The organism is Ruegeria sp. BHSB058 (assembly GCF_059613285.1).
The window spans coordinates 1-57232 of the sequence record NZ_JBXWSF010000014.1 but is presented as its reverse complement, the minus strand read 5'-3'; the positions used below and the strand labels follow the sequence as shown (position 1 = coordinate 57232).

The 57232-nt window shown below is 58.9% G+C and carries 50 protein-coding genes and 1 riboswitch (1 of these 51 cut by a window edge); of the genes, 30 read left to right on the top strand and 20 right to left on the bottom strand.

What is annotated here, in order from left to right; all coding sequences use genetic code 11:
- The 7 genes from ahbB to AC2FNB_RS05845 form a co-directional block, all read right to left on the bottom strand.
- On the bottom strand, positions 1-229 hold the 5' end (the start) of the coding sequence (gene ahbB, locus AC2FNB_RS05875) for a siroheme decarboxylase subunit beta (protein ID WP_496745051.1). The gene continues 761 nt to the left of window position 1, outside the view; the window shows 229 of its 990 coding nt (coding positions 1-229); it begins with the start codon at positions 227-229; its stop codon lies beyond the left edge, outside the window.
- 4 nt (positions 230-233) lie between these two features.
- Positions 234-1379, bottom strand: a complete 1146-nt coding sequence (locus AC2FNB_RS05870; protein ID WP_496745049.1) for a cytochrome D1 domain-containing protein — start codon at positions 1377-1379, stop codon at positions 234-236.
- A complete protein-coding gene (locus AC2FNB_RS05865) occupies positions 1376-1735 on the bottom strand; it encodes a c-type cytochrome (RefSeq protein WP_496745048.1) in 360 nt (119 codons plus the stop codon). The genes AC2FNB_RS05870 and AC2FNB_RS05865 overlap by 4 nt, the downstream gene beginning before the upstream one ends.
- Positions 1728-2495, bottom strand: coding sequence for a uroporphyrinogen-III C-methyltransferase (cobA, locus tag AC2FNB_RS05860; protein ID WP_480748066.1), 768 nt, complete (start codon positions 2493-2495; stop codon positions 1728-1730). Before cobA ends, AC2FNB_RS05865 begins: the two co-directional genes overlap by 8 nt.
- A gap of 218 nt (positions 2496-2713) precedes the next feature.
- Positions 2714-3130 carry a cupredoxin domain-containing protein gene (locus AC2FNB_RS05855; protein WP_480748065.1) on the bottom strand — a complete coding sequence of 139 codons (417 nt, stop codon included), beginning with the start codon at positions 3128-3130 and terminating at the stop codon, positions 2714-2716.
- A gap of 59 nt (positions 3131-3189) precedes the next feature.
- Positions 3190-4983 (bottom strand): NapC/NirT family cytochrome c, encoded by a 1794-nt coding sequence (locus tag AC2FNB_RS05850; protein ID WP_496745045.1) that lies wholly within the window; start codon positions 4981-4983, stop codon positions 3190-3192.
- A gap of 159 nt (positions 4984-5142) precedes the next feature.
- Positions 5143-6819 carry a cytochrome D1 domain-containing protein gene (locus AC2FNB_RS05845; protein ID WP_496745043.1) on the bottom strand — a complete coding sequence of 559 codons (1677 nt, stop codon included), beginning with the start codon at positions 6817-6819 and terminating at the stop codon, positions 5143-5145.
- A 290-nt stretch (positions 6820-7109) separates the two neighbouring features.
- Here AC2FNB_RS05845 and AC2FNB_RS05840 point away from each other — a divergent pair, with 290 nt between their 5' ends.
- Entirely contained in the window at positions 7110-8288 is a 1179-nt protein-coding gene (locus AC2FNB_RS05840; protein WP_496745041.1) for an NnrS family protein, read from the top strand.
- On the opposite strand, the gene AC2FNB_RS05835 is transcribed toward AC2FNB_RS05840, so the two are convergent.
- Together AC2FNB_RS05835 and AC2FNB_RS05830 are read right to left on the bottom strand one after the other, a co-directional pair.
- Positions 8275-9243 carry a zinc transporter ZntB gene (locus AC2FNB_RS05835; protein WP_496745039.1) on the bottom strand — a complete coding sequence of 323 codons (969 nt, stop codon included), beginning with the start codon at positions 9241-9243 and terminating at the stop codon, positions 8275-8277. The two genes, AC2FNB_RS05840 and AC2FNB_RS05835, sit on opposite strands and share 14 nt — an antisense overlap.
- Positions 9244-9313: 70 nt before the next feature.
- On the bottom strand, positions 9314-9874 hold the full coding sequence (locus AC2FNB_RS05830; protein WP_480748060.1) for a manganese efflux pump MntP: 561 nt from the start codon (positions 9872-9874) through the stop codon (positions 9314-9316).
- A gap of 73 nt (positions 9875-9947) precedes the next feature.
- A riboswitch (yybP-ykoY riboswitch) is annotated at positions 9948-10050 on the bottom strand.
- 217 nt (positions 10051-10267) lie between these two features.
- Here AC2FNB_RS05830 and AC2FNB_RS05825 point away from each other — a divergent pair.
- From AC2FNB_RS05825 to AC2FNB_RS05800, 6 genes are read left to right on the top strand one after another with little or no spacing between them, the layout of a single operon-like run.
- Positions 10268-10717 carry a c-type cytochrome gene (locus AC2FNB_RS05825; RefSeq protein WP_480748059.1) on the top strand — a complete coding sequence of 150 codons (450 nt, stop codon included), beginning with the start codon at positions 10268-10270 and terminating at the stop codon, positions 10715-10717.
- Positions 10718-10732: 15 nt separating this feature from the next.
- Positions 10733-12130, top strand: coding sequence for a cbb3-type cytochrome c oxidase subunit I (locus AC2FNB_RS05820; RefSeq protein WP_480748058.1), 1398 nt, complete (start codon positions 10733-10735; stop codon positions 12128-12130).
- A 5-nt stretch (positions 12131-12135) separates the two neighbouring features.
- The gene (locus AC2FNB_RS05815) at positions 12136-12945 is read left to right on the top strand and encodes a CbbQ/NirQ/NorQ/GpvN family protein (RefSeq protein ID WP_496745037.1); all 810 of its coding nucleotides are present in this window, start codon (positions 12136-12138) and stop codon (positions 12943-12945) included.
- A gap of 9 nt (positions 12946-12954) precedes the next feature.
- Positions 12955-14877 (top strand): nitric oxide reductase activation protein NorD, encoded by a 1923-nt coding sequence (locus tag AC2FNB_RS05810; protein ID WP_480748056.1) that lies wholly within the window; start codon positions 12955-12957, stop codon positions 14875-14877.
- The gene (locus AC2FNB_RS05805) at positions 14874-15422 is read left to right on the top strand and encodes a cytochrome c oxidase subunit 3 (RefSeq protein ID WP_480748055.1); all 549 of its coding nucleotides are present in this window, start codon (positions 14874-14876) and stop codon (positions 15420-15422) included. Before AC2FNB_RS05810 ends, AC2FNB_RS05805 begins: the two co-directional genes overlap by 4 nt.
- A 5-nt stretch (positions 15423-15427) precedes the next feature.
- Positions 15428-15700: a cytochrome C oxidase subunit IV family protein gene (locus AC2FNB_RS05800; RefSeq protein ID WP_496745034.1), complete on the top strand. Its 273-nt coding sequence runs from the start codon at positions 15428-15430 to the stop codon at positions 15698-15700.
- A gap of 10 nt (positions 15701-15710) precedes the next feature.
- On the opposite strand, the gene AC2FNB_RS05795 is transcribed toward AC2FNB_RS05800, so the two are convergent.
- Together AC2FNB_RS05795 and AC2FNB_RS05790 are read right to left on the bottom strand one after the other, a co-directional pair.
- Positions 15711-16274 carry a DUF4202 domain-containing protein gene (locus AC2FNB_RS05795; RefSeq protein WP_480748053.1) on the bottom strand — a complete coding sequence of 188 codons (564 nt, stop codon included), beginning with the start codon at positions 16272-16274 and terminating at the stop codon, positions 15711-15713.
- A complete protein-coding gene (locus tag AC2FNB_RS05790) occupies positions 16274-16975 on the bottom strand; it encodes a Crp/Fnr family transcriptional regulator (RefSeq protein WP_480748052.1) in 702 nt (233 codons plus the stop codon). Before AC2FNB_RS05790 ends, AC2FNB_RS05795 begins: the two co-directional genes overlap by 1 nt.
- Positions 16976-17180: 205 nt before the next feature.
- On the opposite strand from AC2FNB_RS05790, the gene hemA reads away from it, so the two are divergent.
- Positions 17181-18404, top strand: coding sequence for a 5-aminolevulinate synthase (gene hemA, locus AC2FNB_RS05785; protein WP_496745032.1), 1224 nt, complete (start codon positions 17181-17183; stop codon positions 18402-18404).
- A gap of 122 nt (positions 18405-18526) precedes the next feature.
- Here the strand turns inward: hemA and AC2FNB_RS05780 are convergent, their stop codons facing one another.
- Positions 18527-19138, bottom strand: a complete 612-nt coding sequence (locus AC2FNB_RS05780; RefSeq protein WP_480748050.1) for a TetR/AcrR family transcriptional regulator — start codon at positions 19136-19138, stop codon at positions 18527-18529.
- A 107-nt stretch (positions 19139-19245) separates the two neighbouring features.
- On the opposite strand from AC2FNB_RS05780, the gene AC2FNB_RS05775 reads away from it, so the two are divergent.
- The 4 genes from AC2FNB_RS05775 to AC2FNB_RS05760 all read left to right on the top strand — a co-directional run bounded on the left by AC2FNB_RS05775 (position 19246) and on the right by AC2FNB_RS05760 (position 25940).
- Entirely contained in the window at positions 19246-20814 is a 1569-nt protein-coding gene (locus tag AC2FNB_RS05775; protein WP_480748049.1) for a trimethylamine methyltransferase family protein, read from the top strand.
- Positions 20815-20824: 10 nt separating this feature from the next.
- Entirely contained in the window at positions 20825-22870 is a 2046-nt protein-coding gene (locus AC2FNB_RS05770) for an FAD-dependent oxidoreductase (protein WP_496745029.1), read from the top strand.
- A gap of 22 nt (positions 22871-22892) precedes the next feature.
- The gene (locus tag AC2FNB_RS05765; protein WP_496745027.1) at positions 22893-24872 is read left to right on the top strand and encodes an oxidoreductase; all 1980 of its coding nucleotides are present in this window, start codon (positions 22893-22895) and stop codon (positions 24870-24872) included.
- 75 nt (positions 24873-24947) lie between these two features.
- Complete coding sequence (locus tag AC2FNB_RS05760; protein ID WP_496745024.1) at positions 24948-25940, top strand: D-cysteine desulfhydrase family protein; 993 nt, start codon at positions 24948-24950, stop codon at positions 25938-25940.
- Here the strand turns inward: AC2FNB_RS05760 and AC2FNB_RS05755 are convergent.
- Entirely contained in the window at positions 25913-26902 is a 990-nt protein-coding gene (locus AC2FNB_RS05755) for a LysR family transcriptional regulator (RefSeq protein WP_496745023.1), read from the bottom strand. The two genes, AC2FNB_RS05760 and AC2FNB_RS05755, sit on opposite strands and share 28 nt — an antisense overlap.
- Before the next feature lie 126 nt (positions 26903-27028).
- Here AC2FNB_RS05755 and AC2FNB_RS05750 point away from each other — a divergent pair, with 126 nt between their 5' ends.
- From AC2FNB_RS05750 to AC2FNB_RS05730, 5 genes are all read left to right on the top strand, one after another.
- On the top strand, positions 27029-28039 hold the full coding sequence (locus tag AC2FNB_RS05750; protein ID WP_496745021.1) for a TAXI family TRAP transporter solute-binding subunit: 1011 nt from the start codon (positions 27029-27031) through the stop codon (positions 28037-28039).
- 95 nt (positions 28040-28134) lie between these two features.
- Entirely contained in the window at positions 28135-30348 is a 2214-nt protein-coding gene (locus AC2FNB_RS05745) for a TRAP transporter permease (protein ID WP_480748043.1), read from the top strand.
- Positions 30349-30352: 4 nt separating this feature from the next.
- Positions 30353-31618, top strand: a complete 1266-nt coding sequence (locus tag AC2FNB_RS05740) for an NAD(P)/FAD-dependent oxidoreductase (protein WP_496745019.1) — start codon at positions 30353-30355, stop codon at positions 31616-31618.
- Between the two features lie 2 nt (positions 31619-31620).
- Positions 31621-32340: an aspartate/glutamate racemase family protein gene (locus AC2FNB_RS05735; protein WP_480748041.1), complete on the top strand. Its 720-nt coding sequence runs from the start codon at positions 31621-31623 to the stop codon at positions 32338-32340.
- A gap of 89 nt (positions 32341-32429) precedes the next feature.
- Positions 32430-34070, top strand: coding sequence for a N,N-dimethylformamidase beta subunit family domain-containing protein (locus AC2FNB_RS05730; protein ID WP_496745017.1), 1641 nt, complete (start codon positions 32430-32432; stop codon positions 34068-34070).
- Here the strand turns inward: AC2FNB_RS05730 and AC2FNB_RS05725 are convergent.
- Positions 34067-35011, bottom strand: a complete 945-nt coding sequence (locus AC2FNB_RS05725; RefSeq protein ID WP_496745015.1) for a fatty acid desaturase family protein — start codon at positions 35009-35011, stop codon at positions 34067-34069. The genes AC2FNB_RS05730 and AC2FNB_RS05725 overlap by 4 nt on opposite strands.
- 429 nt (positions 35012-35440) lie before the next feature.
- Positions 35441-36397: a hydroxymethylbilane synthase gene (hemC, locus tag AC2FNB_RS05720; protein ID WP_496745013.1), complete on the bottom strand. Its 957-nt coding sequence runs from the start codon at positions 36395-36397 to the stop codon at positions 35441-35443.
- A 106-nt stretch (positions 36398-36503) separates the two neighbouring features.
- On the opposite strand from hemC, the gene hemE reads away from it, so the two are divergent.
- Positions 36504-37538, top strand: a complete 1035-nt coding sequence (gene hemE / locus AC2FNB_RS05715) for a uroporphyrinogen decarboxylase (protein ID WP_480748037.1) — start codon at positions 36504-36506, stop codon at positions 37536-37538.
- Between the two features lie 60 nt (positions 37539-37598).
- Here the strand turns inward: hemE and AC2FNB_RS05710 are convergent, their stop codons facing one another.
- The gene (locus AC2FNB_RS05710; RefSeq protein WP_496745012.1) at positions 37599-38693 is read right to left on the bottom strand and encodes a CaiB/BaiF CoA transferase family protein; all 1095 of its coding nucleotides are present in this window, start codon (positions 38691-38693) and stop codon (positions 37599-37601) included.
- A gap of 141 nt (positions 38694-38834) precedes the next feature.
- Between AC2FNB_RS05710 and AC2FNB_RS05705 the strand changes: the two genes are divergently transcribed.
- Complete coding sequence (locus tag AC2FNB_RS05705; protein ID WP_496745010.1) at positions 38835-39695, top strand: crotonase/enoyl-CoA hydratase family protein; 861 nt, start codon at positions 38835-38837, stop codon at positions 39693-39695.
- A 77-nt stretch (positions 39696-39772) separates the two neighbouring features.
- Positions 39773-41056, top strand: a complete 1284-nt coding sequence (locus AC2FNB_RS05700) for a TAXI family TRAP transporter solute-binding subunit (RefSeq protein WP_496745008.1) — start codon at positions 39773-39775, stop codon at positions 41054-41056.
- Positions 41057-41108: 52 nt separating this feature from the next.
- Here the strand turns inward: AC2FNB_RS05700 and truA are convergent, their stop codons facing one another.
- Complete coding sequence (gene truA, locus AC2FNB_RS05695; protein ID WP_496745007.1) at positions 41109-41879, bottom strand: tRNA pseudouridine(38-40) synthase TruA; 771 nt, start codon at positions 41877-41879, stop codon at positions 41109-41111.
- A 121-nt stretch (positions 41880-42000) separates the two neighbouring features.
- Between truA and AC2FNB_RS05690 the strand changes: the two genes are divergently transcribed.
- Genes AC2FNB_RS05690 through AC2FNB_RS05680 form a run of 3 tightly spaced genes read left to right on the top strand, consistent with a single transcriptional unit; the run spans position 42001 to position 44854 of the window.
- A complete protein-coding gene (locus AC2FNB_RS05690; RefSeq protein WP_480748090.1) occupies positions 42001-43416 on the top strand; it encodes a YcjX family GTP-binding protein in 1416 nt (471 codons plus the stop codon).
- Positions 43413-43865, top strand: a complete 453-nt coding sequence (locus tag AC2FNB_RS05685) for a GNAT family N-acetyltransferase (RefSeq protein WP_496745005.1) — start codon at positions 43413-43415, stop codon at positions 43863-43865. The genes AC2FNB_RS05690 and AC2FNB_RS05685 overlap by 4 nt, the downstream gene beginning before the upstream one ends.
- Positions 43862-44854 carry a YcjF family protein gene (locus AC2FNB_RS05680; protein WP_496745003.1) on the top strand — a complete coding sequence of 331 codons (993 nt, stop codon included), beginning with the start codon at positions 43862-43864 and terminating at the stop codon, positions 44852-44854. Before AC2FNB_RS05685 ends, AC2FNB_RS05680 begins: the two co-directional genes overlap by 4 nt.
- A gap of 27 nt (positions 44855-44881) precedes the next feature.
- On the opposite strand, the gene AC2FNB_RS05675 is transcribed toward AC2FNB_RS05680, so the two are convergent.
- Positions 44882-45445 carry a LysE family translocator gene (locus tag AC2FNB_RS05675; RefSeq protein ID WP_496745067.1) on the bottom strand — a complete coding sequence of 188 codons (564 nt, stop codon included), beginning with the start codon at positions 45443-45445 and terminating at the stop codon, positions 44882-44884.
- Between the two features lie 211 nt (positions 45446-45656).
- Here AC2FNB_RS05675 and AC2FNB_RS05670 point away from each other — a divergent pair, with 211 nt between their 5' ends.
- The 5 genes from AC2FNB_RS05670 (at position 45657) to ileS (ending at position 54218) form a co-directional block, all read left to right on the top strand.
- On the top strand, positions 45657-46367 hold the full coding sequence (locus tag AC2FNB_RS05670; protein WP_480748029.1) for a VIT1/CCC1 transporter family protein: 711 nt from the start codon (positions 45657-45659) through the stop codon (positions 46365-46367).
- Positions 46368-46458: 91 nt separating this feature from the next.
- Complete coding sequence (locus AC2FNB_RS05665; protein ID WP_496745002.1) at positions 46459-47775, top strand: SDR family oxidoreductase; 1317 nt, start codon at positions 46459-46461, stop codon at positions 47773-47775.
- Entirely contained in the window at positions 47772-48260 is a 489-nt protein-coding gene (locus AC2FNB_RS05660) for a DUF2269 family protein (protein ID WP_496745000.1), read from the top strand. Before AC2FNB_RS05665 ends, AC2FNB_RS05660 begins: the two co-directional genes overlap by 4 nt.
- Before the next feature lie 110 nt (positions 48261-48370).
- Positions 48371-51115, top strand: coding sequence for a DUF2339 domain-containing protein (locus AC2FNB_RS05655; protein WP_496744998.1), 2745 nt, complete (start codon positions 48371-48373; stop codon positions 51113-51115).
- A 163-nt stretch (positions 51116-51278) separates the two neighbouring features.
- Positions 51279-54218, top strand: coding sequence for an isoleucine--tRNA ligase (ileS, locus tag AC2FNB_RS05650; protein WP_496744996.1), 2940 nt, complete (start codon positions 51279-51281; stop codon positions 54216-54218).
- Between the two features lie 47 nt (positions 54219-54265).
- On the opposite strand, the gene AC2FNB_RS05645 is transcribed toward ileS, so the two are convergent.
- Positions 54266-55432, bottom strand: a complete 1167-nt coding sequence (locus AC2FNB_RS05645; protein WP_496744995.1) for an adenylate/guanylate cyclase domain-containing protein — start codon at positions 55430-55432, stop codon at positions 54266-54268.
- 150 nt (positions 55433-55582) lie between these two features.
- On the opposite strand from AC2FNB_RS05645, the gene AC2FNB_RS05640 reads away from it, so the two are divergent.
- Positions 55583-56038, top strand: coding sequence for a methylated-DNA--[protein]-cysteine S-methyltransferase (locus AC2FNB_RS05640; protein ID WP_496744993.1), 456 nt, complete (start codon positions 55583-55585; stop codon positions 56036-56038).
- 76 nt (positions 56039-56114) lie between these two features.
- Positions 56115-56582: a hypothetical protein gene (locus tag AC2FNB_RS05635; RefSeq protein ID WP_496744991.1), complete on the top strand. Its 468-nt coding sequence runs from the start codon at positions 56115-56117 to the stop codon at positions 56580-56582.
- Positions 56583-56621: 39 nt separating this feature from the next.
- Here AC2FNB_RS05635 and AC2FNB_RS05630 read toward each other — a convergent pair.
- On the bottom strand, positions 56622-57232 hold a 611-nt coding region (locus AC2FNB_RS05630), incomplete at its 5' end, for a CDP-alcohol phosphatidyltransferase family protein (RefSeq protein WP_496744989.1).

Sequence of the window (57232 nt, the reverse complement as noted above, 5' to 3'; positions counted from 1 at the left end):
GGGCGGCGACAGCGGCGAGAGTGCTGGCCGAAACGGTACCTGGCGCAATGGTTGCGCCGACACGGGTGATGCGCCCTGCGGCGCGCATCCTGGCCAGACGGTCGATCACTTCGTTCTCGGGCAGACCCAGCGTGTCGGCAAGTACCTGAAACGGTCGCTCGGTCACCGGAAAATCGCGCTGGAAATCATCCAGCAGGCTTCGGTCGATCGGATCGGTAATGTGGCACATGGCGTCAAAGCCCCGTTCTGTGTGCGCGGGCAGTAAAGAAAATGCCCGAGGGGCTGTCCGCCTCGATTTCGCGCAATTTTTCAAATGTTTGCGTGTCGTAAATCATGACCTTTCCGGCATCTCTGACACTGATCCACACCTCGTGCCCACGTGGTGTGAACTCCATGTGCAGCACCGCCGGGCCGGGTTTGAATTCGTGAATGATTTCCTTGGTGACGGTGTCGATCACCTGAATCGTATCGTTCAGGGGGTGGGCAAAGTTGACCCAGACCTGACGGCCATCGGGCCGGGCCATGGCAAAGACGGGCTGGCCGTGGGTCTTGGTGCGCCCGGTCTCGGTCAGAGTGTCGGCATCGACCCAAAGAACTTCGTGATGGCCGACAGCAGGCAGGACGAACTCGCGCCCCGTCAGCGCCCAGCCTTCGAGGTGGGGCATCTTGTAGACCGGCATTTCTTCTTGACCACGACCATAGTCCGGTAGGACGCGGATCGGTTCGGGATTGTCCGACCACAGGTCAAGCGCGGTCAGACCGTCCTCGCCAAAAAGACCGGTGATATAAGTGCGGCCATTGGCGGTGATCAGCGCGTCGTAAGGATTTTTGCCCATGTCGGCGATCCTGGTGATGTCCGGCGCGCCTTTTGCGAAATCGGCAATCCATGTTTCGCCCGTGTCCCACATGGTGAACACGAAGCGGCGGCCCGGCGCGTCGACCAGACCGATGGTTTTGCTGTCGGTGGGAATATCCGCGACCATGTCCAGCGTGTCGGCGTCGAACACGCGCACACCACCGGGTTCGTAGTTGGACACGGCCACCAGTTTGCCGTCATCCGAAATGGCTCCGCCGATGGCGTTGCCCGCCTGTACGACGCGGTTCACGATCTGGCGGGTGACTATGTCGACCTTGGTCAGCCCACCATCGCGGCCGAAAACATAGGCGAACCTTTCATCGGGTGAATAGACCAGCGAGGCATGGCTGAGATCGCCCAGGCCTTCGATCCGGGCCAATGCGGCGCGATCGGACTGGTCGACCAGGAGGACCGAGCCGGTCGCACGTTCGATCACGAGGCCGAGATCGCCGGTGGCCATTGGTTCGGCCTGTGCAGTGCTCATCATCAGCGTGGCCAGCAGGCCGAATGCAATCCGTTTCATTGTCCCTCCGGTTCCAGCAGGTAACGGGCGATCCACTCGGCCTCTTCCTGACTCATCAACGGACGCCAGGGGGGCATGGCCGTATCCGGAATACCGTCGAGGATGACGCCGGTCAGAATGTCCAGATCATAGTGTTGCAGTGTCTCGGAGCGCAGATCAGGGCCAAGCCCACCCTTGAGCGACAGGCCGTGGCACGAGCCGCAATCCTGATGCACCAGACGTTTCAGGGCGTTCGGGTCGAGTGCGTCGGCGGCAATGGCCGAGGTCGCGACCAGCGCCAGTGTGGTCAGCGTGGCGCGAAAGGAAAAACCGATCCGCCCGGGTGTGGCGGACGGCATTTGCATGAAGCTAGGCATTGGCAGTTGCCTGTTCGATAAGGTCGGCAACGGGACGCTCGTCGTAGAGTGACACCACCTTGCCGATGATGAAAAGAGTAGGGGCGGTCAGTTGGGCTTCGCGAACATCCGTTGCGATGCGGTCGAGGCGCGACACCAGGCGCCGCTCGTCCGGCGTGGTGGCGCGGCCCACGGCCAGAACCGGGGTCGAACCGGGCAGGTTCTCGGTCATCAGGCCCATTGCGATCTGGCCGATATTGGCAACACCCATGTAGATCACGAGCGTGGTCGACGGATCGGCCAGCCGTTTCCAGTCGAGGTCGAGAACCTTGTCGGCCTGACGGTGGCCGGTGACATATTGCACCGAGGTCGCCAACCCGCGATGGGTGAGCGGCACGCCGGTCGAGCAGGAGGCGCCCTGAGCGGCGGTGATGCCGGGCGCGTATTCGACCGCGATGTCATGAGCCGTCAGATAGGCGGCCTCTTCGGAACCGCGGCCGAAAATCACCGGGTCGCCGCCCTTCAGGCGGGCTACCGTATGTCCGGCGCGGGCCTGTTCAAGCAGTATCTCGTTGATCTGCTCCTGCGGCACGGTATGGCATTTGGGGGCCTTGCCGACCGGGATCATGCTCGCGCCCTCGGGGCTCATGGCGAGGATTTCGGGCGAAACCAGGCGGTCATAGACAACGACATCGGCTTCGCGCAGCATCCGCAGCGCACGCAGGGTCATCAATTCAGGGTCGCCCGGGCCGGCTCCGATCAGAAATACCTTACCGCTCATTTGCAAACTCACTTGTCCTGAACTTCCGCAGACGCCGACCCTCGGAACACAGTCCGTCCGCGCGCAAAAAAGCGAGTGAAAACGGGAGTGTGGCTGGGGATTCCTGGCGTTCCATGGTCGCAGACTGGCCGATGGCAAAAGGAGTCGCCTTGACATAAGTTAAGGAGCGCGAGAATTGCTCTCGCGCCCCTTGATCATGCCCGAATTGTCGCCTTGGTTCAGGGTTCGACCGTGACCATTCCGATCATGTTCTGCGTTTCCCAATGAGGGCCGCACAGGTAGTCCTGCGGGCCGGGGGTGAGAAAGGTCAGCTCGACGGTTTCTTCGGGGAATATCCGGTCGGTCTCCGGCACGCTTCCGTCTTTCAGCAGCACGCTGTGACTGGTGCGCTTGTCGACATTTACCCAGCGCACCGTTGTTCCCGTTTTGACGGTCAGTTGCGCGGGGCAGAAATTGTATTTGTACATCAATACGATCTCGGCATCCTCGACCGTATCCGAGGGCTGTCCGAACAGTTCGACATAGCGCTCCTCGGCTTCGGCGCAGATTGCAGCCGTGTCTTCGTCGGCGGCAAAAACGGGAAAAGCTGCCGCAAGCGACAGCAGGGTGGCGGGAAGAAGGTGTTTGGCATGCATCTGTCAGATCTCCTTTCCGGAAAGAACAGGGGCCGGAGTTGTCCGGCCCCTGCAAGCACTTACTGTTTCACCACATTAATGGTCGCGCTGTCATCATCCAATGCGAGGCTGGTGTTCAGCGTGACGTGGTGGAAGCGGGCAGCGGCAAAGTCGTCGTGGATCGCAAAGCCGACCGTGTAGGTCTGACCCGGAACCAGTGGTACGTCGCCGGGGGCACCGCTGTCGAGCGGCCGGGTAAAGACCACGGTCCAGATACCACCCGACAGGCTGGCCGAGGCGGCCATTTCGCCGTCATTCACGACCCGTTGCTCCAGCAGATAGCCATTTGAGGAACTGCCGTCGGCATAGACACGCATCAGGTCGAGGAAGGTGCCGTCCTTGAGATACTGTTCGATCTCTGCCTCGGCCTTCAGCTTGTCCCAACCGCCCAGCGGTTTATCCCCACGACCCCGGATTTCGATGTCGGTGCGGCTTTCGCTGAGGTATTTAGTGACCGTGTTCTGGGCGGTTAGCCGCGCGGTGACGTCACCGTTTGCCGCCACGCCATCCGCGCCCGGATCGAAGGGCATATAGGTGTTGTCGGCGTGGCAAGAGGCCCAGCACCCCACCTGATCGCCCATTTCAATTCCGGTTCCGGTGATCATCATGGCGACCTTGATCTGGTTGTCGGGGTCCATCTTGCCGCCGTCGACAAACGGGGCAGGGTTATGGCCCGCATCCGACCATTGCAGGCGAATGTACAGATTTTCGTCGTCATGCGCCGCCTGAACGGTTGCATCGATCACGCCGCGCTTGCCCGGAATCGGGGTCGGTTCCAGATCTCCGCCTGCGACAATCTTGTTGCCGATCGTGTCCAGTTCCTTGGCGTGGCAGGTCGAGCATTGATCGCCGCCCTTGGTTAGCGGACGCGCGCCGCCGTGGGTCTTGCCGTTCTGAACCCATTCGAACGAGGCTTGGCCAGGGTAGAACAGTTTCATGTCCGTCGCGGCGACCGAGTTCCAGTCGATGTTGGAAGCGACATCGTCGCCACCACCAGCGGTCGAGGCCTCGGTTGTGCTGCCGTTGGCCTTGGCACGCTCTTCGGCGACCGCCGATTCGACCGCAGCGGCAATCTGGGCTTGTACGGCTTCCTGCTGCGCCTTCTTGGCGGCGTTTGCTGCTTCGGCCTCGGCGGCTTCCTTGGCTTCGATTCGTGCGAGGCTTGCCAGGTATTCTTCCGGAATCTCACGGATGAAATCCGGATTCGGCGTTTCGAGTTTTTCCAGATACTCTTCATCCGCGCGCTCGCGGGCGTCCGAGTGAGCGATACCCTTGTGACAGTCGATGCAGGTCTGACCCACTTTCATCGCGTTCAGGTGTTGTTGACGTGCGCGGGGACGCTGGAATTCGGGCATCATCGATTCGAAATCGTGACAGTTCCGGCATTCGCGCGAATCGCTGGACTTCATCCGCTCCCACTCGTTCATGGCCAGATGCACGCGCTTGGCCTCGAACTTCTCTCGGGTGTTGATGGTGCCGACCATCTTTCCGTAAAGCTCTTTTGAGGCCTTGATCTTGCGGATGATCTTGTGGGTCCAATCCTTGGGAACGTGGCAATCGGAGCAGACCGCGCCCACGCCCGAGCGGTTCACGTCATGGATCGTGCCCTGATATTCCTGATAGACGAAATTCTCCATCTCGTGGCACGAGATGCAAAAATCCTTGGTATTTGTGGCTTCCATTGCGGTGTTGAAACCGCCCCAGAAGACGATACCGGCGACAAATGCACCGGCGATACCGGCCAAGGGCATTCCCCAAAGGAAATACCGGCGCCAGATCGGTTTTTTCTTTTCCGTGTCCGTGGGCTGGTTCATGTCCAGACTCCGTATTGGCTTTGTTGTCTGGCCTTGGGTGAGAGGCCGGTTGCTTTGGCTGTTTGGTCGCGGGCCTGTGTGACAGTTGGGTCACGCGTGCCCGGGAACGAGGAAGGGGCGGGCGATCTGCCCGCCCCTTCCATGGCAGTTCCTGTCACATCAGGTGACGTGGTTCGAACGGTTGTAGACGTTGAACTTGCCGGTCGGGGCAAACAGTCCATCGATCCGCCCGATCTCTTCCAGCGTTTCCGCGTCGAAGATCACGATCTGACCGTTCGGTTCTTTCGAGTCGGCCAGGTTCCATTTGGAGACCCAAACTTCGGTGCCGTCTTTGTTGAACTCGAAGTGAACCGCGGCGTTGCCTTCGTCCTCGGTGATCTGGATCGTTTTCACGATCTCACCGGTCGCCTTGTCAATGACCTGCACCGACTGCTGGATTTCAGGCTCGGGGTGTTTGGTCTGGTCAGCCCACACGTACTTGGAGTTCGGGTGGGTCCGGACAAACAGGCCGGGGCCGTCTGTTTCCACTTCGTAGCAGATCTTCCAAGCGTTGTCGGCATGGCCTTCTGGGTCGTTGCCCCAGACGGTCACGGTGCCGACGCCCAGGTGGGTCGTACCGGCCACCGGGCCGCAGTTCGGGTCTTCCCAGTTGGCGCCCGGGCCGGGGTGCGGCAGGGCTGCGGTGTCGATCATTGCTTCGAGCTTGTGCGTCTGGGTGTCCACGACAACCATTTTGTTCGACGCGTTCGCGGCGATCTGGAAGTACCGGCCTGTCGGGTCAAAGAACCCGTCGTGCAGGAATTTGGCCGAGTTGATCTTGTCGATCCGCAGGTTGTCGAGGTCGGAATAGTCCACTTGCCACAGTTGGCCCAGCTCTTTCACCGCGACGATCCAGGTCGGTTCGTTCGGGGTGGTGTAGATGGCAGCCACACGGCTTTCTTCGACGTATTCGCCATCGACGTTGGTGCCGCGGGTCGAGACGACTTTCAGCGGTTCCATGGTTTGAGCATCGACAATCGCGAAGTGCGGCGGCCAGTAGCCCCCACCGATGACGTACTTGCCGTCGCCGGACACGGCCACGTCACGTGCGTCGTAGGCAATCTTGACTTCCGAAACCAGCATCTTGTCCGGCGTCTGCCAGAGGTCGATCTTGGTCATCTTGCCGTCGCGGCCCATGGTGTACCAGAAGCGGCCAGGGTTTTCCGGCTCTTCCAGCTTGTGGTGCTCGGAGGCCTTGAGCACGTGCACGGCATAGCCGGTCGGGATGTGCGCCAGTACTTCCTTGGTGTCGCCGTCAATCACGGCCACCTTGCCTACGTCACGTTCGATGACGACAAAGAAGTTCTCCCAATTGCGGCCATGCAAAGGCTCGGTCGGGTAGTCGGCTTCTTCGACATAGACCTTGCGGGTCTGTTTCATTTGCTCGAGGGACATCTCGGGCGGTTTCGGCGCGTCCATCATGATGTACGTCGCCATGTCCTTGATTTCCTGCTCGGTCATGATGTCCGAGAAGTTGTTCATCCCGCCTTCGGTACCCCAGGCGATGATTTTCTCAAGGCGTTCCTGCCCCAGCTTCAGGGTGCCACCTTCGGTGACGGTGCCGTCTGCGGCGGTCTTTTTCCAATGGGGTTCAAGGTTTTTACCGGTGGCACCTTTGCGCAGAACGCCGTGGCAGCCCGCGCATTGTTCGAAGTAAAGCTGCTTCGAGCTTTCGAAGGCTTCTTCGCTCAGGGTTGGCTCTTGTGCGAATGCTGGCGCGGCGACAGTGCCAAGCAGCATTGCCAGACCAGCCCCCAGGGCGCGTCCGGTTTTGTTGTAGCTGATTCCAAGTGACATGATCACTCTCCATATGCGTGGTGAGGCAGGTCGGAATGTGCGGCAAACGGGGGCGGTGCCGCCTTGACAAAAGTCAACGGAGTTCGCGGAAACGTGAATCCGTACGGGCGTCATCCCGCCGCAGGGCGACCTGAAATCCCGAATTCAATTGATTTTGGTTAAGTGTGACGCCTCATCTGCCCGCTAGTTGTTTTGCTGCGGGCATTTTGGACCCAAGTGTCGCAGATGGCCGTTTAAGAAAACAAATGAATTTGCGCCCAGCCCATTGCCAGGGCCGAAGGAGAACAGGAATGTCGTCGATCGTTGGTCGCGTCTTGGGTGAAGGGTTTCGCATCTTTTTTCTGGCAGCCGGTATCTATGGTGTTTTTACCGGGATAATCTGGACAATGTATCTGGCCGGCATAGCTGAAGGGCCGCTGCGGGATGGTGTGCCGGTCCTGTGGCATGCCCACGAGATGATCTTTGGCTATGCTACTGCAGCGATTGGCGGATTTTTCCTCACGGCGGTGCCGAACTGGACCAACACACCGGGCGCCCGGCGCGGGTTCATCACTCTGGCCGCTGGCCTGTGGCTGGGTGGGCGGCTGGCAGTCTGGTATTCGGGGATGATGCCCCCGGTTTGGGTGGCGGTTCTCGACCTGGCTTTTATCCCGGTTCTGGCGATAAAGATCCTGTCCCAGTTGGTGAAACGCCCAAAACCGCAGAACATCATGTTTCTGCTTTTTCTAACCTATCTCTGGATCGCTGATCTTTTGGTGCATCTTGAGTGGCTGGGAATTACACAGGACAGCGCACAGGCCGGGCTACGGGGTGGCTTGACCTCGATTTGCGCCCTGATCTCGGTTCTTGGGGGTCGCGTCACCCCCGCGTTCACCCGCAATGCGATGAAGCGTTCGGGTGTTGCTGAAAGCCACTGGCCCCGGAGCTTTCCGCTGGTCGAGCGCACGGCTCTGATCCTGGCGCTGGCCTTGCCGCCGCTGGTTATGTTGGGGACCCCGGCCTGGGGGCTGGGTCCGATCGCCATCCTGTTCGGGCTGGTTCAGGCCCTGCGGCTGTCTCGCTGGGGTGGCATCTGGTGCCTGGGGCAACCGATTCTGTGGTCCCTGCACCTGGGGCTGGCGATGCTGGCACTGGGCATGGTGCTTTGGGGGCTGTCGGCGCTGGGCATCGGACGCGAAATCGCCGGGTTGCATGTTCTGGGAATTGGTTGCGTGGGCGGCATGACACTGGCAGTCATGAGCCGTGCGTCGCTGGGGCATTCCGGGCGTGAACTGGTCGCGCCCTTCCCAATGATTCTGGCCTATGCGCTTATGGCCGTTGCGGCCTTGCTCAGGTGGGTCGGAGCGGAACTGGACGGTGCGTACCTTGTTGCCATGCTGGTGACCGGAGGGCTGTGGGTCACGGCTTTTGCGCTTTACATTGCGTCCATGTGGGCCGCATTGACCGGGCCGCGCTTTACAGCCACTTGAGCAGCCGGAACAGCAGGAAAATGGTGATACCAAGGGCGATTGAGCCTCCGGCTAGCAGCCAAAATGCGGTCGGCGAGGCGGTGCCTGGCATCCCGGCAATGTTGACGCCGAAGAGACCCGTCAGAAAGCCGAGCGGCAGGAAAACCGCCGCGATGATCGACAGGGTATAACTGTTCCGTCCCAGCAGGCGTACCTGTTCCGAGGCAATCTGATCCTGGACCGCCGCCAATCTGTCGCGGGTTGCGTCCAGTTCTTCCAGAGTGCGTCGGGTGCGGTTGACTGCCTCGCGCAGGTTGATGATTTCGGAAGGGTCAAGCAGCCGCGCTTCGTTGCGCAAGAGCGCATCCAGCGCCTCGCGTTGCGGGTGCAGGAACCTGCGCATCTTGATGACGGTCAGGCGCAGGGCGCTGAGGCGGTCATGCAGATCCACGGTTCCTTCCAGGGCTTCTTCTTCCAATCCGTCGGTCTGGTCATCCAGTTCCAGGGAAACGATTTCGATTCGGTGGGACAGTCCGTGCAGAAGTTCGACCAGAAACGCACCGACCGAAGCCGGGCCCGTGCCAGCCGTGGCCTTGCGATGTATTTCGTCGGCCGCCCAGATCTTTCGGGTGCGTGCCGAGATCACGGCGTTGGGCGTGATCCACATCCGCAGTGACACCATGTCCTCGCGGCTGGAACCGGGGTTCAGGTTTACGCCGCGCAGGTTGAGGATCAGCCCATCTTGCAAAGCATCGCATCGTGGGCGCGTTTCGGATTGGGTTAATGCGGACGCAACCACCGCCGGAAGGTTTTCTTTGACCCACTGGCCTGTCGCCTCGTCAGCGAGATTGAGATGAAGCCACCGGTACGTTTTTTCACTGGGTGGCATGGGTAAGGGCCAGTTATCGACGATGATCTGTGCGCGTTCACCCGAAAAATCGAAGGCGCAGACTGGTTGCAGACGTTTATTTGGCATTCTCACACCGAATTTTATTAGGCGAAGATTGGAACGAATGTGTCGGTCGGGTCCAGAAAAAACCGAATCCTCAGGCTGTCAGGTGCTCCAGCAGAATCGCAAGACCGAGACCGATCAGGATCAAGCCGCCAAAAACCTCGATGCTGCGCCCAAAGCGCTGACCCAGCAACCGGCCGGTCAGAGCGCCAGTGGTGCTCATCGTCATAGTTGCCAGACCGATGGCCAGAGCGATGATCACGATGTCCACGTCTATAAAGGCAAGCGACACACCGACAGCCATGGCGTCCACAGATGTGCCGATGGCCGTTGCAAGCAAGGCAAGTGGGGAGTGCAGCCTGGGTGCGCCGCCGTCGCCATCGCGCTGGCCCGCATGAATGATTGTTCGCATTCCGACCAGGCCGAGTAGCGCGAATGCAATCCAGTGATCGAACGCCTGCACGTACTGGCTGGCAACGACTCCGAGGGCCCAGCCGAGCAGCGGTGTGACCGTTTCAACAAGGCCAAACACCGCGCCTGTCCTCAGGGCGCTCGCAAGCGGCGCGCCCTGTCGCACCGCGCCGCGGCCGATGGAGGCGACGAAGGCGTCTATTGACATGGTCAAGGCCAGCAGGCCGATTGTGATCGGGGTCATGCGCGCATCCTCGTGGGCCGAACCGGGTGCCATTTGGAATCCGCCCGCAGAGTCCAATCACCACGGTCTTGCTGAGCCTGGGACAGTCCCGAGACCGGGCGTGCCACGCGGATATCCCGCGGGTGTGTTGACACGCCCCCGCACGCTTGCGGTTGCTACTCCCCGATGCCGTCGAGATAGGGATGCTTCGTGTTTTTGTCAATGATAACAGTATGATGTGATTTTGCGACGCAATTGCAGAAGTTGGGGCCCGCCGCCGGGGAGTGTCGACATTTTCGGAAATTCGCCAATACAGGCCGAAACATGCCTGGAAGTCTTGACTTTGGTTAAGGCGTCCCTATGCGCCAGCGGCCATTTTCCTTGCACCAGCAATGCGGCGCAAAGGAGAGCGCAATGCGCGAAGTCATGACAAAGAGCATGGCCCGCAATATCTTTTATGGCGGGTCCCTGTTCTTCATACTAATCTTTCTGGCCTTATCGGCCCACTCACACTTGTACATCATCGGGTCGGAAAACGCGGCCAAACTCGACGACAGTGTGGCCCGGGGCAAGCATGTTTGGGAAAAACATGCCTGCATCAACTGCCACTCGATTCTGGGCGAAGGTGCATATTTCGCCCCGGAAGTCGCCAATGTGATGACCCGTTGGGGCGTACTGGACGACCCCGAGGCGGCTTTTGAAACCCTGAAAGGGTGGATGGAGGCGCAGCCCACGGGCATCGAGGGCCGGCGTCAGATGCCTCAATTCAACCTCAGCGACGAAGATATCCGGGATCTCGCGAACTTCCTGATCTGGACGGACAATATCGACGCTCAGGGCTGGCCCCCGAATGACGCGGGCTAAGGAGGGAACGGAGAAATGAAATACGAATCCCAAAAAATCGCTCTGGTCTACTTTGCCGTAGCCATGGCGCTGTTTGCGATCCAGGTGCTGGGCGGTCTGCTCGCAGGCTGGATCTATGTTGCGCCCAACACGCTTTCCGAGCTGTTGCCGTTCAACATCGTGAGGATGCTGCACACCAACTCATTGATCGTGTGGTTGATCCTTGGCTTCTTCGGCGCCGCCTATTTCCTGATCCCGGAAGAGGCGGAGCGCGAAATACACTCGCCCAAGCTGGCCTATCTGCAGTTGCTGATCCTCGTGGTCGGTACGCTGGGCGTGGTTCTGACCTATGTCTTCAACCTGTTCGAAGGTAACTGGCTGCTGGGTAAAGAAGGCCGCGAGTTCCTTGAACAACCCAAATGGGTCAAGGCTGGTATCGTCGTTGCGGCACTGATCTTCCTCTACAACATCTCGATGACGGTGCTGAAGGGCAAGAAAACCGCAATCACCAACATCCTGCTTCTGGGCCTGTGGGGGCTGGCGCTGCTGTTCCTGTTCAGCTTCTACAACCCCTCGAACCTCAGCCTTGACAAGCAGTACTGGTGGTACGTGGTTCACCTGTGGGTTGAAGGCGTTTGGGAACTGATCATGGCCTCGATCCTGGCCTACCTGATGCTCAAGCTGACGGGCGTTGACCGTGAGATCGTCGAAAAATGGCTTTATGTCATCGTTGCTGCCGCCCTCTTCTCGGGCATCCTGGGCACCGGCCACCACTACTATTGGATCGGTACTCCCGGTTACTGGCAGTGGATCGGTTCGATCTTCTCGAGCCTTGAGGTGATCCCCTTCTTCGGCATGATGGCATTCGCCTTTGTCATGGTCTGGAAAGGCCGTCGTGACCACCCCAACAAGGCCGCGCTGTTGTGGTCGCTGGGCTGTGCCACGCTTGCCTTCTTTGGGGCCGGCATCTGGGGCTTCCTGCACACGCTGCACGGGGTGAACTATTACACCCACGGGACACAGATCACCGCAGCCCATGGTCACCTGGCCTTTTACGGTGCCTATGTGGCCTTGAACTGCGCGATCTTCAGCTATGCGATGCCGATCCTTCTGAACCGCGATCCGTATAACCAGGTACTGAACATGGCGTCGTTCTGGCTGATGACCAGCGGCATGGTGTTCATGACTTTCGTGCTGACCTTTGCGGGAACTGTTCAAACGCACATGCAGCGTGTGGTAGGCGACTACTACATGGATGTGCAGGATCAGGTTGCCATCTTCTACTGGATGCGCTTCGGTGCAGGTCTGGTGGTTGTCATTGGCGCGTTGCTCTTCATCTACTCGATCTGGGTGCCGCGCAAGGAGCTGGTCGAACCTGGTCCGCTTGAGCGTGACCGCCTCGACAAGGACCCTGACCACGTGGCAGCGGAGTAATGAGGATGGACGGCTCCATGAAACTCGGAACGGGGGCGGCTGACGCCCCCTTCTACCTCTCGCAGGGTGATGAATGCGATGTCTTCACCGCTGCATATAACAACAGTCTGCCGGTCCTGCTGAAAGGTCCGACAGGATGCGGCAAAACCAGGTTTGTGGCCCACATGGCCGCCAAACTTGGTCGTCCGCTTTATACCGTGGCCTGCCATGACGACCTGGCCGCCGCCGACCTGATCGGGCGCTACCTGTTGAAAGGTGGGGAAACCGTCTGGGTCGATGGGCCGCTTACCCGCGCGGTGCGCGAGGGTGCTATCTGCTATCTTGACGAGGTGGTCGAGGCGCGCAAGGACGTGACCGTGGTGCTGCACCCGCTGACCGACGACCGGCGCATCCTGCCGATCGACCGTACCGGTGAAGAGCTTGAGGCCGCGCCCGGTTTCATGTTGGTGGCATCCTACAACCCGGGCTACCAGAACATCTTGAAAACCCTGAAACCTTCCACCCGCCAACGATTCATTTCGGTTGAGTTCGACTTTCCGTCTCCGGAACTGGAGGCCAAAGTCGTGGCCGAAGAAAGTGGGTTGTCGCTGGAACGCTGCAAGCCGCTGATCCGGTTGGCGAACAAGCTGCGCGGTCTCAAGGGGCAGGACCTTGAGGAGGGGGTTTCCACCCGCCTTGTGGTTTATGCCGCGACGCTGATCGCGCAGGGCATGTCCACCGATCGCGCCATTCTGGCCGCCATGATCGAACCTCTGACCGATGACGAGGATATCAAACGCGGGCTCCTCGATCTTGTCACGGCCGTCTTTGGGTGAGGCCGACCGATGGTCAAGATCGACTTTGAGCCATGGGAACCCGAAGAAACCATCGGGAAACTGTGGCACACCCTCGCCAGCCGCCTTGATGCACCTGAGGTGCACGTTGGAGCCGCGGTCGACCTGTCGCAGGTCGCGGGGCGGCTGGCCGTTCTTTTCCGGGGGCTTGGCGGAAGTCCGGGTGTCGAGCTGCGCCCGGTTTCGCCTGAGCTTTCCCGCCACCGGCTAGGCTGGCGCCGTCGTCTGGCGACCGAGGCCGAGCTGTTGCCGCGCGCCTCGTTCGACGGCGAGGTTTTGCGCCTGCCGGACCGGCTGGCAATCTTTCCCTATCGTGAGGCCAACGGCGCACTTTACGTCTGGCTTGCTGCCGCTGCAGCCCATGCCGGAACCCGCATCGACGAAGAAGACCTGTTGCGTGCAGATTTGCGTGCCTTGCATGCCGCCAGGGATATGGTGACGGAAACTTTCGACAATGCACCGGGTCTGCGTCCGCTTTATGACGAGCTTTGCAAGGGGATGCTGCATCAGCGCGAGGTTCCGGACCTGCCGCCGGTTGAGGCCGCAGTTGAGGAACTGATCCGGAAAATGTTGGGGAATTCAGAGCCCTTGTCCTCCAAGGCTGAGCAGTTGTGGGCCGTCGATGCCGACCTCACCGCCCCGCGCGGGTATCAGCCCTTCCGCCCGGTCGCCTTGTGGCCCGAGTTGCGTGCGGTTGCCTTTTCCGAACATCACGAGGCGGAAAGCCGCGACACCGATGGTCCTCCGGAAGAGTCGAGCGAGAAAACCCACCGGGCGCGCCGCCGTAAATCCGACCAGGCAGAGCGCAACGACAGCTTCATTCTGCACAAGTTCGAGGCGATTCTAAGCTGGGCCGAGTTCCTGAACCTCAACCGCCGCGTCGATGACGACGACCCGGACAATGCCAAGAAAGCAGCCGACGATCAGGACGAGATCGGTCTGGGGCAGATTTCCAAGGCACCGCCGACACGGTTGAAACTGCACCTCGACCTCGCGCCCGAAGACGTGGATCGCGAGCGATCGTCAGGCCGCATTCTTTATCCGGAGTGGGACGTGCGGTCGGGCCAGTACCTGCCGGATCACGTGAATGTCCTCACCTCGGATGCCGATATCCGCGAAGATGCCGCTGAGTTTGGCAAAGACCCCGCCACCGCCCGCCGCATCCGCGCCGTCAAGCGCCAGTTCGAGGCCCTGCGCCCGGGGCGCGTGATGACCCGTGGTCACCTGGATGGCGATCAACTGGATATCGAGGCCGCCGTACGGGCCCAGGTGGACCGTCTCGCCAATGGCGAAGCAACCGAACGGGTCTGGATGCAGTCGCGACCCGAGGCGCGCGATCTGGCGGTATCGATTGTTCTGGATGTCAGCCGCTCGACCGAAAGTGCAGTCGCGGGCCGTGCCGTCATCGATATCGAACGTGAGGCGCTGGCGGCGCTGGCGTGGGGTTTGAACGCATGCGGTGACGATTTCGCGATCCATGCCTTCAGCTCGCTCAAGCGTCACCGGGTGTATATCCAGCGCTGCAAGGGGTTTGACGAGCCGATGGGACCCGCAGTGGAACAGCGCATCGCCTCGCTGCGGCCCGGCCACTATACCCGTCTGGGTGCGGCGATCCGGCACTGTTCGGCCGATCTGGCCAGTCAGTCCCGCAAACGACGCCTGCTGCTGGTCATCACAGATGGCAAGCCCAACGATCTGGACCACTACGAGGGCCGCCACGGTATCGAAGACACCTGCATGGCGGTTCGAGAGGCACGCCGCGCCGGGCAGTCCGTCTTTGGTGTAACCATCGACAAGACAGGCAAAAGCTGGTTCCCACGCATGTTCGGGCAGGGCGGCTTTGCGGTCATCCCCGACCCGAACCGCCTGACTATGGCGTTGCCGCAGATCTATCGTCAATTGGTCGGCGCATGAGCGACGCCACCCTGATTGATGAGCTTCCTGGCGAGTTGCTCATGTGGGTGCTGATCATCAGCGAGTTGCTGGTCTTTGGCGCTGGACTCATCGCCTTCATGGGGGTGCGCCTGACTGATCCGGCGGGTTTTGCCGAGGCGCAGTCGCATCTTTATCGCACTGGCGCTGCACTTAACACTGCGGTGCTGGTCACGTCAGGTTACCTGGCGGCAAAGGCGCTTGCATGGCGCCGCGAGGGGCAACGCAAAGCCCCGCGCCTTGCGTTGATTTCAGCGGCCCTTCTGGGGGTCCTGTTCCTGATCATCAAGGGAGTGGAATATGCCGGAAAGGCGGCTGATGGCATCGGTTTCGACACCCACCCGTTCTTCATGTTCTACTATCTGCTGACGGGATTTCACGCCGCGCACGTTCTGGCCGGAACCGGCATCCTGCTGCTGGTCGCCTGGCGCGACGACCCTGCCAATATCGAGGCGGGGTCGCAGTTCTGGCACATGGTCGACCTTGTATGGGTGCTGCTGTTTCCGGTGATCTATCTGTTGGGGTGACGAAAATGGTTTCTTCTCATTCCAGAAACAGAGACACAGACCGCCTAACGGGCGCGTGGGTTGCTCTTCTGATGCTCAGCTTTGCCTCGGCGCTGCTGACCATTCTGCCCGTTTCGCCCAAGGTTGTCGGCGCGGGTATCTTGGTTCTGGCGCTCGCCAAATCACGCGTTATCCTCGCCCGTTATCTGGCGCTCGAAGAAAGCCCAAGCTGGCTGCGGGGGTTCACCATGGTCCTGACCGGGTTCACTGCCGTTGTCTTTGGCCTCTATCTGATCTGACCGCCGCCCTTCAGCTTTGGAACGCTGTGGCCAGGTTTTCGGGCAGATCAAATTCGCCGAGGGCTCGAGACCGCGCTGCGACCGACATTTTGCGGGCAGTCTTTTCCACGATGCGTTGGATTTTTTCGGCGGAGTGCTTTTCGGCAAACGGGGAAAAATACCATTTGAGAAATACGAAACAGATCACATCCTCAAGCGCCTGAACTTCTTCGTCGCGCTTGATACCCTCTTTACGCAGCATACGACCCGCCGTTTCGACTTCTTCGGCGTCATACCCGGCCTCGGCCATCAGCCGCATGACCACATCCGCATGATGCACGCCCTGCGCTTTGCGCCAGGCCAGATAACCGGCGCGACCTTCGGGATATTGTGTCCGAGCCAGCTTCCAGCGTTCCACATGCTGGCCGCGTGCGGCAATCTGCAGGATTTCGGAGGCGTCGGGGAACAACCGGTTCAGTTCCGAGCTCATCCTTTCACCATATAGCAGAGCTTCGGGACGACCCTCTTCCCTGTTTGGATCAGCTTCATTTGCAGCGTCGACCGCCGCAAGCACTTTGTTCATTCGCTCGCTCATCACCGGCTCCAGTTCTCGGCAGGATCGCTTTCGGCGTAATCGCGCAGCATTTCGATGTCAGCGATTTCGGCGTGGTTTCTTTTCACCGTCACTCCGGCGCTTTTCAGGCGGGAGAACGCGCGGCTCAGGCTTTCCGGTTTCATGCCCAGACGTCCGGCAATCAGCATCTTGTCGTACGGCAAGGTTACATCGCATGTGCCATTTGCTGTGTCACACAGGTTCAACAGGAACTCGGCAACCCGCTGCGCCCCGGTTTGCGCCTTGAGCTGTTCCAACTGAGCGACCAGTGAGTGCAGATGCGTGAATGTCGATGCCAGGATCGAGACGCAGATCTCGGGGTCTTCCTTCATCAGCGAGATGAAGACATGGCTGGGGATGTGCATCACTTCGGAGGTCGAAACCGCCTCGGCAGAGACCGGATACGGCATATTGCGCAGCGCCACGGCTTCGCCAAAGCTTTCACCGCGGGTAAAGACGCTTACCACGGCTTCGGCCCCTGTCGGAGCCATGCGAAAGAGCTTGACCCAGCCACTGATCACGACATGGATGGCCTGCGCTTTTTCTTCTTGCAGAAATATCGTCTCGCCCCGGTCATAGCTACGCCAGATGGCGTGGCTCAGCAGGGTGTCCACATGCTGATCCGGCAATGAGCGAACCAGCACGGATTGCCGTGCGATTGCCTTTTGTGCTTCGTGCGCCAAGCGCTTTTCCCCTCTCGTCCGTCGACAGGCTTTATGGGCCATTTTGTCCGTCCCCGACCAAGCTAATGCAAAGAGTCGTGTGGCGCACCTGCATTTTCGCGCGCTGTTAGTCAATGCCGTGCGGCCACTTGACAATTGTCATTTGGCGCGCTGGATCCTCGCCCTAGTCTGCGGGGAACCTCAGAATACCCGGGAGAAGCCAGTCATGGATTACGAGCGTTATTTCACCCAGAGCCTTGATTCGCTGAGGGACGAGGGGAACTATCGTGTCTTCATCGACCTCCAGCGCCGTTGCGGTGCCTTCCCGAATGCGCGGCAGACCGACGGGCCGGTTCAGCGCGATGTGCGGATCTGGTGTTCGAACGACTATCTGGGCATGGGGCAGCATCCGAAAGTGCTGACTGCGATGCACGATGCGCTCGACCGCTGCGGGGCCGGAGCCGGGGGGACGCGCAACATATCCGGCACCACGCATGACCATGTTCTTCTTGAGGGCGAACTGGCCGATTTGCATGGAAAAGAGGCGGCGCTGCTATTTACCTCGGGCTATGTCTCGAACTGGGCGGCGCTGGGTACGTTGGCCTCGAAAATTCCCGGTCTTATCGTGTTCTCGGACGCGCTGAACCACGCCTCGATGATTGAGGGCATCCGTCATTCGCGGGCGCAAAAGATAATCTGGAAACATAACGATCTTGCGGATCTTGAGGCAAAGCTGGCCGCCGCCGATCCGGTGGCGCCCAAGATGATTGCCTTTGAATCGGTCTATTCCATGGATGGCGATATCGCGCCTATCAAGGAAATCTGCGACCTGGCAGATAAATACGGTGCCATGACATATCTGGACGAGGTACACGCCGTAGGTCTCTATGGCCCGCGCGGCGGCGGTATTGCCGAGCGCGAGGGTCTGATGGACCGCCTGACGGTGATCGAAGGAACCCTGGGCAAGGCATTCGGTGTGGTTGGCGGATACATTGCCGCCTCTGCTGCGCTATGCGATTTCGTGCGCAGCTTTGCTAGCGGGTTCATCTTTACCACGGCTTTGCCACCTTCTGTTGCCGCTGGCGCAGCTGCTTCGATACGTCACCTGAAGCAATCGCCGGTTGAACGTGATGCGCAGAAGGCGCGCGTCGAACAGGTACGAGCTCGTCTGGACGCTGAAGGTATCCCGCATCTGCCCAACCCCAGCCATATCATCCCGGTGATGGTGGGCGATCCGGTCAAATGCAAATTCATCTCGGACACGCTGCTGGAAGAGTTCGGCATCTATATCCAGCCCATCAACTATCCCACGGTTCCCAAGGGAACCGAACGTCTGCGTATCACGCCGTCTCCGGTGCACACGGATGAGGATATCGATCATCTGGTCGGAGCGCTGTCTAAACTCTGGCAACGGTGCCAGATCGCCAGAATGCCGATGGCAGCGCAATAGTACCGAATTTTGTCTCCCTGACACTCCGGCGGCTCTCTGAGCCGCCGTTTTTTAGGGGCGGATAGAATAGTCGGTTATGTGGTGGTGAGGCACCGTCGCGGATCGTCGGCAATGCGCTGTGATCAAGTGGCGTGGCGCGACTTGAATCGCTCGAAATCCGCCTCGCTCGCTTTAACACCCGTGAATACCTCGACATAGTCGGGCATGTTTGTAATCCGGGTTTCCCGGTTCTCTTCAATCCGCATCGAGATATAGCCGACCTGCGTGTACATCACGGTCAAAGCCCGGACTTCGGCCGCCGATTTCGCGTACCCGAATCGCAGGAACATCGCGACCAGCGCATTCTGCCGTGCCTTGTCGGCGGCGTTCAGGCGCGGTTCCAGCGCCGGGTCGTTGCGCGCCCAGTTGCGGATGGCCAGATCAAGCTTGGCGTCGAACAGCGTGTCGTCCAGCCAGCAGTCAAACAGGTTAAACATCGCTTCGACAATACTTTCGGCATAGGCTTCGGTTCGTGCGACCAGATTGCCGGTGTTTTTATCTTCCCAGTGGCGAATCATCGCTTCGAGCAGCGCGTCGCGGTCCTTGAAATGCCAATAGAACCCTGAGCGCGCGACACCGAGATGCTTGGCCAACGGCATGACTTTGACGGCCTCGACACCGCTTTCCGTCAGCAACTCATAAGCCGCCGTCAGCCATGCGGCTTCTGTTCCACCATGTTTCAACTCTTCGATCATCTGAGCGCCGTATCAGGTCCGTGAGGGGTGCACAACAATATTGACACATGTGTCAAGATAAGCAACACATATGTCAATAGACGCAACCCTGTGCCAGGAATCGCCTTATGACAGCTGAGCCCGTAACCCGCTCTCGTCGTTCTCGCCGCAATTCAGGAAAACCCTCGCGTTCGGCTGAGCCGGGGCAAAACCTGCATCTGCGAGTGCCCTATATCACCCGTCGCATTCCCACCTATGATCTTGCCAGCGAGGAAAGCCTGGATCGGATCGAGGCGACGGCGGAACGCATCCTGGCCGAGATCGGCATCGAGGTGCGGGAGGATGCCGAAGCCGTGCGACTGTACCAGCAGGCCGGGGCAACTGTGACTGATGTGTCCGCCGAGGCGTGGAACGTGAGATTCGAGCCGGGAATGGTGCGGGAATTGCTGAGGTCGGCGCCTGCGCGTTTTACCCAATGCGCACGCAACCCGGCCAATAATGTCGAGATCGGCGGCGATGCAATGGTATTCGCGCCGTCTTATGGTTCGCCCTTCGTGATGGATCTGGACAAGGGGCGGCGGTATGGCAGCATCGCCGATTTCGAGAATCTGGTGAAGCTGGCGCAATCCTCGCCCTGGCTGCACCATTCGGGTGGCACCATCTGCGAGCCGACCGATGTTCCGGTGAACAAACGGCACCTCGACATGGTCTATGCTCACATGCGGTATTCAGACCGGGCTTTTCTGGGGTCGATCACCGCGCCTGAACGCGCCGCCGACAGCATCGAGATGTGCCGCATTCTATTCGGGTCTGATTTCGTCGACCAAAATTGCGTGATCATGGGTAACTTCAACACAACCTCGCCGCTGGTTCTGGACGGGGTGACGACTGCGGGAATCCGAACCTATGCCGAGGCGGGGCAGGGTTCAATCCATCTGCCGTTTCTGCTGGGTGGTGCAGTGTCGCCGCTGACCATGGCCGGGGCAGTGGCGCAGTGTCTGGCGGAGTCGATGGCGTCGTGTGCGCTGACCCAGTTGGTGCGGCCGGGTTCGCCTGCCATTCTGGCCGGGTTCCTCTCGTCGATGTCGTTGCGGTCGGGGTCGCCCACCTTTGGCACACCGGAACCCGCGCTTGGTTCCCTGATCATGGGACAGTTGGCTCGACGCCTGAACATGCCGCTGCGTTGTGCGGGCAACTTCTCGACCTCCAAGGCGCCTGACGGGCAAGCGATGCAGCAAGCTATGATGTCGATGATGTCGGCGGTACAGGGCGGGGCCAACTACATTCTGCACTCGGCCGGGTTTGTTGATGGCTTGCTGTCAATGTCCTACGAGAAGTTCGTAATGGACACCGATATGTGCGGCGCACTTCATTCCTATCTGAGGGGTATCGACGTTAACGAGGATACGCTGGGCTTTGAGGCATTGGCGCAGAACGGACCCGGTGAACACCTGTTTGGAACCGATCACACCCTGCGCCACTACGAAACCGCCTATTGGGACAGTGGACTGAACGACGATCAGCCGTTCGAGACATGGGAAGAACAGGGCGGTGTGGATTACGCCCAACGCGCCAACAAGCGTTGGAAAGACCTGCTGAACGCCTATGAGGCGCCCGCCATGGATGAAGCAACCGATGAAGCTTTGAAGGATTTCGTCGCTCGAAAGAAAGCCGCAATGGCCGACGCCTGGTACTGAGGGAAAAGTCATGTCCAAAGACCCGCTGCTGCAGCCCTATCAGTTGAAACACCTGACCCTGCGCAACCGCATCATGACCACCAGTCATGAACCGGCCTATCCCGAGGACGGGATGCCGAAAGCCCGTTACGCCGCCTATCATGCGGAGCGCGCAAAGGCGGGCGTGGCGCTGGCGATGACGGCCGGCTCGGCGGCGGTCTCCAAGGACAGCCCGCCGGTGTTCAACAATATCCTCGCCTACAAGGATGAGGTGGTGCCGTGGATCAGGAATCTGACGGATGCCTGCCACGAACACGGATGCGCGGTAATGATCCAGTTGACCCATCTGGGCCGCCGTACCGGCTGGGCCAAGGGCGACTGGCTGCCGTCGGTCAGTTCGTCGAAACATCGCGAACCTGCGCACAGATCGTTCCCGAAGCTTGCCGAGGACTGGGACATCGAGCGCATTATCTCGGATTTTGCCGATGCCGCCGAACGGATGAAAGAAGGCGGTATGGACGGGATCGAATTGCAGGTCTATGGCCACCTGCTCGACCAGTTTTGGTCGCCGCTCACCAACGATCTGGAAGGTCCTTATGGCGGACAGACACTGGATAGCCGACTGAGGATGCCTCTCGACGTATTGCGCCACATCCGCAAACGGGTAGGCGACGACTTCATTGTCGGCCTGCGTTATACAGCCGACGAGGCAGAGGAGGGCGGCATTTCGCCAGAGGAAGGGCTGGAAATCTCCAAACGCCTTGCCGATAGCGGCATGGTCGATTTTCTCAACGTGATCCGGGGGCGTATTCATACTGACCCGGCGATGACCGATGTGATTCCGGTTCAGGGCATGAAGAATGCGCCGCATCTGGATTTCGCCGGTGAGGTCAGGAAGGCGACCGGCCTGCCAACGTTCCACGCCTCGAAAATCCCCGATGTGGCTACAGCGCGCCATGCCGTTGCCTCGGGCCTGTTGGACATGGTGGGCATGACGCGCGCGCATATGGCGGACCCGCACATCGTCAGAAAGATTGTCGAGGGGCGCGAAGACGATATCCGCCCGTGTGTGGGCGCTACCTATTGCCTTGACCGGATCTATCAGGCCGGAGAGGCGCTGTGCATGCACAATGCCGCCACGGGTCGCGAGCTGACCATGCCGCACGAAATATCACCCGCTGAAACACGCAAGAAAGTGGTGATCGTCGGGGCCGGTCCCGCAGGTTTGGAGGCCGCTCGTGTGGCCGCCGAACGGGGGCATGACGTCACCGTGTTCGAGGCGCAACCCGATCCGGGTGGCCAGGTGCGCCTGACGGCACAGAACCCGCGCCGGCGCGAGATGATCGGCATCATCGATTGGCGCATGGCCCAATGCGCCGCGCGCGACGTCGAATTCCGTTTCAACACCTGGGCCGAGTCCGAGGATATCACCGCGCTGAACCCGGATGTGGTAATCGTGGCGACCGGTGGTATTGCCAACACCGAGTTGTTTGAAAGCAAAAAGGAAAACGACCTTCTGGTCAGTGCCTGGGACATGATTTCGGGTGATGTGAAACCTGGCCAGAACGTGCTTGTCTATGACGAAAGTGGTGATCACCCCGGCCTTATGGCCGCCGAAGTTGCGGCAAGTGCGGGTGCGAAGGTTGAAGTCATGACGCCTGACCGCATGTTTGCGCCCGACATCATGGGGATGAACCTCGTGCCCTATATGCGTGCATTGCAGGATAAGGAAACGACCTTTACTGTCGCGCGCCGACTACTGGACGTTGAGCGTGACGGAAACCAGCTTAGCGCAGTGATTGGTACGGATTACAGCGGCTTCACGTCCGAAAAGACCTATGATCAGGTTGTGGTGAACTATGGCACCATGCCGCTTGCCGACCTTTACTTCGACCTCAAACCGCTGTCGTCGAACGAGGGGGCGGTCGATTATGATGCGCTGATCGCGGGTCTGCCGCAGGAAGTAACACGCAACCCTGAGGGCAACTTCAAACTGTTTCGAATCGGAGATGCCGTCAGTGCCCGCAATACACATGCGGCAATCTATGACGCTCTACGGCTGGTGAAAGACATCTGATACGCATGTTCACAGGTTTGCCATGAGCCTCAAGCACGTCTTCACCCCGGTGCGCTTGCGCCACAAGACCTTGCACAATCGCATCGTCTTTGGCGCACACACGACCAATATGGCGCAGGATGGGGTGCCGGGTGACCAACACCTGGGCTATTATCTGGAGCGCGCCATTGGTGGGGCCGCGATGATCGTGGTAGAGCCGATGCCGGTTCATCCGGCGGCGGTTCTGACCCGCGGCAACTTCCGACATTGCAGCGACGATGTAATCCCGCACTTTGCCCGCCTGACCGAAGCTTGCAAGGCGCAGGGTGCGGTGATGATACAGCAACTGTATCACGTCGGTGCGCATGGGGATTGGGACAACAGTTGGCATGCCAACTGGTCACCTTCGGGCGGTCCCAGCTATCACGATAGTGACGGTAGTCACGAAATGACCGCCGACGAGATCGAGGAGACGATCGAAGGTTTCGTTCAGGCTGCTATCCGATGCCAGAGTGCTGGGTTCGACGGCGTCGAGGTTTGGGCGGCCTATCACTGTCTGCTTGATCAGTTCTGGACGCCATTTTCCAATAAGCGCACGGATGAATGGGGCGGTAGTTTGGAAAACCGAACCCGGTTTTCCCGCGATATCCTGCGCCGCATTCGCGCGGCTTGTGGCGAGGATTTCATTGTAGGCTTGGCGATCAACGACGATGCCGAAGTCGAAGTCTGCCTCAGTCGGGACGAGATGGTCGAGATCATATCTTTGCACGACGCCGAAGGTTTGATGGACTATGTGACTGTTGGTTCAGGAAGCTATTTTGATTTCTACAAGATCTTGCCCAGTTTCCAGTATCCGGAGGGTCTGGGAGTCGACCTGTCGATCCGCCTGAAAAAGGTGGTTCGGAATGCGCTGGTGACGGCTGAGGCCAATATCCGGACGCCTGAGAACGCCAACGCTCTACTAGGGGGTGGGCAGGCCGATCTTGTCTCGATCGTGCGCGGTCAGATCGCGGACCCGCATCTGGTCACCAAGGCCCGAGAGGATCGGGTCGAGGATATTCGCGGCTGTCTGTCCTGCAATCAACAATGCTGGGGACGGCGGGGGCGTGACTATTACATATCGTGCCTGATCAACCCTTCTGCAGGGCATGAGTATCTGTGGGGCGGCGATCGTTTCGCGAAAACCGACGACCCCAAGACCATTCTGGTGGTGGGGGCTGGCCCCGCCGGTCTGGAAACCGCTCGCGTAGCGGCGGAGCGAGGTCATAGGGTTTTACTGGCGGAGGCCTCCTCGGAACTGGGCGGTCAGTTCCGTCTTGCGGGATTGCAACCGCGCAGGGCGCAAATTGCGGATCTTATTGCGTGGTATGGTCGGCAACTGGACAAGTTGGGCGTTGATTTGCGGTTCAACACGTTTCTTGATGCGGATGACATTTCAGGCATCGGTGCGGATCAGGTGGTTCTGGCCACGGGGTCGCTGCCTGCGGAAACCGGGTTTCAAAAGGCGCTGCCGCATGTGGCCGCAATGCCCGGCGCCAGTGGTGCGAATGTCTGGTCGCCCGAGGACGTCATGGGGCGTGCCGCGAGGTTGGGCAAGCGGGTTGTTGTTCTGGATGAGGCCGGAAACTGGCGCGGGATCGGCACGGCTTGGCATTTGGCCGAGGCAGGGCACGACGTAACGATCGTGACACCAAGCCCGATGGTGGCGCGCGACCTGATCCGCTCGGCCACAGATTTGCCCGCGCGCCGGTCACTGACCGCACTTGGCGTGCGGTTCGTCACTGAAAGCGCGATTTCCGAATGGACCGGTTCCGGTGCCAATGTGTTTTGCCTGCTGTCTGGGCGAGAAAGCAGGATCGAGGCAGACTCACTGGTTCTGGCCACGGGCAACATCGTCGACAGAACCCTGCACGATGACCTGCGTTCCAGGGGCATCCATCCTCGTTTGGTCGGTGACGTGTACGCGCCGCGCCTGGCTGCGGCTGCAATATATGAGGGACGGGTGACCGGATTGACCCTATAGCCGGATTGGCTTGTGCCGGCGTGCGGGAGGTGTTTAGGTTTTCCATACATCATCCCGGGTTTCGGAGAGCTTCTCATGGACAGACCTCGTGCCGACCTTGCCGCGTCGAACACGCCGCTTTATCGCCTGCCGCGGCTTTCCGGGCATCTTGGCATCGACCTGTGGATCAAGCGGGATGATCTGGCCGGGGCACCATTTGGTGGCAACAAGTCCCGGCAATTGGAATACTATCTGGGCGCGGCGCAGGCGGCGGATGCCGACACGATACTGATTACCGGTGCGGTCCAGTCGAATTTCGTTCGCACTGCGGCTGCAGCCGCCGCCTCGCTGGGTATGCAGACCGTCGTGCAGCTTGAAGAGCGTGTGAATGGCGTTGACGAGATCTATCGGACCTCTGGCAATGTCCTACTGCTGCGCGTTCTTGGGGCCGAAATCATGCACTACCCTGAAGGCGAGAACGAGGCGGGTGCCGATGCGGCCTTGCGTGCCCGGGCAGAAGAACTGCGCGAGGCGGGGCGTCATCCGTATGTCATTCCTCTCGCGGTGAACAACCCGCCGCTCGGCGCCTTGGGTTATGTCCGGGCCGGACAGGAGATTGTGGCGCAAGCTGGTGATTTCGACACTGTTGTCGTTTCTTCCGGCAGCGGGGCGACCCATACAGGGCTTTTGACCGGATTGCGTGGGGCGGGCGGACAGGCCACCGTCATCGGGAGTTGTGTGCGCCGGTCGCGCGAGTCGCAGAGCCTGCGCATAGCCGAGGTTCTTGACCGGTTGAGCGAGTTGACCGAGCACGCGTCTTCGGTGACGTCGCAGGATATCCGCATCTGGGACGGGGCGCTCGCACCCGGGTATGGGCAATTCGGACCAGCCGCCAAATCTGCAATGGAAATGATGGTGCGGCAGGAAGGTATTCTGCTTGACCCAGTCTATACGGCCAAGGCCTTTGCGGCCATCCCGGCCCTAACGGCGAGTGGAGAAATCGCGCAAGGAAGTCGGGTTCTGTTCGTGCACACGGGCGGTCTGGCTGCGTTGTTCGGTTATCAATCCGGCCTGGAAGCAGCATTCTGAGGGATTTCAGTCTCGTCTTCGATGGCGGAGATATCTGGGTGCGCGCCGATACTGTCCAGGAGTGCGACAACCTCGGTCTGCCAACCCTCCTTGATCTTTTTAGCAAGTTGCGAGAGCGGTCGATAAAGCGGGGTCAGGATCACGTATTCGTACCTGAAAATGTCGGGCATCGGGCGAAAGACGACCTCGCCTCGAGTCGTGTTGGTTTCTTGTTCGTTGACGACCGTCAGGGGGTCGACGATGGACAGGCAGCGCCCTGCGCTGATGAATTGCATCAAGGGGGCGAAAAACTGGCTGTCAAGAAGTATGTTCGGCGTGGCTCCGGCGTCGCGCAGAGCCTTGAGAGTTCGTTGGTGCATCACGTGATAGCTCTGCAATGTGCCCAGCGGAACACTGTCCAGATCCTGACAGGAAATCGTGTCGCGCTCGGCCAGAGGGTGGCAGCGGGGTAGCGCGCAAAAACAGTTTGCGGTGATAAGTTCCTGCTGAAATGTGCGGTCGTCGCCCGGGCCGACCGCAAGATCGGCAAAACCAAAGTCGAAAGCCTGCGTCGCTGCCAATTCGCGGATTTGCATTGAGGTCCGTGATGACAGGGACACGCGAATATCTGGCACATCGCCGATAGCGCGACTGATAAATCGTGGCAACAGAAACGCCGAAGGACCTGGCATCGACGCAATGTTCAAAGTTCCGCGCTCGCCTCTGACCAGACTTTTCATGGTTCCGGCCACTGTGGATAGACGATCCAGAATATCGCTGGTTTCGGCAAGAAGATAGCGGGCCTCGGGTACCGGAACCAGTTGGCGACCCCGACGTTCGAACAGTTTCAAACCCAGCGAATCTTCCAAAGATCGAATCGCCAGGCTGACCGCAGGTTGGGTCCTGCCCAGTTTCTGTGCTGCCTCAGACAGAGATGACGAGTTCATGACAGCGCGAAACGCAGTGATTTGGGATAGATTCATCGTAAATCCATAAGGAAAACTTTGCCTAACCTAAAGTAATCAAATTTGCATTTATTTAAAAGTTCGATCATCGTTTCAGAATAAGGATCGTGACCTAACGTCCAATCACACCAAAGGGAGACAAAAATGGCATTCATCAGAAATCTTGGCGGAGCTGTTCTGGCAGCCACTCTGGCAGCTGGCGCAGCTTATGCTCAGGACCCGACCTTCTTCCGCATTGGCACGGGCAGTGCAGGCGGCACCTATTTCCCCATTGGCGGCACCATCGCAAACGGCATCTCGTCCCCTCCGGGCTCGCGCCCTTGTGAGGAAGGTGGCCAGTGCGGCGTGCCGGGCCTGATCGCCATCGCACAATCGACCACCGCGTCCGTGTTCAACAATACCGCTGTCGAGAACGGCGAGCTTGAAGCTGGTCTGGCGGCTGCGGACGTCACGCGTTCGATGTATCTGGGCGAAGGCAAGTTCGAAGGCAAGCCGCATCCCAAGCTGCGTATCGTCGCGAACCTGTTCCCCGAAGACCTGCACCTGGTTCTGCCCAAGGGTACGTCGATCAGCAACCTTGGCGATCTGGCAGATAAACGCGTGGGCATCGCTCAGGCGGGATCGGGAACCCAAGTTGCAGTCCTGCAGATGCTCGAGGCCTGGGGCGTGACCCGCGACAACATGGAAGAGGCCGAACTGAACAACAGCCAGTCGGCCGAACGTCTGGCTGACGGTCAGCTTGACGGCTATTTCTATGCGGCCGGTTGGCCGGTTTCGGCGATGGTTCAGCTCGCCTCGACCAAAGGTATGGACCTGCACAGCTTCACCGACGAGGATCTTGCCAAGATCAATGAGATCATCCCGGCCTATATCCCGTCAAAGATTCCGGCCGGTGTCTATGAAGGTGTCGACTATGAAGTGAAAACCCCGGCGGTTTCGGCATTGCTGGTGGTTTCGTCCGACCTGTCCGACGAACTGGTCTATGGCATCACCAAGGCAATGTGGAACGACAACACCCGCAATTTGTTGGATAACGGCCACGCCAAGGGCAAGCAAATCACACTGGATACCGCGCTTGACGGGATCGCAAATCTGGGCGTCCCGCTGCACCCGGGTGCCGAGAAGTTCTACAAAGAAGCTGGCGTTCTGGAGTAACCCCTCTCTCCTCGGTTATTCCAAGTCCTGGGCGGCGGGCGTAAGCTGCGCCGCCCAATCAATCCCACACCACACTTGATGCGAGAGGGCGGGCCATGAGCAACGCGCCAAACCACGAGTCTCCGGAACTGTCCGCCGAAGAGCTGGCCGCAATCGAAGAGAAATTCGACGAAGGTGCCGCGACACGCGAAGTTTCGGACCGGTTCGGAAAGTTCCTGCGTTATGTGGCCCTGATCTATGCCACGTACCACTATCTGACCGCAGGGTTTGGACTGCCGCCTGATTATTGGCACATGGGTTGGCACCTGTCGGGGTTGTTTATCCTGATTTACGCGTTGTTCCCGCATATCAAGACCAAAACTTCGTTCGACCTGAAAACCGGTGCGTTCCATCTGGGCGGCGTGCCCTATCTGGATGTGATGCTGATGGTTTTGGGCGTGGCGGCCTCACTTTATCTGGGGTTCGCCTGGCATGGTATTCCCTTCCTTGGTGTAGAAGAAATGACCTTCAGGATGGGAAATCCGAACACCTATGACATGATATTCGGCTGCATCCTGATCGTTCTGGTTCTCGATATTGCGCGCCGGACGCTGGGTTGGATTCTGCCGCTGATCATCTGCTGTTTTATGGCCTATGCGCTGTTCGGTCCGATCTTTCCGGGCATCCTTCAGCATCCTGGCGTCAAATTTAAAACATTCGTCAGCTCGATGTACTTCCCGCAGGAAGGCATTTTTGGCGTCACGCTCTGGGTCGTCTCGACGATCGTTTTCCACTTTGTCCTGTTCGGTGTGATTGCGCAGCGCACCGGGTTGGGGCAGCTCTTCATTGACAATGCCACCATTCTGGCGGGCCGCTATACCGGTGGCCCGGCCAAGGTGTCGGTGGTTTCGTCCGCCTTTTTCGGTACGATTTCGGGTTCTTCGGTGGCGAACACCGTCTCGACCGGGGCGCTGACCATTCCGAACATGAAACGGCTTGGCTACCCAGGCCATTTCGCAGGCGGGGTCGAGGCGGCGGCGTCGGCGGGTGGGCAGATCACGCCACCGATCATGGGCGCTGCGGCCTTCATCATGGCTGAATTCCTGGAAGTGCCGTATACCACGATTGTCATTGCGGCGATCTTTCCGGCGCTGTTGCACTATACCGGCGTCTTCACAGTGGTGCATCTGATGGCGCGCCGCCTGAACCTGCAGGGTCTGTCCAAGGAAATGCTGCCGAAGCTTGGCGAAGTGTGGCGCGAAGGCTGGGCCAACATCGTTCCGCTGGTCGGGCTTTTGGTGGTTCTGTTCTCGGGGTACACCCCCTATATGTCTGCGTTCTGCGGTATATCCCTGGCACTGATCGCTGGTATGGCCCGCTACAAAGAGCCGCTGACTCTGCCAATTCCCGCAGCGTTCATCGCCTTTGTACTGTGGAAATATGCCGGCGATGGCTTTGATCTGACGATGTCCCTCATCCTCATTGCGGGATCGGTCATCGCCACATTCAACCCACAGGGCCGCACGACAATCACGGAAATGGCGGATACGCTTGAAACCGGCGTGAAATACGCGCTGGCCGTGGGCGCGGCCTCGGCAGCTGTCGGCATCGTCATCGGTGTGATCAACACCACCGGCGTCGGGTTCCGGATCGGTTTCATGGTTACGCAGGCCGCAGCGAACCTTGGCGGTGATCTCAACAGCCTTCTGACTTTCGGCAGCTTCGAGTTGTTCGCAGTCGAGGATCTGACGCTCTTCATCAGCCTGATCTTCATCGCTGTTGCCTGTATCCTGATGGGGGCGGGGGTGCCGACCACGGCGCTTTACATCATGCTGGTTTCGGTGGCTCAGCCCGCGTTGGCACAGCTTGGCATCCCACCGATCGCGAGTCATATGTTCGTGTTGTACTATGGCGTAGTGGCTGAGATCACCCCGCCGGTTTGTACCTCGGCTTACGCGGCTGCGGCCATTGCCAACTCCAACCCGTTCCGGACCGGCTTGTCGGCCTTCTCGCTGGGATTGGGAAAGGTGGTGGCTCCAATGGCGTTCGTCTATGCGCCGGTGCTGCTGTTCGTCTCATCGACCGGCTTCAACTTCGTCGAGTTCAGCTATACGGCCACCAGTTGCATTGCGGGTGTCATCGCCCTGTCGACGGCAGTCGTGGGTTACTGGCTGGCACCGATGGGTGTGTTCTATCGGATCCTGATGGCAATCTCGGGTCTTGTTTTCATCGCTCCATCGCTGCAGGCCGATCTGGTGGCGCTTGCAATTGCCAGCCCGGCAATCCTAAGCCAGATCATCGCCCGACGGGCGCAAACTTCCGTGGCGTAACTCGATGGAAAAGGATGTCACCATTCTCGGTGCAGGTGTTGTTGGCATCTGCACCGCCCTCTCCCTCGCTGAGCGCGGCGTCGCGGCGCGACTGATTGACCGGGGCGATCCTGGGCAAGAGACCTCTTTTGGCAATGCCGGCGTCATCTCGCCATGGTCCATCATCCCGCAGGCTCTGCCGGGGACGTGGAAACAGATGCCCCATTTGCTGTTCGGCAAATACAGACCACTGGCCGTACGCACGACATTCTGGCCCAGGATGGCGCGTTGGGGTCTGGCGTTTTTGAGTAACGGAACCGAAGCCCGTGTGCAGCGGGCCGCCGATGCGATGGAGGTGCTGTGCGGCCCTTCGATCGACCTTTATCGTCGGCATCTGCAAGGCACCGGGGCAGAAGGTTTGGTGCGCGACAGTTGTTATATCCACGCCTTTCGCGAGGGCGACAAGGCTTCGCTGCGGTCTCTGGACTATCGCATTCGCCAAGAAAAGGGCGCGCGTCTTGAACTGGTGGGGGTGGATGAATTGCGCCGGATTGAGCCTGCTTTGTCGCACGATTTCAAGGCGGCCGTTCTGATCCACGATCAGGCCCGCGCCCTTTCACCGGGGCGTATTGGCGCGGCCCTGGCCGACAAGGCTCGTTCGCTTGGTGTCGAAATTGTCAAGGAGCAGGTCACCGGCCTGATGCGTACCGATCTGGGGTGGCGCATTTCCTGCAATGCGGGTGTTTATGAAGCCTCCCGGGTGGTGATCGCGATGGGGGCGTGGTCGCCCGAGATCCTGCGGCCTTTGGGTATCAACGTACCGCTGGTGGCCGAGCGTGGATATCACCTGGAGTTTTCTGCTCCGGGGATTGAGGTGAACAATTCGGTCATGGATACCGATGCCAAGATCGTGGCATCCAGCATGGAAGGCGGTATGCGTATCGCTGGACAAGCCGAATTCGGCGATGTGAACGACCCACCAGATCCTCGCAAGCAACCCCGAATGCTGGCGCAGGCCAAGGCCGCCTTTCCGGATCTCGCGACCGATCGCCCGAGTTTCTGGATGGGTCGCCGCCCGACCTTTCCTGACAGCCTGCCAATGATCGGCGAATTTGATGATCAACCGGGCCTGTTTGCGGGCTTTGGTCATTCTCACTGGGGATTGATGATGGCACCGAAAACCGGGGAACTGCTGGCGGACATACTGTCGGGGCGCAGTAACAACATTGATTGCTCGGCCTATTCCACGGGCCGCTTTTCCCGCGGACTGATCCCAACAACGGACCTTTGACCATGACAGTCACAAACACCCCGATCGGCATACTTTGTCTCGATACACATTTCGCCAAACCACCCGGCCATATCCGGTGCAGTGAAAGCTTGCCATTCCCGACGGTCAAACGGATCGTGCGAGGCACAACCATCCGCGAGTTGCTGGAACGACCCAGTATCGAGTTCTTCTCACCCTTTCTGGACGCGGCAAGGGAACTGGAGGCTCAGGGATGCGCCGCCATCACCGGCAGCTGTGGATTCATGGCGTTGTTTCACCGCGAGTTGGCAGCACAGGTTTCGATACCCGTGTTTTCTTCCAGCCTGATCCAGATCCCGTTGATGCACCAGATGGCAGGGCAGCGTGGCAAGGTCGGTGTGATCACTGCCCGCAAATCGGCGCTGACACAGGCGCATATGGATGCAGTCGGGGCGGGAACGACGCCCGTCGCCATTGCGGGGATGGAAGAACAGCCGGAATTCCGGGACGTGATCCTTGATGACAATCGGCCGGAAATCGACCAAGAGGTACTGGCTCAGGAACTCGCCACTGTTGGCCGTCAACTGGTAGCAGACAATCCGGATGTCAATTCGATCGTTCTGGAATGTACCGACCTTCCGCCGTATGCGCACCGCCTGCAAGAAGTGTTGGGATTGCCTATAGCCGACCTGACGACATTGGCGACAATGGTCCACAACATCGTGACGCGCAGCCCATATGCGGGCCAGATCAGGTACGACTGAAAAGGGTTCGGCTTGAGCTGAATATGTTGATCTGGATGAAATTCTTCTGATTACTGTGCTCAGGTCGGGCCGGAAAACAGGAATTCATCATGCGGACCAGCGAATGCGCCACCCCCGCGACCACGCCGCGTACCCGCGCCAAGGCGCGGCATATTCTTGATAACTACTATATCGGCCCGTCGCGTGATGGCGCTGTGCTTGAGATCTGGGGCTATTCCGATTGCTACACCTATCGTCCCGGCGAGCGGCTTGCACTGCGCGTTTCGACGACGGGCGATTCCTGGGATGTCGAGATCGGACGCGACGGCGCCCGCTACGCCCCTCTTTTTCATCGAACCGATCTGCCAGGCACACATCACCCTACGCCTGTCGACTGTTCCGTTGAAGGATGCGGTTGGCCAGTCGAGTTTGAGTTCGACATTCCGCAGGACTGGATGGAGGGTGGATATCTGGTTACCCTGCGCGCCCGCCGGGGTGCGGACATGGTCGAAGAGCATCACCTGTTTTTCTTGCGTAGGGCAACCGATCGCCCGGCAGCACCTTTCGTTCTGGTTTGCGCTACGGGGACATGGCTGGCCTACAATTGCTGGGGCGGATCGAACCACTATGAAGGTATCACCGGTCCAGACGGTAACGCGTTTTCCCCCGTTGTTTCGACGCAGCGCCCGTGGACGCGAGGGTTCTGCAAACTGCCCGAAGGCGCGCCGCGCGCTTTGCCGGAAAAACCACACGTGCCGGGAGGGATGGTTCGCTATCCGTACATGGAATGGGCCTATGCCTATGGGTACTCAAAGAAATATGCCTCTGCTGGTTGGGCCAGTTACGAACGCCACTTTGCCCGCTGGGCCGAAGCGCAGGGGTATGAGTTTGAAATCGTTACGCAGCACGATCTGGAAATGGACCCAGACCTTTTGAATGCGCATCGCTGCGCCGTGTTTGTAGGCCATGACGAGTACTGGAGCGCAAACATGCGCCGCGCAGTGGACCGGTTTGTCGAACGCGGCGGCAACGTCGCCCGATTCGCGGGTAACTTCCTGTGGCAGACCCGGATCGAGGACGAAGGAAGAAGGCAGATCTGCTACAAATACACCGCGCGTGACTGCGACCCGGTTATGGGCACCGATCACGAGGTTCTGGTGACCGGCGCGTGGGAGGCTGCGCCAGTGAAATGGCCCGGATCACAAACATTCGGGGCGAACGGGTTGATGGGGGTTTATGCTGGTCTGGGGCGGTGCGCAGGGCAGGGCAGCGGCGGGTTCACTACCTACCGACCTGGACACTGGGCGCTGGAGGGTACCCAACTGGGCTATGGCGACGTACTGGGGGCCGGATCGCGCATCTTTGGCTATGAGGTCGATGGGCTGGACTATCGGATGGAGGATGGGTTGCCATTTCCAACCGGTGCAGACGGCACCGATCAAAACGTCGAGATCATCGCGATGGGTCTGGCTACGAATGTGGAACCGGAACATGGTGTATGGGGTGAGACGATTTACATCGGTTCCGACGATGCCGCGTTCAAAGCGCTTGCCATGTTTGGGGAGCTTAGTGACAAAACTCTGGACCGGGCAGTGCGCGGCAACGGGGTGATCGTGTATTGGGAACGCGGTCAGGGGGCGGTATTCAACGCCGCCACCTGCGAGTGGGTCATGGGCCTTGCGCGCCAAGACTGGCAGGTCGAATGCGTTACGCGCAACGTGCTTGACCGCTTTGGTACGCCCGCCGCCTAGCCTGAACGCCACCCTGCTTCACGCAGTGCGTGCCCGTAACTGGGTGCTGTGCGCATTCTGTGACCCAGCCCTTTGCTGAGCAGCAATTTGTGCAGTTTTGGCAAGTTGTAACAGGGCACATGCATGATCATGTGATGTTCCAGATGGTAGTTGACCCAATAGGGGGCCACCAGCAATCGCGCTACTGGACCGGCAAAGGTTGTGCGGACGTTTTGCAACGGGTTTTCTGATTTTTCGGTCGCTCCGTGTTCCGCGATGTTGCGGATGCGCAAGACGAACTGAAACCATGTGAGATAGGGTAGCAACCAGAAGGCAAGTCCCCACCACCACTGGCCCGCCAGCCCCATGACGAACATGATGCCCAGAAAAATTGGGAGGGATTTCCAAAGTTGGGCCGCATTGAAGCTTTGGGCGAAATCCGAGGCCGCCGCTTCGACTGCATCCTTGTCCCCCGCAAGTCGAAACGACATCACGATCTGGCCCCAAAGCTGTTTCAACCCCGTTCGCCCTGTCAGGTCGCGTGTGAACTTACGCCGCATCGAGGCATGTGAGGTCGGAAACTTTGAGGACAGGACCAGATCGGGGTCTTTTTCGGTTTGGGTAAAGCGATGATGGGTAAGGTGATAGTGACGATAAGCCTCAAGCTCCGCCAGAATAGGCCTGCCGCACAGCCACTCGCCGACCAATTCGTTCAAACGCTTGTTGCGGAACAAGGCATTGTGGGCTGCATCATGCATCAAAATCGCCAGCCCAAGTTGGCGCGATCCGATGACAACCACGGCAAGTAGGAAAGTCAGAGGGTTCGGCCAAAGTGCAAAAACAATCAGCGCCGCCGCGATTGTTCCCCAGCAATGAACCACCAGACACACACCCATGCGATCTGAGCGTTGCGCCAGAGGACGAATCTCTTCGGTAGTCAGATAGGCCTTTCCGGGTGTCATCACGGCGCCTCCCGGTCGGAAACGTCTCAGATTCGGGCTGCGCCTGTCAATTTCGCCGCAGCGTCACTACTGCGTCGGCAGCCGCGTCATAGGCACTCGTTAACCATTGGTTTGCGACAACGTTCCCCGGAGCCACCCGGCCCGCGGAACCCTGCACAGACCCACACAAAAATCGTGGCCCCTGACGCGGCTGCAGCCATTACAGCCTCTGGTGCGTGCAAATCGTTTGCGACTGCCCCCACCAGTCCCACAAGGATTAACCCAACCCCCTCTAAGCCCAGAGCGTTCAGTAGCTTTCCGCCATGTGCTCTGATCTTCATCGGGTTTGCCCCCCTCATGTTGCCAATCTGGCTGAGGGTAGATTTGCCCGAAACCTGTGGTTGCGTAAGTGAACCAGATCACAATCGGTGGATTTTTTTAAAATTTCTTTCAGCGCCAGTCGAAAAAGCCTTGGCCAGCCTGGTCCAGAAGGCGACTTGCCATGGCACGACCCATCTCGCTGCCGTCTTCGACAGGCCCGGTGACATCATCAGCAATCGATTCAGAACCGTCTGGCCTGAGGACTTCGCCGCGCAGACGAAGATTGGCGCCCCGCAATTCAGCCAAACCGGCAATTGGTGTTTCGCACGAGCCGTCGAGCGCGGCCAGCAATGCGCGTTCAGCAGCCAGTCTTTGGCCGGTTTCTGCGTGGTGAATCGCCTCAAGCATCTCGGCGGCGCGGAGGTCATCTGCGCGTCGTTCGATCCCGATCGTACCCTGCGCGATGGCGGGCAGCATGTCATTGGGAGAAATTGCGGTCGCGGGAACATCGGTCATGTCCAGCCGCCGAATACCGGCCATGGCAAGAAATGTGCAGTCAGCAACGCCTTCGGCCAGTTTTTTCAACCGGGTCTGCACGTTGCCCCGAAATTCCACTACCTTCAGATCGGGGCGGCGATTCAGAAGCTGTGCCCGGCGGCGCAGTGACGAAGTTCCGACGACAGCTCCCTGGGGCAGATCGTGGATCGATGCGAGCGACGGAGAGATGAACGCGTCCCGCACGTCCTCGCGCGGCAGAAATGTATCGAGCACCAGACCGTGGGGTTGTTCGACCGGCATATCCTTGGTCGAGTGAACGGCGATGTCGATTGAGCCCTGCAACATAGCCTCTTCTATTTCCTTGGTGAACAGACCCTTGTTGCCAATCTCTTTCAGCGGACGGTCGGCGTCGATCATGGCACGGTTGTCGCCGGTGGTCTTGATGACCACGATTTCGAACGCGTCATTGGGCAGGTCGAACGCCTCGCTCAGCCGATTGCGGGTTTCATGGGCCTGGGCCAGCGCCAGCGGCGAACCACGGGTGCCGATCTTCAGCGGCGAAGCGGGGGAGGGTAAGTTCGAAATCATGGGGTCAGCTTTAGTCGCGTCACATTGCCCTGACAATGGGGGCAGAGCTTGACAAATTGCCGCCGAAGGCGGACCCGTGACGGAAATCGGATTTTTGGGGGCGAGCATGGCCGAAACAAAAACATTGCTGCGGGCGCTGGCGGGCGAAGTTCAAAAGGTTCCGCCGATCTGGATGATGCGCCAGGCAGGGCGGTACCTGCCGGAATACCGCGCCACCCGGGAACAGGCAGGTGATTTCTTGCGGCTGTGCTATACACCCGATCTGGCGGCCGAGGTGACGTTGCAACCGATCCGCCGCTATGGGTTTGATGCGGCGATCCTGTTTGCCGATATTCTGCTGGTGCCGCAGGCGCTCGGGGCCGATCTGTGGTTCGTAACCGGCGAGGGGCCGCGATTGTCCACGATTCAAAGCCAGGCCGATTTCGATGTGTTGAAACCGGTTGAAGCTGTTCACGAGACTCTGAACCCGATTTATGAAACCGTTCGAATACTGTCGCGCGAACTGCCGTCGGAAACCACGCTGATTGGATTTGCGGGTGCACCATGGACTGTCGCCACTTATATGATCGCCGGTCGGGGTACGCCCGATCAAGGACCGGCGCATGCCTTGCGCGAGGGCAATCCAGCACTGTTTGACGCCTTGATCAAGCGGATCACAGCGGCCACGATCGAGTATCTGTCTGCCCAGATCGAAGCCGGTGCCGAGGTTGTCAAAATCTTTGATAGCTGGGCGGGATCGTTGAACGGAGAGGCGTTCGCCAAATACGCAGTCGAACCTTGTCGGGTGATCACGCAGGCCCTGAAGGCGCGCCACCCGGGTATTCCTGTCATCGGGTTTCCGCGAGAAGCCGGTGACGGGTATGTTGGCTTTGCCAAAACCACGGGCGTGGACTGTGTGGCTCTCGATAACTCGGTGACGCCGGAATGGGCCGCAGAGCACGTTCAGGTCGATGGATGCGTGCAAGGGAATCTGGCCTCGTCGCATATGGTGACCGGCGGGCAGGCGTTGATTGACGAGACTCGCCGAATCGTCGCGGCCTTTTCCAATGGGCCCCACATCTTCAATCTGGGCCACGGGATCACGCCGGATGCTGATCCGGAAAATGTTCAGATCATGATCGATACGGTGCGCGGGCGTTAGGGGCGAGGGGCCAACCCCTCGCGCTCCCCGGGGTATTTCAGACCAGAAAGAAGCACCAAGTCAGTTCCTGTCCAAAGCTGAGAGTTCGCCGAGGATTTCGTCCGTGTGTTCGCCGCGTAGCGGGCTGGGTAGCGGAGTCCAGTCGTGGTTTGAAAAACGGGGGGCGCAGGCGGCCTGGAAGATGCCGTTTTGGGTTACCCAGGTCTCGCGGGACGCGTTCATTTCGTGGCGAGCCGCCTCGGCGGGGCTGAGAACCGGAGCGACGCAGGCGTCTGTGCCCAGAAACAGCCCGGCCCAATGATCGCGCGGTTTTTCCAAGAAGATTTCGGCCAGTCGCGAGGTAAGGGTCGGCCACGCGGGTCTGTCAAATTGCTTGAGGAAATCTGGATCTTCTGCGAGGCCCATGCGTTCGAGGAAGAGTGTGTAAAACTTCGGTTCAAGGCATTGCACCGTCACATAACCGCCATCCGAACATGCATAGGTGCGGCTCCAGTGGGGGCCGTCAAGCAAGCTTTCCCCGCGTGTCTCGGACAGGTTTCCGGTTTGCGACAAACTCATGAGCAGGTTCATCATGTGGGCCGAGCCGTCATAAATTGCGGCGTCGACCACTGTTCCACACCCGTTGACGCGAGCATTGAGTAAACCCGCTAGCAGGCCGGTCACTAGGTACATCGCACCGCCTCCGATATCACCGAGAAGAGTTGCCGGTGTCTGCGGCGCATCGCCGGGGTTTGACCCGTACCAAAGCGCACCCGACAGAGAAATATAGTTCAGGTCGTGGCCCGCCTGTTGAGCCAAAGGACCGTCCTGCCCCCAACCGGTCATGCGTCCGTAGACGAGTTTGGGGTTTAGTGCATGACAAGCTTCGGGGCCTAGGCCCAGTTTTTCCATCACGCCGGGTCGGAAACCCTCGATCAGCGCATCGGCGGTGGCAATAAGGCGTTGCGCGGTTTCATTGTCTGTGGCGCTTTTGAGATCCAGCGCGATGGACCGCTTGCCCCGGTCGAGCAGCGAACGTTCCGGCATTCCAGGCGTGACCGGGCCGCCCTTGCGGTGCACGGTGACTACGTCTGCACCGAGATCGGCGAGCAGCATGGCTGCGAATGGGGCAGGACCGAGCCCTTCGAATTCGATGATGCGAATGCCGTTCAACATGCGATGCTCTCCGTTTGGCAACAAGGTTCAGGTGTGGCCGGGGGATTGCAAGGGGTTGTTCATGCGACGTGACGTCCTGACAGAGTGCTCTATGCGCAATTGTTGGCCTGTGCTTTTCTGGGCTCTGAGGAGGAGTGTGCCATGCCAGTTGTCGACTATGAAAAGGATGGCCGTATCGCGCGAATTGCCCTGAATCGCCCAGAAGTATTGAACGCGATCAATGATGAATTGCCGGTGGAACTGGAGGCCGCAGTGTCGCAGGCAGACGCCGATCCGGAGGTGCACGTCATGATTTTGTCCGGACGGGGTCGCGCCTTTTGCTCGGGCTATGATCTGGCCTTTTATGCCGAAGGCAATGGTTCTGGAGAGGTGACGCAGCCAATGCCCTGGGACCCGATCAAGGATTATCGTTTTATGTGGCGCAACACACAGCATTTCATGTCGCTCTGGCGTGCTATGAAGCCAGTGATCTGCAAAGTGCATGGGTACGCGGTTGCAGGTGGGTCTGATATCGCGCTGTGTGCCGATCTGACCATCATGGCCGAAGATGCGCAGATCGGATACATGCCTGCGCGTGTCTGGGGCTGTCCGACGACTGCCATGTGGGTTTATCGCCTGGGGGTAGAGCGAGCCAAGCGGATGCTGTTCACCGGGGACAAGATTTCGGGTCGCGAAGCCGCCGACATGGGCCTCGTACTAAGGGCGGTTCCGGCAGATGAGTTGGATGACGCGGTCGAGGAACTGGCAGCACGGATGGCGGCGGTTCCGATCAACCAACTGGCGATGCAGAAACTGGTGATAAACCAGGCCATCGAACAGACGGGACTGATGCAGACACAGCGGCTGGCGACGATTTTTGACGGTATTACCCGGCATTCACCCGAAGGCATAAACTTCAAGGCGCGCGCCGAAGATGTGGGTTGGAAACAGGCGGTGGCAGAGCGTGACGAAGGGACGTGGGACTGGACCGGGAATTTCGAACTTCCCAAGCGCAACAGGTAGCAGACTTGTTCTGAAAAGAATTCGAGACTAGCCTGAATTCTTGCAACATCTCATGCACATTTCTGGGGGGAGCGGCATTGAGAGCCTGGTTGTTTTTTTTCGGCTGCGCCATCGCGATTGCGCTTGCCCTCATATATGCGCGGCTTCACCCGCCTTCCTCATTCAAATTCGCTGCAGGCCCCGAAGGCGGGTCATATGAGAGTATCGCCAAGACCTATGCGGATCTTCTTGCCAAAGATGGCATTCGGCTTGAAATCTTGCGGACTGCCGGGTCTGTTGAAAACGCACGCCTGCTGTCGCAGGGAGCGGTGGATGCGGGTTTCCTGCAGGGTGGCATCCCGATCGAAGATGACAGGATCGAGGCGATTGGAGCCGTATTCTTTGAGCCAATGGTGTTCCTCGGGCGCGCTGATGCGATCATTCCGCGCAACCCTGCTGAATGGAAAGGTTTGCGTATAAACAGCGGTGCGTATGGATCAGGAACCGAGGCCGCCTTTCGTGACTTTGAAAGAGCGGTAGATTTATCGCGAGAAGACAACACGCACTTCGAAATCGGATATGCCGAGGCAATTGATGCTTTGATCAACGATGAAATTGATATTGCCGTGTTTGTCGCGCCGATTGATGCGCCCTATCTGAAGCGGGCATATGAGCAATCCGAGTTAAGGTTCCTGCCAGTCGAACATGTCCAAGCCATTTCGCGCAGACTGGAATATGCCAGTGTCGTAACGGTTCCGACAGGAGGCATGTCTTTGGATCCTGTGCTTCCGCCCGGACCTCGTGAATTCATAGCTTTGGAAGCGCGGTTGGTTGTCGAGCCTGATTTGCATCCCGCCCTGATAAACCGCCTTACCACCGCCGCGATAGAAGTGCATCGAAAACGTGGGATCATAACCGACCCGGGCATGTTCCCGTCGATCGAAGGGACCGGATTGAAAGTCAACAACACCGCACGGCAATTGATACAGGAAGGCCCGTCTACATGGCACGATTGGTTGCCCTATTGGATAGCTGCTCAGGTCAATCGTGTGCTTCTGCTGTTCCTGCCATTCTTCTTCATTGTTGTTCCATTGTTGCGGATGCTGCCTCGCGCTTATGCTTATGTTCAGCGTTGGCGGGTTTGGCAGCACTATCCCGAGATAAGGCAGATCGAAGAAGAGTTGTCCGAGGAACCTGAATTGTCAAAACTTGAGGCGATGCAAACGCAGTTGGTCGATCTGGACAACCGCTTTGCCACGCTTCGGCTTCCAGCCGCCTACAGACAGGGACAATATGATGCCCGCCTGCATCTGGAACTCATTCAAAAACGGGTGAATGAGATGATTTTATTGCGACGGAAAGCTGCTGGCAAAAAGATTTGAAATCGTTTTGTCCCGAAAAACAGTTGATTTTTGTCCGTCATAAAACACAACTTCACCTCCGGAAGGGATCGACCGGGTAACCGACGCGTGCAAGATACAGGCCTTGCGGTGGGCAAACCGGACCGCAGGCAGCCCGGTCTAAGGCCTTGAGAGCCAAATAGACGTCCTCGGGTGACCACGCGCCTGCTCCGACCCGTTCAAGTGTGCCCACAAAACTACGCACCTGGTTGTGGAGAAAGGAACGTGCTCGGACGTGGAAATGGATTTCCGGTCCGGAAAAGCCATCGACCGCTTCGACGCGAAACTCGTCCAGCGACTTGACGGGGCTGGCAGACTGACAAATCGAGGACCGGAACGTGGTGAAATCGTGCCGCCCGATCAACATGTCTGCGGCTGCCTGCATCGTTGATACGTCGAGTGGATGACCGATCCGCCAGACCTGCCCTTTGTCATGTGTGGCCGGAGCGCGTCGGATCAGAATACGAAATAGGTATTGCCGTTCGACCGCCGAAAAGCGCGCGTGCCAGTCGTCCGCGACTTGAGAGGCCTGAAGAATTGCGACTGGTTCCTGCTTGAGGTGATAATTCAGCGCTTCAGACAAACGGAAAGGGTCCCAGTCCTTTGCCAGATCGCAATGGGCGACCTGACCAAGGGCGTGAACGCCTGCGTCGGTGCGGCCGGCCGCAGCAATTGTGTGAGGGCCGGGTTCGAGCTTGGCCAGCGCGTCCTCGATTGCTCCCTGAACCGAGGGCAGCTCTTTTTGGCGCTGCCAACCGGCAAATGGGGCGCCGTGATATTCGACTTTCAATGCATAACGTGGCATGGCCGCGCTGGTAGCCCGGAGAGGCGGACAAGTCCAGTGGGGAGGTCTGCCGTTCTGTGTTGCACTGGTAACCCTGCACGGACGTGCCTATCTTGCGGCAAGTCGTGAGAGAGGCAGCGTATTGGTCATTTCGACTCTGGCAGACAATATCATGCGCGGTGTGGAAACCGTGGGCGACCGTGTGTCCGAAACCTTGTTCGAACCGGTGATCCGGCTGGGGGTGACGGGGCTGGCACGCTCGGGCAAGACGGTGTTCATTACCTCGCTTGTGGCCAACCTGCTGGATCGAGGGCGGATGCACGGGCTGACGGCAGAGCAGGAGGGCAGGATCGTTGCCGCATATCTGCAACCGCAACCCGATGACACGGTGCCGCGCTTTGACTATGAAACTCATCTAGGGGCGCTGACCGGGCCTGTACCTCGCTGGCCCGAAAGCACCCGCGCAGTGTCGGAATTGCGTTTGTCGCTACGCGTGCAGCCGGGTGGGTTGCTGTCAGGGTTCAAATCGCCACGCACCGTGCATCTGGACATCGTCGACTATCCTGGGGAGTGGCTGCTGGACCTGGGTTTGTTGGACAAAACCTATGCCGAGTGGTCTGGTGAGGTTTTGACAGGGGTCGCGGCACGACCACAGGCGCAAGCGTTTCTGGCGCAGTTAAAAAGCACCGATCCGGGAGCCACACTTGACGAACAGGTGGCGCAGGGTCTGGCAAAATCATTTACGGGATATCTCAACGCCGCACGGGAGGCTGGGTTTTACGACTGTACTCCGGGGCGGTTTCTGTTGCCCGGTGATTTGGCGGGCTCTCCGGTCCTGACATTCGCACCTCTCCCGGTGTCGAGTCCTTCGCGGCGGCGGACTTTGCATCGTGAGATGGAGCGGCGATACGAAGCTTACAAGTCACAAGTGGTCAAGCCGTTCTTTCGGGACCATTTCGCCCGTATCGACCGTCAGGTGGTTTTGGTCGATGTCTTGGGCGCAATCCACAAGGGCCCGAAAGCAGTCGAAGACATGCGCCGTGCGATGGCTGACATCCTGTCGGCCTTTCGGCCCGGTCGGAACGCCTGGCTGAGCGGGCTTTTGCTGGGTAAGCGGATCGAAAAGGTTCTTTTTGCCGCTACTAAAGCCGATCACCTGCACCATCTGCAGCACCAGCACCTGACCGCGATCATGGAGGCATTGACTCGCGAGGCCCGAAACCGCGCCCGGTTTGCCGGGGCCGAAACGTCGGCCCTGTCGATTGCTGCCCTGCGCGTGACCACCGAAGAGATGCGTCGCCACAATGGGCAAGACTTGCCCTGTGTTCGGGGTGCATTGCTGGAAACCGGCAAACAGGCGGCGTTCTATCCGGGGCGCTTGCCCGAAGATCCCGCGCAGTTGTTGGTGCCAGCACGCGATGGCGCAGAGGCATGGCTGGAGGGCGAATACGGCACCATGGCTTTTGCGCCGGCGCCTATTGACGGAAAGCCCGGCGTCGGCCCACCGCACATACGGCTGGACCGGGCAGCGCAATTCTTGATCGGAGGCAAGCTTTGAACGCGATCCTTCGACTAGCGCGCAGTACGGATGCTGGTAAGACCGGCAAAATCCTGTACGGATTCGCCCGCGAGAATGATTGGATGCCCAAACTCCATTCGCTGGCGGAAATGATCGCGTTCTGCGGGACCATGATCGATCGGGGTTGGGTGACTGTTGCCGAAGGCGAAGATGGAGTTGTCGGATTTCTTGCTCGGGACGGAGCAGAAATCTGCGCGCTCTATCTGAGTGAACCGGCCAGAGGACAGCGGGTCGGACAGAAGTTGCTGGAGGATGCAAAGGTACGGCGGGGTTACCTGGTCCTGAAGGCATTCGAGGCCAACGCCCGGGCACGACGATTTTACGAACGTAACGGATTTGTCGAGGCTGGGTATGGCGATGGCTCGGCCAACGATGAAAACCTGCCCGACATCACTTATGTCTGGGAAAAGAAAGGATATCCCGGATGACCAATGGTCCGGTTTTGATCGATCTTTCAGACGAAAAAACGCCCGTGCCAAATGTGGCGCAAGCGCCAGACGTACCAGACTTGCAGGTTCCAAAAGGCAAGGCAATGCAAACCGTCGCCCGTATTGCTACACGCAAGCCTTCTGGACTGGCAAAATGGTTCTGGGGGCTTGCAGGGGCGTTGGTCGGGGCGGTGGTATCTGTCGCGGCTTGGGATTTCGTTTCATCGCTGGTGGCGCGTGCGCCGATGCTTGGATGGGCGGTGACGGCTCTGATTGGAGCCTTGGTTCTCGTTGTGTTGCTCATTGGTCTCAGGGAAGTTGCGGCGATTGGACGGCTTGCCAGTGTCGATAGCCTGAAACGGTCCGCCGACGTGGCTCTGGCTGAGGGTGATCTAGGGAAAGCGCGGGCGGTGATCGACAGACTGGCCGTTTTCTACAGCGGCCGCGAAGACACACGTTGGGGGCTGGAACGGCTGAACGAACGCAAAGGCGACATGTTTGACGCGTCAGCGTTGCTCGCGCTGGCCGAAGACGAGTTGCTGGCCCCGCTGGATGCGGCAGCCAGCCGTGAGGTCGAAGCCGCGGCACGGCAGGTTGCTACCGTCACTGCACTGGTTCCATTGGCTTTGGCCGACGTGGCGACTGCCTTGGGCGCATCGCTACGTATGATCCGCCGCATCGCTGAAATCTATGGTGGTCGGGCAGGGGTCTTGGGTAGTTGGCGGTTGACCCGTGCCGTTTTCGTGCACCTGGTTGCGACCGGGGCGGTTGCGGTGGGTGATGATCTGCTAGAGCCGGTTCTGGGTGGGTCTATCCTCAGCAAACTGTCCCGGCGATTTGGCGAGGGGCTGGTCAATGGCGCGCTCAGTGCCCGCGTTGGCGTGGCCGCAATGGAAGTGTGTCGCCCATTGCCGTTTTCCTTCCGGCACAAACCTTCGACACGGGCTATCGTCAAACGTGCTCTGACGGGGCTGTTTAAAAAGGGATGATCCCGGCACTTAGGTTGATTTCCTTGCCTATGAGCGCCGCAAGGCAGCAAAGGCGAGCGCTCCACCAAACCCGATGAACATGAGACCCAAGGCTCCCGAAATCCACCGTTTTGCATTTCGGAATGCGGCGATGGCGGTCTCGGTCGAAAAGACCGTCGCGGTCACCGCGTGCAACGCCGCCGCAAGCAATCCGCAAAGTACGACGATACCGCCGAGAAACCAGTTAGGTGATGACGCTGGAATAACCGCGGTCATGATGGCACCGTAGAAAAGTGCGGCCTTTGGATTTGTTATGCTGACAATGAACCCGGTTCGAAATGATCGAGAAAGTCTGCGTGCTTGGATTTGAGGCGCTGTCTTCGAGCCGGTGTTTCCGAAGGCCGAGTTCAGCGACTTGACCCCCAGCCAGACCAGATAGGCGGCGCCTGCCAGTTTGAGTGCGACAACCGCCTTGGGGAACTGTTCGAACACAAGCGCTACGCCCAGAACTGCGGACAAGGCCCAAAGAAAGGCGGCGCTGGCCATGCCAAACCCGGTCATGACACCGTGTTTGCGACCGTGTGTCAGGGAGGCGCTCATGACCGCGAACATGTTTGGGCCGGTGTAATCCACGCCAGAACGTTCACCATTAAGAAAGTTCCCAAGGAAATTGCGATTTCCATCGAGTCCACCAGTTTCGTTTCGGTCTATGTAAGTGATCCGACGTCGAACCGCCAAGAGAGGAGTCGCGGAAAGGCTTGATCTGACGCAAGGCCGCCGCCCGTCGCATCGTCCAAGATTAGAAACAAGCAGAGGGTAAACAATGCCGGATCACGGTCACAGCCACGAAGAAATCGCCGAACGGATAAGCGCTCCGCCCGGGCGTGGCGTGTTGCGAGATATCGTCTATGGCGGCATAGACGGTTCGGTGACGACATTCGCCATCGTCGCCGGTGTCGCGGGCGCGGGCTTGTCGCCGTTCGTAATCGTAGCACTTGGCCTTGCCAATGTGCTCGCTGACGGATTTTCGATGGCGGCAGGCAATTATTCAGGCACAAAAGCCGAGTTGGACAACATCCGCCGCATCCGGGCGATCGAAGAGCGCCATATCGAACTCTACCCTGACGGCGAGCGCCGCGAAGTGCGTGCGATTCTGGCTCAGAAGGGCCTGTCAGGTCCGGTTTTGGAAGAAGCAACAGGCGCCGTAACTGCGGATCAGGAAAGCTGGATCAGCCTGATGCTGGAGGGCGAGTATGGGTTGGGAACTATCGATCCGCATCCCTTGAAGGCGGCCATCGCAACCTTCATGGCTTTTCTCGTCGCTGGAATGGTGCCGCTGTTGCCGTTCCTGTTCGGGCTGGATCACGCCTTTGCATTGTCGGCTTGGATGACGATGGGTGTATTCTTTACGATAGGCGCATTGAAGAGCCGCTGGTCGCTGGCCCCTTGGTGGCACTCGGGCGGTGAGACACTTCTCATCGGTGGAGTGGCGGCGGGGATCGCCTATTTCGTTGGAACCCTTTTTCAGACCTAGTCACGATAGTTTGTCGCAGAAGCGTGTCTGCCACTGGCGCGTGCACCTCGGACAGGTAGAGTTGCCACATTGATGCGTTGCCAAGGATGCCATGACCATGCAGCATGCTGATACCAAGACGGTTTTGGTCCTGGGAGCATACGGTTTCATTGGCGCATCGGTTGTCCGTGCGCTGGTCCAGAGTGGATATGCTGTTCGCGGAATGGTCAGATCGGTGCGATTGGCTGATAGGGTCTTGTCCGGATGCAGCATCATTGATGGTGACTTGCGTCAAATGACGGAGCCTGAAAACTGGTCGCTTGCCCTGAATGATGTCGACATTGTCGTGAATTGCGCTGGCGCATTGCAGGACGGCTCTCAGGATGATCTTGCCGCGGTCCATCATCAGGCGGTTGCCGCACTTGGCAAAGTTTGTGTCAAGAGTGGGATAGCAATTGTACAAATATCCGCTATTGGGGCTGAAGCGACGTCCGACACCGCTTTCATGCGAACCAAGGCAGAAGGTGATGCCGCGTTGCGCCGTAGTGGTGCGCCGCTCTGGGTGCTGAAGCCGGGGCTGGTGATTGGGCAAACTGCTTTTGGCGGTACGGGGCTGCTGCGGATGCTGGCCGCCGTGCCATTTTTCCAGCCATTGGCCCAACCCACGACACCGGTGCAATCGTTGGGGATGGAGGATTTGTGCCGTGTGGTCCTTGAAGCTGTCTCTGGCGAGTTGCCGCATGGAGAGTATGAGTTGGTCGAAGATCAGGCGCAGTCGCTGGCAGAGCTCGTACGGCAGACCCGTGAATGGCTGGGGTTTCGACCTGCTTTGTTCTCTTTGAATGTTCCAATTGCAATTACACGGCTTGTCGGACGGATCGCAGATGGGTTGGGGGTGTTGGGATGGAGGTCTCCGCTTCGAACCACGGCGCTTTTGGTCATGGAAACCGGAGTCGAGGGGAATGCCGCCACGTACCGGCAGGCCAGCGGGCGCCATTTGGTCGCTCTGCCAGAGATTTATGCCGGACTGGAATGCGCCCGGGAACACAGGCTTGCCGCGCGGATGTCATTGCTCATGCCGCTCGTCGTGGCGGTGCTCAGCTTGTTCTGGGTGTTGTCTGGGGTGTTCGGTCTAATCGGCTTGAACGAGGCAAGTGCGGTGCTCATCTCGGCGGACTGGTCACACTGGATGGCAAAGGTCAGCGTGGTATTCTGGTCGCTGGTTGATATCGGCTTGGGACTGGCGATCCTGTGGAGGTCCTGGGCTGCATGGGCCTGTCTTGTACAGGTTGCGGTTGCAGCGTTTTATCTGGTTGCGGCGTCCGTGGTGACCCCGGAATTATGGGTCGACCCATTGGGGCCACTGGTCAAGATATTGCCGGCCATGTTCCTTTCCCTTCTGGCCCACCAGCTTTTGGAGAGCAGATGACAGATCCCGATCTGATCCTGCGATGGCTGCACGTGATCGGTGCCTGTGTCCTTCTCGGAACCGGTGCCGGGATCGCGTTTTTCATGCTGATGGCACATCGCAGCGACGATCCGAAGATCATTGCCCATACCGCAGGGGTGGTGGTGCTGGCGGATCTTGTCTTTACCACGACGGCTGTCATTTTGCAGCCGGTCACCGGCATGCTGCTGGCTTGGCGTTTGGGATGGAGCTTGATCGAAGGTTGGCTACTGCTGGCCCTCGTATTGTACGTCGTGACCGGCGCGTTCTGGCTGCCCGTCGTTTGGATTCAGGTGCAATTGCGCGACATGGCGCGGGGAGCGGTGGCTGAGCAGCAAGCCCTTCCACAGAGATATCACCGGTTATTCCGCACCTGGTTTGCATGTGGGTTTCCGGCCTTTCTAGCCGTTCTGGCAATTGTCTGGCTGATGCTGGCGCGGCCCGAGATTTCGGTACCGGTTTTTTGACACATGCCAATGTGGGCGTGCGGCAACGTTTGGATTTCGTCAGGTATTCCGCACTATGTGACAGCAGCACTGGCGGATAGGCTTTCCACAAAACACTTCGGAGGGTCGCCGTGGAATCGCTGCTTGTACTTGTTGCGTTGATCGTCTTGGCCATTCCGGTGACTATTGTCATTCTGTTGGTCGGTCTGTCGCGCCTGCGAAAGCGCGTGGAAGACCTTGAACAACAAATCGCGCAACTCAGTCGACCTTTCGAGCGCGTGAAGCCGCCTGAAAAGCGAACCGACCCAGTTGCTCAAGAAGCTTCGCGCGATGCCGAATCGGTGGAAAAGGAAAAAAATGTCAGCCCCGCGCCCTGGTCGCGTCATGCGGTGACAGAACCAGATGCAACAGAAGCTGCCACCCTGACGCACCCCAAGTCCCCTGCTACACCGCCTCGTGCTGTGGTGTTCCGGCAGGACAAATTCGATGCGTTGGGCAAGTGGTTGCGTGAGAATTGGTTCTATGCGGTGTCTGCCCTTTCGCTGACCTTGGCGGGGATTTTTCTGGTTCAGTACGGCGTGGAGAACGGTTTGCTGCCGCCAGCGGCGCGAATCATCGCAGCCTTGGGGTTTGGCTCAGTTCTGATCATTTCGGGCGAGGTTGTGCGCCGCCGGTTTGGTGATGATGCGTCCTCAAGCACCGCATACCTGCCTTCGGTCTTTTCTGGGTCGGGGCTGGTCACGCTGTTTGGGGGCATTCTGGCCGCGCGCCAGCTTTATGACTTGATCGGACCCGAGGCTGCACTGTCCGCGATGGTGACCATCGCACTCATGGGACTTGTGCTGGGGTGGTTTCATGGGCCGCTGTTGGCGGCGGTGGGGTTGATAGGTGCTTTCGCCGCTCCGTTTTTGGTAGGCGGGTCGTCCGAGGATCCGTCGTGGCTTTACGTCTATTTCTTTGTCGTGACCGTTCTGGGATTGGGAATCGATACCGTCCGACGTTGGGCGTGGATTTCGGTTCTCGCGCTTGTCGGGGCCTATGCTTCTGCTTGGTTGGTTTCGCTTTCGTCGCCGTCAACCGACGCGGCGCTGATGGTCTATTCTACCTTGATTGCGCTGGCTGCCATCGTTGTTCCGGTCCGCCGTCTGACCCCGGATCATCCCGGCAGCATGGTTTTGGTGTCTGTACGTCGCAAAAAGGGCGATCCCTGGCCGGAATTCCCGACGCGGCTTGCCTTTGCCTCAGTGGTTGTCAGCACTGCATTCATCGCGTTGCGTTGGGGTGGATCAGAGACCGAGTTCTGGCTTGCCGTCTTGATACTATCTGGTTTGGCGGTGGCTTTGATCGTATGGGCGAGCGGTGCCCGCGCATTGCAGGACACGGTGCTGTTTCCAACAACCGGTCTGTTGTGGGTAGTTTGGGGCCAGGGATTTGACTTTGGCGCAGCTTACCGGCGGTTTTTCGAAACCTACACCGAAACACCCGAAGCGGATTTCCCATGGGTGGTTACCTTCTTGGTCGTGATCAGTGCACTGATTTCGGTTCTGTCGGCGTGGCGGTCATTCCGGGGTGGGCAAATGGCGGTCATCTGGGCCGGAGCGGCGGCGATTTTCGCTCCGACGATGGCGATCGTGTTGGAGGTTGCGTGGCAGCCGGCCGAGGTGATCGGGGCGTATCCATGGGCACTGCACGCGCTGGTCTTGGGCACCCTCATGGTAGTATTCGCCGAGCGTTTCGCTCGTCGAGACGGAGAGGACAGGATGCGCGCCGCGCTGGCCACGTTGTCCGCACTATCCTGCCTTACCTTTGCCTGTGTCATCGTGTTGAGTTCGGCTGCCTTGACGGTTGCATTGGCCGTCACTGTTGTTGCGGCGGCGGCGCTGGATCGCAAGTTCACCTTACAACCGATGAGTTGGTTCATCGCGGTCGGTGTCGTCACGCTTGGCTATCGGTTGGTTGTCGATCCCGGTCTGGACTGGTCGGACAGGGCGCCGCTGCCCGAGGTGGTGCTTGCGTATGGAGGCACCCTGGCTGCTTTGGTTCTATCCCTCTACTTGCTGCGACCGCTCTCGCGTCCGTTGGCCAGGCTGATGCTGGACAGTGCCGCGTGGTCGACGAGTGGTTTGTTTTTGTCGATCCTTCTTATGCGGTGGCTGGAACGCATCGCGGGCCGTGCGGATGAAAGCCATTGGGGGCTTGGTCTGCTCTCGGTGATCTGGCTGGGTCTGGCCTTTGCACAGGTGCAAAGGATGGAGCTTGGCGGTAGGCTTGCTATGATACGAACGGGCCTGGCAGCCGTATTCGGTATTCTTGGCGGTGTAGCTCTGGTAGCGGCATTGACCGATGGAAATCCACTGTTGACCAGCCATGCTATGCCGGTGATTGGCCCGCCAGTCGCGAACACGCTGGTGGTTTCTTACCTGCTCCCGGCATTGGTCATCGGCTTTTCGGCCTGGCGGATCAAATCCATGCCTCCGTTGCTGCGGCGGGCGTCCGGAGTTGCGGCGCTGGCGCTTGCAGCCTTGTGGCTGGGTTTGGCGATCCGGCACTTGTGGCAGGGCGCGGCGGGGATGTATCACGAAACCGGCGTGACCCAGCCCGAGCTATACACCTATACCATCACGTTGCTGGTGATAGGTGCAGTATTGTTCTATCAGTCGCTGGCGCGGAATTCCGCGATCATGCGCAAGGCGGGCCTGGCCGTGATCGGTCTGGCCATCGCCAAGGTTTTCCTGATCGACATTGCGGGACTTGGAGGCCTGATCCGAGTGTTTTCGTTGCTGGCGCTGGGTCTTGCCTTGGCCGGTCTTGCGTGGCTCAACCGCTGGGCCATGCTGCGCCATTCGCCGCAGGCATCGGAACCTCTGGACCAATAGGCGGCACCGTCCTATAAGCCCGGGCATGTTTGACCGGCTGGCCATCATTATTCGAATTATTTCCCCGGCGCTCTGAGCAATCGAGACGCCGGGACAAGGTGTTTGAGACCTCGCACCGCACGATCGCCGTTATCCGCAAAAGACAAGCCGAAGGACGCCACCCATGTGCGCCGACACGACCACTGAAACACCTGACTACAAAGATACGCTTAACCTGCCCAGGACCGAATTCCCGATGCGCGCGGGCCTGCCCAAGCGCGAGCCTGAGTGGCTGGCCCGGTGGGAGCAGATCGGAGTTTATGACCGCCTGCGCGAAAAGCAGGGCCGCAAACCGTTCACACTGCATGACGGCCCTCCGTACGCGAACGGCCACTTGCATATCGGCCACGCGCTGAACAAGACGATCAAGGACATGATCGTGCGCTCCCATCAGATGATGGGCTTTGATGCGCGTTACGTACCCGGCTGGGACTGCCACGGCCTGCCGATCGAATGGAAGATCGAAGAACAGTACCGCAAGAAGGGCAAGAACAAGGACGAGGTGAACATCGTCGACTTCCGTCAGGAATGCCGCAAGTTCGCCGAAGGTTGGATCGACATCCAGCGTGAAGAGTTCAAGCGTCTGGGCATCACCGGCAACTGGCCTGATCCCTACATCACCATGGACTTCCATGCCGAGGCCGTGATTGCCGACGAATTCATGAAATTCCTGATGAACGGCACGCTGTATCAGGGCTCGAAACCCGTGATGTGGTCGCCTATCGAGAAGACAGCGCTGGCCGAGGCCGAGGTCGAGTATCACGACAAGGAAAGCTTTACAGTTTGGGTGAAGTTCAAGGTCGTGAACGCGGGTGATCTGAATGACGCGTTCGTGGTGATCTGGACAACGACCCCTTGGACCATGCCGTCGAACAAGGCTGTCGTATACGGCAAGGACATCTCGTATGGCCTCTACGAAGTCACCGGCGCGCCGGAGGAATGCTGGACTGCTGTTGGCGACAAGTTCCTGTTGGCAGATAATCTGGCCGCCGACGTGCTAGGCCGCGCCCGTCTGAACGACGACCAGTGGACACGCGTCCGCGATGTGACTGCCGATGAACTGGAAGATGTACAACTGACCCACCCGCTGGCCGGGGCCGAGGGCGGCAATGGCGAATGGGACGACCTCCGCGACTTCCGCGCCGCTGAGTTCGTGACCGATACCGAAGGCACCGGTTTCGTCCACTGTGCGCCGTCCCACGGTATGGAGGAATTTGAGCTATATCGTGATCTAGGTGAGCATCCACACGGTGGAACTTGGCTGGAGAAAGTCATCACCTATAACGTGATGGACGATGGCTCGTTCCGCGCGGATCTGCCGTTCTTTGGTGGAAAATACATCCTGTCCCGCAAGGGCGGTGAGGGTGATGCGAACAAGGCGGTCATAGACAAGCTGGTTGAGGTCGGCGGGTTACTGGCACGTGGCAAGATCAAGCACAGCTATCCGCATTCGTGGCGCTCTAAGGCTCCGATCATCTATCGCAACACGCCGCAATGGTTTGCTTCGGTCGATCGCAAGCTCGATGACGGTATGGGCGAGATGGGCGACAGTATTCGTGAGCGCGCCCTGCGCTCGATTGACGAGCTGGTAAAGTGGACACCGCAGACCGGCCGCAATCGTCTGTATTCCATGATCGAAGCGCGCCCGGACTGGGTTCTGTCCCGGCAGCGTGCCTGGGGTGTGCCGTTGACTTGCTTCACTAAGAAGGGCGCCTTGCCGACTGACGCGGATTACCTGCTGCGCAACGAAGACCTCAACGCTCGCATCAAGGCGGCGTTTGAAAAGGATGGCGCGGATATCTGGTACACGGATGGGTTCAAGGAAAAGATCCTCAACGGCATCGCCAACCCTGACGATTACGATCAGGTCTTTGACGTGCTTGACGTTTGGTTCGACTCGGGCTCGACCCACGCCTTTGTTCTGCGCGACCGCGAAGATGGGACCGAGGACGGCATCGCCGACGTCTACATGGAAGGCACCGACCAGCACCGCGGTTGGTTCCATTCATCGATGTTGCAGGCCTGCGGTACCATAGGGCGCGCACCTTACCGCAACGTGGTGACGCATGGGTTTACGCTGGACGAGAAGGGCAACAAGATGTCCAAATCACTCGGTAACACCATCGTGCCCGATGAGGTCGTAAAACAGTATGGCGCGGATATCCTGCGCCTTTGGGTGGCTCAGACCGATTACACCGCAGACCAGCGGATTGGACCTGAAATCCTGAAAGGGGTGGCCGACAGTTATCGTCGTTTGCGCAACACGATGCGTTTCATCCTTGGATCGCTGGCGGATTTCACCGAAGCCGATCGCGTGGCAAACCCTTCAGAAATGCCACGACTTGAGCGTTGGGTTCTCAGCCGCTTGGCCGATCTGGATGCTCAGGTGCGCAAGGGTTATTCCGAGTTCGATTTCCAGGGTGTGTTCAGTGCCGTTTTCAACTTTGCCACCGTTGATCTGTCAGCCTTCTATTTCGACATCCGGAAGGACGCTTTGTATTGTGATGGCGACAGTCCGCGGCGCCGCGCCGCGCGTACGGTCTTGGACATCCTGTTCCATCGTTTGACGACGTGGCTCGCGCCAATTCTTGTGTTCACTATGGAGGAGGTCTGGCTGGAACGGTTCCCGGGCGAGAACAGCTCGGTTCATCTGGTCGATATTCCGGAAACTCCGGCCAACTGGAGAGACCAAGAAATCGAGGCGAACTTTGCCACCATTCGCCGCGTTCGCCGCGTGGTCACTGCAGCCCTTGAGATTCAGCGCCGGGACAAGGTAATCGGCTCCAGCCTCGAAGCTGCGCCTGTGGTGCACATCGAAGATGCGGATGTACGCGGTTTGATGGCTGAATTCGATATGGACGATCTGTGCATCACTTCGGGCCTTTCTGTGACCGGCGACCCGGCGCCTGCCGAAGCGTTCCGTTTGCCCGAAGTTTCGGGTGTCGGTGTCGTTTTCGAAAAAGCCGAAGGCGAGAAATGCCAGCGTTGCTGGAAAATCCTGCCAGACGTTGGCCGCCACACCTATGCGGGTGTTTGTGGTCGTTGTGATGACGCATTGGGATGAGCCAAACCTGAAGGGATCCCTTCGCCTGGGTGGCGAGGGGGTCTTGTTCATTCGAGAATGAAAAACTCGATTGTTGTGTCAAAGCCGGCGACCTCGCAAGATACGGGGTTGCCGGCTTCGACGGCCGATATGTCCATGAACTGTTTCGAACATATCGTTCTTGCATCCTGTCGCGAGGCCTCGTGCAGCATGCGCGAGCAAAGATTGATTGTCGGGCCGATGGCGGTGAAATCCAACCGGGTTTTGCTGCCGATATTGCCATAGAAAATGTCCCCGACATGCAGGGCCGCTCGAAACTCAGGGGCGGGGGTTGCAAGTCCATGGGCCATCGTTTTTCGCGCATGAGCAATGGCCTGCAATGCACCGTCCGCCGCCGCCTCTTGAGCGGTCAGGTCGTCCGGCGTGGGGAAAATCACGAGAGCCCCGTCGCCCAGGAATTTGAGGATTTCGCCGTTGTTGCGGGTGACCGAATCGTCGATGACCGCAAAGAAATGGTTCAGGAGCTGAAGAACGTCCTCTGACCCCATACTATTTGAAAGCTGGGTATATCCCTTGATGTCTGCAAACAGAACCACGGCAGAGATAGTCTCACCCTCGCCGCGAACGATCTTGCCGCTCAGAACTTTCTGGCTGGTGGCCTCCCCCAAATAAGTTGCAAGGGTGATCTGTTTGTCCAGACGTTCAGTGAAAATTTCTTTCGTTCGCGCCAGGCATGACTGAACCCGCCGCAGTGCCATAAGTTGTTCATCCTTGAACCCGCCATGAGATTGGGTCGCAAACTCGACGCAGCCGCTTACGGTTCCATCGAAGTTGATAAGAGGAAGCACCAGAACGTCAGTGTATCCCGCATTTTGGTAGTTTCGTATGTAATCCTCGAATTTAGCCGACGCATTCGTGGAGTCTGCCAAGCGTAATCGTATGGAGCGTTGTGTGGTGATGCTGCCATCAATCGGGGTCTTTTTGAAATCAACCGTGTCAAAGTACTCGTGCAGAAAAGTTACTCGCCGAACTCCCCCCTTGCTGGTCCATCGGGTCTGCATGCCTCGGATGCGCGGATGAATGAACAGTCCGTTGATGATGAGCGCATCAAGCCCGATACCGGCCTCGTTTAAGCGGTGCGCGCATTCCTTGACTACGGTCTCGAAGCTTTTTGGTGGTTGTGCTCCAGAGATCAGCCAGTTGCACACCGAGTGAATTTTGGCCGTGTCCACCATGACTTTTGCCCCGCCCCGTTTAGCCACTCATCATGCTCGGAAAGCGACGATGAGGCAATCGGGCGATGAATTCGCCAGATTTAACAACGGAATCCCAGAGCAACACGCATATCGGTTGCAGACAGTCGCGCCTTCTGTAAGCTTCGCCGCATGCCAAAGATCTGCGTCGATACCAAATTTGGCCGTCTCTCGGTCGAGGAGCAGAATGGCGTCATCGTGCGCCTTCGGTGGGCGAATGAAGAGGAGGCTCCGGATTCCTCTCTATTGATGGAGGCCGCGGCTCAACTCCGTGCCTATGACGACGGAAAGCTGACCCGTTTCGACCTGCCGCTTCGGGTGAATGGATCAGAGTTCCAGAAGCGCGTCTGCGATGCAATGTTTTCGATCCCATTCGGTGAGACCAGAACCTATGGCGATATCGCCGAGGAACTGGGTCATCCGGCGCAAGCTGTGGGGCAGGCCTGCGGCGGCAATCCAATTCCGGTTATCATACCTTGTCACCGTGTTTTGTCGGCAACTGGGCTAGGAGGGTTTTCGGGGGCTGGCGGCGTCGAAACCAAGGTTGCGCTGCTGCGTCATGAGAGTGCCGCCGGTTTGCTGATCTGAATTATGCAAAAGCTGTTGCATTCCGCCGGTTTGCAGCACACTTTTATTTGACGACCGGAACTCAAGGACCCATTCAATGACAGTCGCCCAAGATCGCGCCACCAAAAAGAAGGCAATTATCGATCGCCTCATGTCGCTGGAAGCAGAAGAACTCGCCACAGCCAAAGCACATCACGATGCGTTCATGAAGGAGTCTCAACTGGATGACCGGGAAGGGCACGACAAGGATGATATCGCGGCCTCGCGCGGAAACGCCGATTTGGCTGCAGCCTTTGACGCCCCGGTTCATGCGCATCACGCAAAGATTGACGCACTGGAAAACACCGATTTCGGATTGACGGATACCGTCGCGCCGGGTGCGGTCGTGAAATTCGACAACCGCAATTTCGTGGTGTCGGTTTCGACGACCCGTTTCGATGTCGAAGGCGAAACCTATATGGGCATCTCAACGCAGAGCCCGATATATCTGGCGATGGCCGGTCTTCAGGCGGGCGAGGTTTTTACTCACAATGGTCAGGAATACGAAGTCGAAGACGTCCTCTGAAACCACTTGACGCCTTGCCAAGGAATATCTTTGCGCACCTTAGTCGTGAAGCTCCACAGCATTTCTCTGAGGGATGATTTGCTGGGCGATTCCTGCGCCTAGCAAGTATAGGCTGGTTAGAACAAGCCCCCAATGTGCCCAGCTTTGCGGGTCGAAATCCACCCAGGCAGCCCAACCGGCGAAGAAGGTCCAGGCAAAGGCCATCGGCAATGACACGTTGCGCCACCGGGCAGTTCGCACCGGGTGAATGAATTTTAGCGGTAGAAACATCGCGATAGACAGTAGGGTTACCAAGGCCAGACTGACATAAAAATTCGGTTCCAGTGCAAAGATCACGATCACCACCATGTTCCAGCAGCCTGGGAAACCGGAGAAGGAATTATCCTTTGTCTTCATCCTTGTGTCCGCGAAGTACATCGCGCTGGCAAATGTGATCACTATGATGGCAAACCAGCCGGTCCACCCGTCCATAAGGCCGGACTGGAAAAGCGCAAAGGCGGGAATGAACACGTAGGTGAGGTAGTCGATGATAAGATCCAGCAATACACCGTCGAATTCCGGGGCGTACTTCTTGACGTGATAGTGGCGGGCAAGTGGTCCGTCCATGCCGTCCACGATGAACGACACCACCAGCCAAAGGTACATCAAAC

What these genes read in the sequence shown, in the direction of transcription:
- AC2FNB_RS05795 (WP_480748053.1), bottom strand. Translation starts at nt 16,274, where the DNA reads ATGAGCGAGCGAATGAACAAAGTGCTTGCGGCGGTCGACGCTGCAAAT.
- AC2FNB_RS05660 (WP_496745000.1), top strand. Translation starts at nt 47,772, where the DNA reads ATGACAGATCCCGATCTGATCCTGCGATGGCTGCACGTGATCGGTGCC.
- AC2FNB_RS05760 (WP_496745024.1), top strand. Translation starts at nt 24,948, where the DNA reads ATGGACAGACCTCGTGCCGACCTTGCCGCGTCGAACACGCCGCTTTAT.
- AC2FNB_RS05705 (WP_496745010.1), top strand. Translation starts at nt 38,835, where the DNA reads ATGCCAGTTGTCGACTATGAAAAGGATGGCCGTATCGCGCGAATTGCC.
- hemA (WP_496745032.1), top strand. Translation starts at nt 17,181, where the DNA reads ATGGATTACGAGCGTTATTTCACCCAGAGCCTTGATTCGCTGAGGGAC.
- AC2FNB_RS05670 (WP_480748029.1), top strand. Translation starts at nt 45,657, where the DNA reads ATGCCGGATCACGGTCACAGCCACGAAGAAATCGCCGAACGGATAAGC.
- AC2FNB_RS05805 (WP_480748055.1), top strand. Translation starts at nt 14,874, where the DNA reads ATGAGCGACGCCACCCTGATTGATGAGCTTCCTGGCGAGTTGCTCATG.
- hemC (WP_496745013.1), bottom strand. Translation starts at nt 36,397, where the DNA reads ATGATTTCGAACTTACCCTCCCCCGCTTCGCCGCTGAAGATCGGCACC.
- AC2FNB_RS05775 (WP_480748049.1), top strand. Translation starts at nt 19,246, where the DNA reads ATGACAGCTGAGCCCGTAACCCGCTCTCGTCGTTCTCGCCGCAATTCA.
- AC2FNB_RS05855 (WP_480748065.1), bottom strand. Translation starts at nt 3,130, where the DNA reads ATGCATGCCAAACACCTTCTTCCCGCCACCCTGCTGTCGCTTGCGGCA.
- AC2FNB_RS05850 (WP_496745045.1), bottom strand. Translation starts at nt 4,983, where the DNA reads ATGAACCAGCCCACGGACACGGAAAAGAAAAAACCGATCTGGCGCCGG.
- AC2FNB_RS05680 (WP_496745003.1), top strand. Translation starts at nt 43,862, where the DNA reads ATGACCAATGGTCCGGTTTTGATCGATCTTTCAGACGAAAAAACGCCC.
- AC2FNB_RS05750 (WP_496745021.1), top strand. Translation starts at nt 27,029, where the DNA reads ATGGCATTCATCAGAAATCTTGGCGGAGCTGTTCTGGCAGCCACTCTG.
- AC2FNB_RS05735 (WP_480748041.1), top strand. Translation starts at nt 31,621, where the DNA reads ATGACAGTCACAAACACCCCGATCGGCATACTTTGTCTCGATACACAT.
- AC2FNB_RS05765 (WP_496745027.1), top strand. Translation starts at nt 22,893, where the DNA reads ATGAGCCTCAAGCACGTCTTCACCCCGGTGCGCTTGCGCCACAAGACC.
- AC2FNB_RS05710 (WP_496745012.1), bottom strand. Translation starts at nt 38,693, where the DNA reads ATGTTGAACGGCATTCGCATCATCGAATTCGAAGGGCTCGGTCCTGCC.
- AC2FNB_RS05865 (WP_496745048.1), bottom strand. Translation starts at nt 1,735, where the DNA reads ATGCCTAGCTTCATGCAAATGCCGTCCGCCACACCCGGGCGGATCGGT.
- AC2FNB_RS05825 (WP_480748059.1), top strand. Translation starts at nt 10,268, where the DNA reads ATGCGCGAAGTCATGACAAAGAGCATGGCCCGCAATATCTTTTATGGC.
- AC2FNB_RS05845 (WP_496745043.1), bottom strand. Translation starts at nt 6,819, where the DNA reads ATGTCACTTGGAATCAGCTACAACAAAACCGGACGCGCCCTGGGGGCT.
- ileS (WP_496744996.1), top strand. Translation starts at nt 51,279, where the DNA reads ATGTGCGCCGACACGACCACTGAAACACCTGACTACAAAGATACGCTT.
- AC2FNB_RS05640 (WP_496744993.1), top strand. Translation starts at nt 55,583, where the DNA reads ATGCCAAAGATCTGCGTCGATACCAAATTTGGCCGTCTCTCGGTCGAG.
- AC2FNB_RS05730 (WP_496745017.1), top strand. Translation starts at nt 32,430, where the DNA reads ATGCGGACCAGCGAATGCGCCACCCCCGCGACCACGCCGCGTACCCGC.
- AC2FNB_RS05745 (WP_480748043.1), top strand. Translation starts at nt 28,135, where the DNA reads ATGAGCAACGCGCCAAACCACGAGTCTCCGGAACTGTCCGCCGAAGAG.
- AC2FNB_RS05835 (WP_496745039.1), bottom strand. Translation starts at nt 9,243, where the DNA reads ATGCCAAATAAACGTCTGCAACCAGTCTGCGCCTTCGATTTTTCGGGT.
- AC2FNB_RS05770 (WP_496745029.1), top strand. Translation starts at nt 20,825, where the DNA reads ATGTCCAAAGACCCGCTGCTGCAGCCCTATCAGTTGAAACACCTGACC.
- AC2FNB_RS05870 (WP_496745049.1), bottom strand. Translation starts at nt 1,379, where the DNA reads ATGAAACGGATTGCATTCGGCCTGCTGGCCACGCTGATGATGAGCACT.
- AC2FNB_RS05780 (WP_480748050.1), bottom strand. Translation starts at nt 19,138, where the DNA reads ATGATCGAAGAGTTGAAACATGGTGGAACAGAAGCCGCATGGCTGACG.
- AC2FNB_RS05755 (WP_496745023.1), bottom strand. Translation starts at nt 26,902, where the DNA reads ATGAATCTATCCCAAATCACTGCGTTTCGCGCTGTCATGAACTCGTCA.
- AC2FNB_RS05840 (WP_496745041.1), top strand. Translation starts at nt 7,110, where the DNA reads ATGTCGTCGATCGTTGGTCGCGTCTTGGGTGAAGGGTTTCGCATCTTT.
- AC2FNB_RS05800 (WP_496745034.1), top strand. Translation starts at nt 15,428, where the DNA reads ATGGTTTCTTCTCATTCCAGAAACAGAGACACAGACCGCCTAACGGGC.
- AC2FNB_RS05740 (WP_496745019.1), top strand. Translation starts at nt 30,353, where the DNA reads ATGGAAAAGGATGTCACCATTCTCGGTGCAGGTGTTGTTGGCATCTGC.
- AC2FNB_RS05820 (WP_480748058.1), top strand. Translation starts at nt 10,733, where the DNA reads ATGAAATACGAATCCCAAAAAATCGCTCTGGTCTACTTTGCCGTAGCC.
- AC2FNB_RS05830 (WP_480748060.1), bottom strand. Translation starts at nt 9,874, where the DNA reads ATGACCCCGATCACAATCGGCCTGCTGGCCTTGACCATGTCAATAGAC.
- AC2FNB_RS05675 (WP_496745067.1), bottom strand. Translation starts at nt 45,445, where the DNA reads ATGTTCGCGGTCATGAGCGCCTCCCTGACACACGGTCGCAAACACGGT.
- cobA (WP_480748066.1), bottom strand. Translation starts at nt 2,495, where the DNA reads ATGAGCGGTAAGGTATTTCTGATCGGAGCCGGCCCGGGCGACCCTGAA.
- hemE (WP_480748037.1), top strand. Translation starts at nt 36,504, where the DNA reads ATGGCCGAAACAAAAACATTGCTGCGGGCGCTGGCGGGCGAAGTTCAA.
- AC2FNB_RS05725 (WP_496745015.1), bottom strand. Translation starts at nt 35,011, where the DNA reads ATGACACCCGGAAAGGCCTATCTGACTACCGAAGAGATTCGTCCTCTG.
- AC2FNB_RS05645 (WP_496744995.1), bottom strand. Translation starts at nt 55,432, where the DNA reads ATGGTGGACACGGCCAAAATTCACTCGGTGTGCAACTGGCTGATCTCT.
- AC2FNB_RS05665 (WP_496745002.1), top strand. Translation starts at nt 46,459, where the DNA reads ATGACCATGCAGCATGCTGATACCAAGACGGTTTTGGTCCTGGGAGCA.
- AC2FNB_RS05810 (WP_480748056.1), top strand. Translation starts at nt 12,955, where the DNA reads ATGGTCAAGATCGACTTTGAGCCATGGGAACCCGAAGAAACCATCGGG.
- AC2FNB_RS05815 (WP_496745037.1), top strand. Translation starts at nt 12,136, where the DNA reads ATGGACGGCTCCATGAAACTCGGAACGGGGGCGGCTGACGCCCCCTTC.
- truA (WP_496745007.1), bottom strand. Translation starts at nt 41,879, where the DNA reads ATGCCACGTTATGCATTGAAAGTCGAATATCACGGCGCCCCATTTGCC.
- AC2FNB_RS05635 (WP_496744991.1), top strand. Translation starts at nt 56,115, where the DNA reads ATGACAGTCGCCCAAGATCGCGCCACCAAAAAGAAGGCAATTATCGAT.